Annotated in this window: 58 protein-coding genes, 1 tRNA gene and 6 pseudogenes (2 of these 65 only partly in view); 27 read left to right on the plus strand and 38 right to left on the minus strand. The window is 63.1% G+C overall.

The features are described 5' to 3' along the window. A protein-coding gene (gene rnd / locus EEB11_RS14110; protein ID WP_135432341.1) for a ribonuclease D crosses the window boundary here: on the minus strand, positions 1-124 show its 5' end (the start). The gene continues 1,034 nt to the left of window position 1, outside the view; only the first 124 of its 1,158 coding nucleotides appear in the window; the start codon lies at positions 122-124; its stop codon lies off the left edge, out of view. 253 nt (positions 125-377) lie between these two features. On the opposite strand from rnd, the gene EEB11_RS14115 reads away from it, so the two are divergent. Beyond that, on the plus strand, positions 378-1,295 hold the full coding sequence (locus tag EEB11_RS14115; RefSeq protein ID WP_167852749.1) for a Hint domain-containing protein: 918 nt from the start codon (positions 378-380) through the stop codon (positions 1,293-1,295). A gap of 11 nt (positions 1,296-1,306) precedes the next feature. Here EEB11_RS14115 and EEB11_RS14120 read toward each other — a convergent pair. From EEB11_RS14120 to purM, 3 genes and pseudogenes are all read right to left on the minus strand, one after another. Then, a pseudogene (locus tag EEB11_RS14120) lies at positions 1,307-1,639 on the minus strand (glycerophosphodiester phosphodiesterase family protein); the annotation flags it as partial. A 99-nt stretch (positions 1,640-1,738) separates the two neighbouring features. Then, positions 1,739-2,338: a phosphoribosylglycinamide formyltransferase gene (gene purN / locus EEB11_RS14125; RefSeq protein WP_135432345.1), complete on the minus strand. Its 600-nt coding sequence runs from the start codon at positions 2,336-2,338 to the stop codon at positions 1,739-1,741. After that, entirely contained in the window at positions 2,335-3,381 is a 1,047-nt protein-coding gene (gene purM / locus EEB11_RS14130) for a phosphoribosylformylglycinamidine cyclo-ligase (RefSeq protein WP_135432347.1), read from the minus strand. The genes purN and purM overlap by 4 nt, the downstream gene beginning before the upstream one ends. Positions 3,382-3,534: 153 nt before the next feature. On the opposite strand from purM, the gene EEB11_RS14135 reads away from it, so the two are divergent. Next, positions 3,535-3,610 (plus strand) — tRNA-Ile (locus EEB11_RS14135). Positions 3,611-3,754: 144 nt separating this feature from the next. Here EEB11_RS14135 and EEB11_RS14140 read toward each other — a convergent pair. From EEB11_RS14140 to EEB11_RS14150, 3 genes are all read right to left on the minus strand, one after another. Continuing rightward, positions 3,755-4,369: a hypothetical protein gene (locus tag EEB11_RS14140; protein WP_135432349.1), complete on the minus strand. Its 615-nt coding sequence runs from the start codon at positions 4,367-4,369 to the stop codon at positions 3,755-3,757. Positions 4,370-4,498: 129 nt separating this feature from the next. Then, a complete protein-coding gene (locus EEB11_RS14145; RefSeq protein ID WP_135432351.1) occupies positions 4,499-4,837 on the minus strand; it encodes a hypothetical protein in 339 nt (112 codons plus the stop codon). Positions 4,838-5,069: 232 nt separating this feature from the next. After that, on the minus strand, positions 5,070-5,813 hold the full coding sequence (locus EEB11_RS14150; protein ID WP_135432353.1) for a 2-keto-4-pentenoate hydratase: 744 nt from the start codon (positions 5,811-5,813) through the stop codon (positions 5,070-5,072). Between the two features lie 374 nt (positions 5,814-6,187). Between EEB11_RS14150 and EEB11_RS14155 the strand changes: the two genes are divergently transcribed. Further along, positions 6,188-7,564 (plus strand): hemolysin family protein, encoded by a 1,377-nt coding sequence (locus tag EEB11_RS14155; protein WP_135432355.1) that lies wholly within the window; start codon positions 6,188-6,190, stop codon positions 7,562-7,564. Further along, a complete protein-coding gene (locus EEB11_RS14160) occupies positions 7,561-8,607 on the plus strand; it encodes a CNNM domain-containing protein (protein ID WP_135432357.1) in 1,047 nt (348 codons plus the stop codon). The genes EEB11_RS14155 and EEB11_RS14160 overlap by 4 nt, the downstream gene beginning before the upstream one ends. Before the next feature lie 47 nt (positions 8,608-8,654). Here EEB11_RS14160 and EEB11_RS20460 read toward each other — a convergent pair. From EEB11_RS20460 to EEB11_RS14190, 8 genes and pseudogenes are all read right to left on the minus strand, one after another. Beyond that, positions 8,655-9,065 (minus strand): annotated as a pseudogene (locus tag EEB11_RS20460) (HAD-IC family P-type ATPase); the annotation flags it as partial. 88 nt (positions 9,066-9,153) lie between these two features. Next, positions 9,154-9,375, minus strand: a pseudogene (locus EEB11_RS20465) (P-type ATPase actuator domain-containing protein); the annotation flags it as partial. 309 nt (positions 9,376-9,684) lie between these two features. Next, positions 9,685-10,605: a DUF6635 family protein gene (locus tag EEB11_RS14170; protein ID WP_135432359.1), complete on the minus strand. Its 921-nt coding sequence runs from the start codon at positions 10,603-10,605 to the stop codon at positions 9,685-9,687. Between the two features lie 46 nt (positions 10,606-10,651). After that, positions 10,652-10,951 carry a hypothetical protein gene (locus EEB11_RS14175; protein WP_135432361.1) on the minus strand — a complete coding sequence of 100 codons (300 nt, stop codon included), beginning with the start codon at positions 10,949-10,951 and terminating at the stop codon, positions 10,652-10,654. Between the two features lie 80 nt (positions 10,952-11,031). Then, complete coding sequence (locus EEB11_RS19585; RefSeq protein WP_167852750.1) at positions 11,032-11,205, minus strand: hypothetical protein; 174 nt, start codon at positions 11,203-11,205, stop codon at positions 11,032-11,034. Positions 11,206-11,281: 76 nt separating this feature from the next. Next, entirely contained in the window at positions 11,282-12,955 is a 1,674-nt protein-coding gene (locus tag EEB11_RS14180; protein WP_135432363.1) for an ABC transporter permease, read from the minus strand. An 11-nt stretch (positions 12,956-12,966) separates the two neighbouring features. Then, entirely contained in the window at positions 12,967-13,920 is a 954-nt protein-coding gene (locus EEB11_RS14185; RefSeq protein WP_135432365.1) for an ABC transporter substrate-binding protein, read from the minus strand. A 24-nt stretch (positions 13,921-13,944) separates the two neighbouring features. Beyond that, positions 13,945-15,039: an ABC transporter ATP-binding protein gene (locus tag EEB11_RS14190; protein WP_135432367.1), complete on the minus strand. Its 1,095-nt coding sequence runs from the start codon at positions 15,037-15,039 to the stop codon at positions 13,945-13,947. Positions 15,040-15,199: 160 nt separating this feature from the next. Here EEB11_RS14190 and EEB11_RS14195 point away from each other — a divergent pair, with 160 nt between their 5' ends. Further along, positions 15,200-15,907, plus strand: a complete 708-nt coding sequence (locus tag EEB11_RS14195; RefSeq protein ID WP_135432369.1) for an inorganic diphosphatase — start codon at positions 15,200-15,202, stop codon at positions 15,905-15,907. 219 nt (positions 15,908-16,126) lie between these two features. Here EEB11_RS14195 and EEB11_RS20005 read toward each other — a convergent pair. Further along, positions 16,127-16,392, minus strand: a pseudogene (locus EEB11_RS20005) (ATP-binding cassette domain-containing protein); the annotation flags it as partial. Between the two features lie 47 nt (positions 16,393-16,439). Here EEB11_RS20005 and EEB11_RS14205 point away from each other — a divergent pair. Further along, positions 16,440-16,970 carry a GntR family transcriptional regulator gene (locus tag EEB11_RS14205; RefSeq protein ID WP_167852751.1) on the plus strand — a complete coding sequence of 177 codons (531 nt, stop codon included), beginning with the start codon at positions 16,440-16,442 and terminating at the stop codon, positions 16,968-16,970. A 286-nt stretch (positions 16,971-17,256) separates the two neighbouring features. Then, positions 17,257-18,237 (plus strand): annotated as a pseudogene (locus EEB11_RS14210) (alpha/beta hydrolase fold domain-containing protein); the annotation flags it as partial. 183 nt (positions 18,238-18,420) lie between these two features. Here the strand turns inward: EEB11_RS14210 and EEB11_RS14215 are convergent. The 3 genes from EEB11_RS14215 to EEB11_RS14225 form a co-directional block, all read right to left on the minus strand. Continuing rightward, positions 18,421-19,809 (minus strand): NAD(P)/FAD-dependent oxidoreductase, encoded by a 1,389-nt coding sequence (locus EEB11_RS14215; protein WP_135432375.1) that lies wholly within the window; start codon positions 19,807-19,809, stop codon positions 18,421-18,423. A gap of 32 nt (positions 19,810-19,841) precedes the next feature. Continuing rightward, the gene (locus EEB11_RS14220; protein WP_135432377.1) at positions 19,842-20,078 is read right to left on the minus strand and encodes a hypothetical protein; all 237 of its coding nucleotides are present in this window, start codon (positions 20,076-20,078) and stop codon (positions 19,842-19,844) included. Between the two features lie 136 nt (positions 20,079-20,214). Then, positions 20,215-20,970 (minus strand): SDR family oxidoreductase, encoded by a 756-nt coding sequence (locus tag EEB11_RS14225; RefSeq protein ID WP_135432525.1) that lies wholly within the window; start codon positions 20,968-20,970, stop codon positions 20,215-20,217. 343 nt (positions 20,971-21,313) lie between these two features. Between EEB11_RS14225 and EEB11_RS14230 the strand changes: the two genes are divergently transcribed. Next, positions 21,314-22,348, plus strand: a complete 1,035-nt coding sequence (locus EEB11_RS14230) for a YeeE/YedE family protein (protein ID WP_135432527.1) — start codon at positions 21,314-21,316, stop codon at positions 22,346-22,348. Positions 22,349-22,426: 78 nt separating this feature from the next. Here the strand turns inward: EEB11_RS14230 and EEB11_RS14235 are convergent, their stop codons facing one another. The 13 genes from EEB11_RS14235 to EEB11_RS14295 form a co-directional block, all read right to left on the minus strand. After that, positions 22,427-23,371, minus strand: a complete 945-nt coding sequence (locus EEB11_RS14235) for an MBL fold metallo-hydrolase (protein WP_135432379.1) — start codon at positions 23,369-23,371, stop codon at positions 22,427-22,429. Beyond that, on the minus strand, positions 23,368-24,279 hold the full coding sequence (locus tag EEB11_RS14240; RefSeq protein WP_135432381.1) for an MBL fold metallo-hydrolase: 912 nt from the start codon (positions 24,277-24,279) through the stop codon (positions 23,368-23,370). Before EEB11_RS14240 ends, EEB11_RS14235 begins: the two co-directional genes overlap by 4 nt. Before the next feature lie 64 nt (positions 24,280-24,343). Further along, positions 24,344-25,609 (minus strand): NAD(P)/FAD-dependent oxidoreductase, encoded by a 1,266-nt coding sequence (locus EEB11_RS14245; RefSeq protein WP_135432383.1) that lies wholly within the window; start codon positions 25,607-25,609, stop codon positions 24,344-24,346. 50 nt (positions 25,610-25,659) lie between these two features. Next, positions 25,660-26,364 (minus strand): c-type cytochrome, encoded by a 705-nt coding sequence (locus EEB11_RS14250; RefSeq protein ID WP_135432385.1) that lies wholly within the window; start codon positions 26,362-26,364, stop codon positions 25,660-25,662. A 6-nt stretch (positions 26,365-26,370) separates the two neighbouring features. Next, positions 26,371-27,732 carry a c-type cytochrome gene (locus EEB11_RS14255; RefSeq protein ID WP_135432387.1) on the minus strand — a complete coding sequence of 454 codons (1,362 nt, stop codon included), beginning with the start codon at positions 27,730-27,732 and terminating at the stop codon, positions 26,371-26,373. Continuing rightward, positions 27,716-28,978: a sulfite dehydrogenase gene (gene soxC, locus EEB11_RS14260; RefSeq protein ID WP_135432389.1), complete on the minus strand. Its 1,263-nt coding sequence runs from the start codon at positions 28,976-28,978 to the stop codon at positions 27,716-27,718. The genes EEB11_RS14255 and soxC overlap by 17 nt, the downstream gene beginning before the upstream one ends. 21 nt (positions 28,979-28,999) lie before the next feature. Then, complete coding sequence (gene soxB, locus EEB11_RS14265) at positions 29,000-30,691, minus strand: thiosulfohydrolase SoxB (RefSeq protein WP_135432391.1); 1,692 nt, start codon at positions 30,689-30,691, stop codon at positions 29,000-29,002. Positions 30,692-30,800: 109 nt separating this feature from the next. Then, positions 30,801-31,667 carry a sulfur oxidation c-type cytochrome SoxA gene (gene soxA / locus EEB11_RS14270; RefSeq protein WP_135432393.1) on the minus strand — a complete coding sequence of 289 codons (867 nt, stop codon included), beginning with the start codon at positions 31,665-31,667 and terminating at the stop codon, positions 30,801-30,803. 30 nt (positions 31,668-31,697) lie between these two features. Beyond that, positions 31,698-32,027, minus strand: coding sequence for a thiosulfate oxidation carrier complex protein SoxZ (gene soxZ, locus EEB11_RS14275; RefSeq protein WP_135432395.1), 330 nt, complete (start codon positions 32,025-32,027; stop codon positions 31,698-31,700). A 21-nt stretch (positions 32,028-32,048) separates the two neighbouring features. After that, a complete protein-coding gene (gene soxY / locus EEB11_RS14280; RefSeq protein ID WP_135432397.1) occupies positions 32,049-32,468 on the minus strand; it encodes a thiosulfate oxidation carrier protein SoxY in 420 nt (139 codons plus the stop codon). 31 nt (positions 32,469-32,499) lie between these two features. After that, the gene (gene soxX, locus EEB11_RS14285; RefSeq protein WP_135432399.1) at positions 32,500-32,973 is read right to left on the minus strand and encodes a sulfur oxidation c-type cytochrome SoxX; all 474 of its coding nucleotides are present in this window, start codon (positions 32,971-32,973) and stop codon (positions 32,500-32,502) included. 110 nt (positions 32,974-33,083) lie between these two features. Next, positions 33,084-33,647, minus strand: coding sequence for a thioredoxin family protein (locus EEB11_RS14290; protein WP_135432401.1), 564 nt, complete (start codon positions 33,645-33,647; stop codon positions 33,084-33,086). An 11-nt stretch (positions 33,648-33,658) separates the two neighbouring features. Then, entirely contained in the window at positions 33,659-34,396 is a 738-nt protein-coding gene (locus tag EEB11_RS14295) for a cytochrome c biogenesis CcdA family protein (RefSeq protein ID WP_135432403.1), read from the minus strand. A gap of 78 nt (positions 34,397-34,474) precedes the next feature. On the opposite strand from EEB11_RS14295, the gene EEB11_RS14300 reads away from it, so the two are divergent. The 3 genes from EEB11_RS14300 (at position 34,475) to EEB11_RS14310 (ending at position 36,409) form a co-directional block, all read left to right on the plus strand. Continuing rightward, positions 34,475-34,846, plus strand: coding sequence for a thioredoxin domain-containing protein (locus tag EEB11_RS14300; protein WP_135432405.1), 372 nt, complete (start codon positions 34,475-34,477; stop codon positions 34,844-34,846). Between the two features lie 108 nt (positions 34,847-34,954). Next, on the plus strand, positions 34,955-35,302 hold the full coding sequence (locus tag EEB11_RS14305; RefSeq protein WP_135432407.1) for an ArsR/SmtB family transcription factor: 348 nt from the start codon (positions 34,955-34,957) through the stop codon (positions 35,300-35,302). A 60-nt stretch (positions 35,303-35,362) separates the two neighbouring features. Then, entirely contained in the window at positions 35,363-36,409 is a 1,047-nt protein-coding gene (locus EEB11_RS14310) for a YeeE/YedE family protein (protein WP_135432409.1), read from the plus strand. A 64-nt stretch (positions 36,410-36,473) separates the two neighbouring features. On the opposite strand, the gene EEB11_RS19790 is transcribed toward EEB11_RS14310, so the two are convergent. Beyond that, positions 36,474-36,695 (minus strand): hypothetical protein, encoded by a 222-nt coding sequence (locus EEB11_RS19790; protein ID WP_210134425.1) that lies wholly within the window; start codon positions 36,693-36,695, stop codon positions 36,474-36,476. 27 nt (positions 36,696-36,722) lie between these two features. Further along, a complete protein-coding gene (locus EEB11_RS14315; protein WP_135432411.1) occupies positions 36,723-37,535 on the minus strand; it encodes a helix-turn-helix transcriptional regulator in 813 nt (270 codons plus the stop codon). 103 nt (positions 37,536-37,638) lie between these two features. On the opposite strand from EEB11_RS14315, the gene EEB11_RS14320 reads away from it, so the two are divergent. From EEB11_RS14320 to EEB11_RS20010, 7 genes are all read left to right on the plus strand, one after another. Continuing rightward, positions 37,639-38,697 (plus strand): ABC transporter ATP-binding protein, encoded by a 1,059-nt coding sequence (locus EEB11_RS14320; RefSeq protein ID WP_135432413.1) that lies wholly within the window; start codon positions 37,639-37,641, stop codon positions 38,695-38,697. Further along, positions 38,697-39,620: an ABC transporter permease gene (locus EEB11_RS14325; RefSeq protein ID WP_135432415.1), complete on the plus strand. Its 924-nt coding sequence runs from the start codon at positions 38,697-38,699 to the stop codon at positions 39,618-39,620. The genes EEB11_RS14320 and EEB11_RS14325 overlap by 1 nt, the downstream gene beginning before the upstream one ends. Continuing rightward, on the plus strand, positions 39,620-40,426 hold the full coding sequence (locus tag EEB11_RS14330) for an ABC transporter permease (protein ID WP_135432417.1): 807 nt from the start codon (positions 39,620-39,622) through the stop codon (positions 40,424-40,426). The genes EEB11_RS14325 and EEB11_RS14330 overlap by 1 nt, the downstream gene beginning before the upstream one ends. A 28-nt stretch (positions 40,427-40,454) precedes the next feature. Then, a complete protein-coding gene (locus EEB11_RS14335) occupies positions 40,455-41,483 on the plus strand; it encodes an extracellular solute-binding protein (RefSeq protein WP_135432419.1) in 1,029 nt (342 codons plus the stop codon). An 88-nt stretch (positions 41,484-41,571) separates the two neighbouring features. After that, on the plus strand, positions 41,572-42,327 hold the full coding sequence (locus tag EEB11_RS14340) for a nitrilase-related carbon-nitrogen hydrolase (protein WP_135432421.1): 756 nt from the start codon (positions 41,572-41,574) through the stop codon (positions 42,325-42,327). Between the two features lie 2 nt (positions 42,328-42,329). Then, positions 42,330-44,432: an oxidoreductase gene (locus tag EEB11_RS14345; RefSeq protein ID WP_135432423.1), complete on the plus strand. Its 2,103-nt coding sequence runs from the start codon at positions 42,330-42,332 to the stop codon at positions 44,430-44,432. 12 nt (positions 44,433-44,444) lie between these two features. Continuing rightward, positions 44,445-44,645 carry a hypothetical protein gene (locus EEB11_RS20010; protein WP_245298918.1) on the plus strand — a complete coding sequence of 67 codons (201 nt, stop codon included), beginning with the start codon at positions 44,445-44,447 and terminating at the stop codon, positions 44,643-44,645. A 60-nt stretch (positions 44,646-44,705) separates the two neighbouring features. On the opposite strand, the pseudogene EEB11_RS20015 reads toward EEB11_RS20010, so the two are convergent. Then, positions 44,706-45,590 (minus strand): annotated as a pseudogene (locus EEB11_RS20015) (ATP-binding cassette domain-containing protein); the annotation flags it as partial. A 425-nt stretch (positions 45,591-46,015) separates the two neighbouring features. Between EEB11_RS20015 and EEB11_RS14355 the strand changes: the two are divergent. The 8 genes from EEB11_RS14355 to EEB11_RS14385 all read left to right on the plus strand — a co-directional run bounded on the left by EEB11_RS14355 (position 46,016) and on the right by EEB11_RS14385 (position 53,171). Next, a complete protein-coding gene (locus EEB11_RS14355) occupies positions 46,016-46,681 on the plus strand; it encodes an SDR family oxidoreductase (protein ID WP_135432529.1) in 666 nt (221 codons plus the stop codon). 5 nt (positions 46,682-46,686) lie between these two features. Next, on the plus strand, positions 46,687-47,718 hold the full coding sequence (gene curA, locus EEB11_RS14360; RefSeq protein ID WP_135432425.1) for an NADPH-dependent curcumin/dihydrocurcumin reductase: 1,032 nt from the start codon (positions 46,687-46,689) through the stop codon (positions 47,716-47,718). Between the two features lie 30 nt (positions 47,719-47,748). Further along, entirely contained in the window at positions 47,749-48,423 is a 675-nt protein-coding gene (locus EEB11_RS14365) for a type 1 glutamine amidotransferase domain-containing protein (protein WP_135432427.1), read from the plus strand. A 230-nt stretch (positions 48,424-48,653) separates the two neighbouring features. After that, complete coding sequence (locus tag EEB11_RS14370) at positions 48,654-49,205, plus strand: Lrp/AsnC family transcriptional regulator (RefSeq protein WP_245298919.1); 552 nt, start codon at positions 48,654-48,656, stop codon at positions 49,203-49,205. 147 nt (positions 49,206-49,352) lie between these two features. Beyond that, complete coding sequence (locus tag EEB11_RS14375; RefSeq protein WP_135432429.1) at positions 49,353-50,495, plus strand: glycine cleavage T C-terminal barrel domain-containing protein; 1,143 nt, start codon at positions 49,353-49,355, stop codon at positions 50,493-50,495. A 28-nt stretch (positions 50,496-50,523) separates the two neighbouring features. Next, positions 50,524-50,697 carry a hypothetical protein gene (locus EEB11_RS19590; protein ID WP_167852752.1) on the plus strand — a complete coding sequence of 58 codons (174 nt, stop codon included), beginning with the start codon at positions 50,524-50,526 and terminating at the stop codon, positions 50,695-50,697. Positions 50,698-50,719: 22 nt separating this feature from the next. Further along, positions 50,720-51,532, plus strand: a complete 813-nt coding sequence (locus EEB11_RS14380; RefSeq protein ID WP_135432431.1) for an enoyl-CoA hydratase — start codon at positions 50,720-50,722, stop codon at positions 51,530-51,532. 4 nt (positions 51,533-51,536) lie between these two features. Further along, entirely contained in the window at positions 51,537-53,171 is a 1,635-nt protein-coding gene (locus EEB11_RS14385; RefSeq protein WP_135432433.1) for an acyl-CoA synthetase, read from the plus strand. Here EEB11_RS14385 and EEB11_RS14390 read toward each other — a convergent pair. Together EEB11_RS14390 and EEB11_RS14395 are read right to left on the minus strand one after the other, a co-directional pair. Then, positions 53,126-53,410, minus strand: coding sequence for a hypothetical protein (locus EEB11_RS14390; RefSeq protein ID WP_135432435.1), 285 nt, complete (start codon positions 53,408-53,410; stop codon positions 53,126-53,128). The two genes, EEB11_RS14385 and EEB11_RS14390, sit on opposite strands and share 46 nt — an antisense overlap. Positions 53,411-53,417: 7 nt before the next feature. Continuing rightward, on the minus strand, positions 53,418-53,666 hold the full coding sequence (locus tag EEB11_RS14395) for a hypothetical protein (protein WP_135432437.1): 249 nt from the start codon (positions 53,664-53,666) through the stop codon (positions 53,418-53,420). Here EEB11_RS14395 and EEB11_RS14400 point away from each other — a divergent pair. Next, complete coding sequence (locus tag EEB11_RS14400) at positions 53,652-53,888, plus strand: FtsX-like permease family protein (RefSeq protein WP_245298920.1); 237 nt, start codon at positions 53,652-53,654, stop codon at positions 53,886-53,888. The two genes, EEB11_RS14395 and EEB11_RS14400, sit on opposite strands and share 15 nt — an antisense overlap. On the opposite strand, the gene EEB11_RS14405 is transcribed toward EEB11_RS14400, so the two are convergent. After that, positions 53,858-54,074: the 3' portion of a DUF6522 family protein gene (locus tag EEB11_RS14405; protein ID WP_135432439.1), read on the minus strand. 77 nt of this gene lie beyond the right edge of the window; 217 of the gene's 294 nt are visible here — the last part of the coding sequence; its start codon lies off the right edge, out of view; it ends in the stop codon at positions 53,858-53,860. The two genes, EEB11_RS14400 and EEB11_RS14405, sit on opposite strands and share 31 nt — an antisense overlap.

Raw genomic sequence — 54,074 nt, forward strand, 5'->3', positions numbered from 1 at the left:
TCAGGCAGAGTTTTGACCAATAGGTCCGCTCGCGCAGGAATTCGGTGTCGATGGTGACATAGGGTTGGGATTTTGCCGCCTCGCAAAATGCGGCGAGGTCTTCGGTCGTGGTGATGGTGCGCATGGGTCGCGTCTTTCAAGGGGCCGCGGGGGCATCCCGCAACAGGTGTCCTTCCGCTATAGGCGGCGGCTTTCACCTTGAAAAGCCCCGGATATCCAATTTTACGGGTTTTCGCTGCGACAGCTGGGGGCAAGGCTGTTAGACTTTCCTCTGGGCAGAGCGGAAATCAGACCAGATGGCACAGGTAGTCCTTTTCCTGCGTGGCGATCAGATCGCCACGTATCGATCGCTTGCGTCATCCGGCAACGGGGATCGCATGACGGTGACCCTGACCGGGGTTGAACCGCTTGGCGCGGCCAGCACTTACTTCCGGGTGGTGGTGCGTCAGGTCAATGATGGCGAGGGCAACTTCAGCAACGGTCAGTTTGTCGAAATCTATGTCTGGCCGGAAGATGACCCGCCGGAACGGCCGCTGTACAGAAGCCTGAACCCGCAGCACGATCAGTATCAGGGGCGGGCATCCTCTGCCGGGCATCAGATTTTCACCAACCCTTCCAAAATCTTGTTCCAGACCGAGGGGATCTCTTCGGGCAAGATACAGTACGGGCCGGGTGCCTGTCCGCCCCGGGCAGAGAAGCTGCCCTTCAATGGTTTTGCAGGCAGCCCGCCCGCCATTCCCTGCTTTGTTGCGGGCACCCGGATTCTGACGCATCGCGGCATGCTTGGGGTTGAAGGTCTGCGCCCCGGTGATCTGGTGCAGACCATGGACAACGGCTATTCCCCCGTGGTCTGGGCCGGGCGACGCACGGTTTGTGGGCTGGGCAGCATGGCACCGGTGCGATTTGCTGCCGGTGCGGTGGGCAACCAGCGTGATCTGCTGGTGTCGCCCCAGCACCGGATGCTGGTCACCGGCTGGCCATCCGAGTTGACGATGGGCGAACGCGAAACCCTTGCCGCAGCACGACATCTGATCAACAACCGCACGATCCGGCGTCTGCGCCGACCGACTGTCACCTATGTACATATCTTGTGCGAAGATCATCAGGTGATCTTTGCCGAAGGTGCGCCGACCGAAAGCCTGTTCGCAGGGGGCGCGGCGCTTTCAGCCTTTGACCAGCGGGCGAGCGATGAGATCCGCCGCCTGTTCCCGTCGCTTTGCCCGGTCAGCGGCACCGGGACCGGGCTTGCCCGCCCGGTATTGCCCCCTGTCGCGGCGCGACTGGCGGGGCTTTAGCGCCTGCCGCGTCAGAAATGGCGTCGCAAGCTGGAATCCGGTTTGTCCATATTCGGGCCAACCAGAGATTTCATGTGGCGGCAGCTCCCGACTGGACGCGGTGCGCGCAGGTTTGCCGCCGCGGGCGTGCCGCTGCAAGCCGAGAGGCGTCCCACTTTTGTCCCTGCCTGCGGGCCGCGCGGCGTGACCGTCAGCAGCTGGATCTCGGCATAGGTAAAGTTGCGAACCGGTTCATTCTCACGTCCCGGAAATACGGAGGCAACGTTCGTGATGTTGCGCAGCGTTGCATCGCCCATGGCAACAAGGACACCATCCTTGGTCAGCGCCAGGCCGGGCTCGATAAGTCTGCACCCATCTTGATCGCGAGTTCATAGCCGCCAAGCGTGTTCTCTGGCAGATATCCTGCTGTCCCGCGATGGGCGATGACAATGGCTGTTGGTCGGTTATTGGTTGCAGTCCAGAAACACTGGCTCCCGCTGCCCTGCCACAAAGCGGCGCAGCACCAGCGGATACAACCGGTGTTCCTGCACCAGCACCCGGGCGGACAATGTGTCCGCCGTATCGTCCGGCAAAACCGGCACCACCGCCTGCCCCAGCACCGGTCCGGCGTCGAGTTCCGCCGTCACCTGATGCACCGTGCACCCTGCTGCCGTATCGCCCGCGTCGAGCGCGCGCTGATGGGTGTGCAGCCCGGGGTATTTTGGCAGCAGGGACGGGTGGATGTTCAGCATCCGCCCCGCAAAACGACGGACGGAATCCGGGGTCAGCACCCGCATGAACCCGGCAAGGCACAGCACATCGGGGTTTGCCGCAAGAAGGGGCCGCAACAGCTCTGCCTCAAACGCGGCCCGATCGCGGCCAAAGCCCCGGTGATCCACCGCCGCCACAGCCACCCCCAACGCCGCCGCCCGGGCCAGACCCGCCGCCTGTGGGTCATTTGACGCCACAAGCACCGGCTTTGCATAGCCGCCCGCCTGCATATCCTGCACCAGCCGCAGCATGTTGGAGCCACCCCCCGAAATCAGGATGGCAACCCGTGTCACAGCAGGCGGCCCGTGTAGATCACGCCCTCGCCTTCCACGACCTGCCCCATGCGGATCACGGTTTCGCCTTCGGCGCGCAACAGATCGGTCAGCGCATCCGCGCGGTCTTGCGCCACCACCAGCATCATGCCGACGCCACAGTTGAAGGTCTTCAGCAGTTCGGGTTCCGACATATTGGCCGTCCGCGCCAGCCAGTCAAACACCGGCGGCAGATCCCAGGCATCCAGATCGATCTGACAGGCCAGCCCTTCGGGAATCACGCGCGGCGGATTTTCCGTCAGCCCGCCGCCGGTGATATGGGCCAGCGCATTCACGCCCCCGGCCCGCACCGCCGCAAGCGCTTGCTTGACATACAGCCGTGTGGGGGCCAGCAAAGCCGCACCCAGCGTCGCGTCGCTGAACGGCGACGGCGCATCCCACGCAAGCCCCGACAGCTCTACCACCTTGCGCACAAAGCTGTAGCCGTTGGAATGCACGCCGTTCGACGCCAGCCCCAGCAGCACATCGCCCTGCCCCACGCCCGACGGCAGATCGGTGCCGCGTTCCATCGCGCCGACGGCAAAGCCCGCAAGGTCGAAATCGCCGCCATGATACATGCCCGGCATTTCCGCTGTTTCCCCACCAATCAAGGCGCAGCCGGAGGCTTCACAGCCCGCCGCAATGCCGGTGATGATGCGGGTGGCCTGATCCAAATCGAGCTTGCCGGTTGCGAAATAATCAAGGAAGAACAACGGCTCTGCCCCTTGGCACACCAGATCGTTGACGCACATCGCCACCAGATCGACGCCGATGGTATCAACATTGCCGGTGTCTATCGCGATCCGCAACTTGGTGCCCACCCCATCGGTCGCCGCCACAAGGATCGGATCGGTATAGCCCGCGCCCTTCAGGTCAAACAGTGCGCCAAAGCCGCCCAGCCCCCCCATGGTGCCCGACCGCATCGTGCGTTTGGCGGCAGGCTTGATCCGCTCGATCAGCGCATTGCCCGCGTCAATATCCACGCCCGCATCGGCATAGGTCAACCCGTTGTGGCCTTTGGTCATTGCCCGTCTCCGTTCAGGGAATCCGCTGTTGGCGTCCTTTACGCGTTTCACACTGCACGCGCAACAAAGAGGCCGATGCCCAGCCCGCCCAGCCTTGACCCGCCCACCCGTTCTTGACCTGCCCGTCTGATCTGCTAGGCAAGGCAGCGGTACGGGGCTGTAGCTCAATGGTTAGAGCCGGGCGCTCATAACGCCTTGGTTGGGGGTTCGAGTCCCTCCGGCCCTACCAACGCTCGCTTTTTTGCGGATAAATTCGTGCATCGCCGACATGAAACAGCGGTGCAGGTGCGGGGGGTGCTCGCTTCCCCGTCTTGCGACAGGCCCGAGGTCTTTCCCGCTTCGGCACCGCCAAAAACGCTTGGAACGTGATGTATCAGCTTGCCGGGGCCGTTATCCTGCGGCGGCGCAAGGCCAGTGCGCCCAGCCCGCCGAGCGCGGTCAGCATCATAACCAGGCCGGCAGGCACCGGCACGACGGCGGGGGCCATATCCGCCGCAGCCGGAAGGGCACTGGAGGAAATGTTATAGCGAAGCGGTTTGGAATGGGTGCCGTAAAGCCCAAGCCAAAGCTGGCCGGCAAAGTCATCCCCAAGCTCTATGGTCCGCAAGATCGGCGTTCCAGCATTGTAATGGCCAAAGTTCACGCCGCCACCTGCTGCAGAGGTGCCATCCCAGTTCCACCGAAAAGCCGACGTGCTGAACAGCACAGTCCCACCGGCAGAATAGCTGTAACCAAAGCCGGGAATGGCTTCGAACATCACGGTGAGGGTCTGCTTTCCGGCAGGCAGAAAGCCGAAGCTGAGAATGTCACGATCGTTTGAACCGGACCATGTTCCAGACACTGCGGTGACGCCGGCATCGATGACCGTCGGTTTTTTCCAGTTTTTGGAAAACTCACCCAAGTCACTTTCAAGCATGGTTGTCGCCTGCGCAGCGCCTGCTGTCAGGGACAGGACCACGGCAAACGAGGCTGAAAGGGTCTTCAACATGATCATCTCCAGAATGGGTCAACAGGATAACTGCAGCTCTGTTAACCACCGTACTGGGAAGAAATAAGGCAGAATGGCGGCCTTTGATGTACACGAAACCCGTCTGATGCAGCGTCAGACAGTGCCACATCATGCAGTCAGGCCCTGCACGGACCAACAGACCTGCACGGCGTGCCTGCGGCCTGACAGGCCGCAGAGTGCCAGCACATCGCCACGCGGCGCCGTCACGTCACAGGATGAGCGGGGCACGCACAGGCGCTGCGCGGGGCCGATGTCGTGGATATCATGCCCGATCAGCCGTCCGGCCATGCGTGCCACATCCGCCGCGCGGTCGCCATCTGCACATGCGCCAAGCCCGGTCACCCCGTCTTCGGCCAGCAGTTCGATCACCGTCTTGGTCAGCGACGCGGTCGCGCCATAGCTGAACCGATACGGGGCCCTAAAGGGGATGTTGTCCGGGGGTGGCATGGATGCTGCGGATTTTCATGGCTTGGCACCGGATCTATATGGTCAGAGCATAGCCAGACCTGGGGCAAAGGACATTGATAAACATCGGTCGGTTTCCCCCAGAGGACCCGGAAAGGCCCGATTCGCCGCTCCGCCGCGATGACCGCAGTGTGATGCTTGCTGCTGTGGCTTCAAGGGGAACAGGCGCGCACATCCGGTACACACGCCTGATCCCCCGGACGGGCCCTGACCTCTACCGCCGGGTGGGCGTGACCACATGCACCTCGCCAATGCCGCCACCGGTGGCACGGATCTGACGTCCAGGCGGGATCGGCATCGGGCCAAGCCGCGCCCCGGTGATGATAATCTGCCCCCGGCGCAGCGGCACCCCGCGCTGCGCGGCGTGGTCTGCCAGCCAGATCACCGCCTCCACCACCTGCGCGCTGCTGGGGCCAGCTTTGGCTTGCTGCAACAGTTGGTCATCACCAAAGATCGACAGGGGCACCGTGGCCATCTCTACCGTGTTCCAAGGCACCCCGACAGAGCCTGCAACAAAGGCACGGTTGCTTTGCGCATCGGCCAGGCCGGTCAGGGCGGGCACAGCCGAAATGCTTGCAAAACGCGAGTCGAGGATTTCAAACGCCACACAAAGATCGCCCAGGGCAGCCAGCACCTGGTCCGGGGTGGCGCGGTCCGGCACATCCTGCGCAAGACGAAGCGCAAGCTCGACCTCCAGCAACGGGTCAACCAGACCGGCGGGCAGCGCGCCACCATCGGGCAGCAGCCGCGACGCCGCTAGCGGGGCGGTGCGGATAACGCCATTGCGGATCGGGGCGACTTTCCAGCCCGCCACCGCTTCACCCCCCAGCACAGCTGTCTGCACGGCATAGGCCTCCGCCTCGTCACGCGGTGCACTTTCAGGCGGAAGTGCAGACAGGCGCGGGCCGGAAAAGGCCCCGCTCAGGGCGGCGGCGAGCTGTCTGATATGGTCCGGCATAGAGGCACTCCCGCACGGGTGTGGAAGGCAGGCGTGCTTGCCCCCAACCACAAGACAAAGGGCAGTCCGGCTGCACCCCGTGGCGCTGACCAGGCCGCGTCGTGCAAGCTTTGTCAAGACTTCGCCAAGGAATGACCCCGCACCCTTTGCCGATGCGACCCCGTCATTGGAAGACTGTTCCAGCGGATCTTACCGCCGCAAGCGCCCGCTGGCCTGAAACCGCACGTCAGAAAAGATTGTCTGGCGAGGGATTGAAGGGACAGGTTGGACACCACATCTGAGAAGCATTCGCAACAAAACAGGCGCCCCTCCTCCGTGGACAACCATACCAGAGTCGTTTTCCGAGAAACTCACTCCGTCTCATTGGTGCTGCGATGATGGAAGCCATCCTGTTCCTGTTGATCGGGATCCTTGTCATTCTCGCAATCATTGCGGCGAATGGCTATTTCGTCGCGCAAGAATTTGCCTATATGTCGGTCGACCGCACGCGGCTTGCGGCGCGGGCTGCCGAGGGCGATGTGGCGGCCAAGCGCGCGCTTGCGGTCACCCGGCGCACCAGCTTCATGCTGTCGGGCGCGCAGCTTGGCATCACCGTCACCGGCCTGCTGGTCGGCTTTGTCGCCCAGCCGATGGTCGGCAATTCCCTGGGAACGCTGCTCGGCGTTGCAGGTGTGCCCACTGCGGTGGGTGTTGGCGTCGGGACCACGCTGGCGCTGGTCGCCGCCACGATCATCCAGATGATCTTTGGCGAGCTTTACCCCAAGAACCTTGCCATCGCGAACCCCGAACCGCTGGCGCGCGGCCTTGCGCGGTCAACGCTGATCTACCTGACTGTCTTCGGTTGGCTGATCGGGTTTTTCGACAAATCCGCGAACCTGCTGCTGCGGGCGCTGCGGATCGAGCCGGTGCATGATCTTGATGTCAGCGCCTCGGCGGACGACCTGCCGCGCATCATCGCCGACAGCCGCGACAGTGGTGACCTGCCGGTGGAACTGTCGCTGATGATGGACCGCATCCTCGATTTTCCGAAGCAGGATGTCGAGCATGCCATGGTGCCGCGATCGCAGGTCGACTGGGTCAGCCCCGACACGACGCTGGACGAGCTGCGCGGCCTGATGGCGCGCGCCCACACCCGCTATCCGGTGATCGACGACGACGACACCCCCGTGGGTGTGGTGCATCTGGCGGATGTGCTGGAACGTCTGGTGTCCGGGCGCGCCGATGAGCCGGTGTCTGCTGTGATGCGACCGGCAACCGTGATGCCCACCCTGATGCTGCTGCCCGATGCCCTTGCCCAGCTGACCAAGTCTGACAACCAGCTTGCCTGTGTGATCGACGAATACGGCGGCTTTGCCGGGGTTCTGACGATCGAAGATCTGGCGATGGAAATCGTCGGCGAGATCACCGACGAACATGACGCGGATACCGGCTTTTCGCTTGTCCCCGACGGCGACAACATCTGGATCATGGACGGCGACGTGCACCTTGACGAGGTGCAGCGCGCCATTGGCTATGACCTGCCACGCGGCGATGTCGAGACTGTGGCGGGCCTGCTGATTGCCGAACTCGGTGCCCTGCCGTCCGAAGGCGATACGGTGACCGTCGACCTGCCGATTGACCCGGCAGAGCTGGTGTCTGATCAACCGATGCGCCGCAGGCTGGAGGTGGATGTGTTGCGTGTCGAGCGCCACATTCCGACCGAGCTGCGCGTGCGGCTGGTCGAAATTGCAATGACAGAGGATGACCGATGAGCGGCGCGTTGACTTTAATCCTGATCACCGCCCTCCTGATTGCCCTTAGCGCGTTTTTCGTGATCATCGAATTTGCCTTGCTTGGCGCACGGCGGCACCGGCTCGAAGAGCTTGCGCCGCGCAGCGTCTCGGCCCGCGCGGCGTTGCGCGGGATGAACGACCTGACATTGATGCTGGCAGGCGCACAATTGGGCATCACGGTCTGCACCTTTGCGTTGGGGGCGGTTACCAAACCTGCCGTTGATGCCTGGCTTGGCCCGGTGCTTTTGACCTGGGGTCTGCCGTTCTGGGTGGCGGGTGCCACCGCGTTCGGTCTGTCGCTGTTCGTGGTCACCTTCCTGCATCTGGTCGTGGGGGAAATGGCCCCGAAGTCCTGGGCCATTGCGCACCCTGAAACGTCCGCGCTCGCCATCGGGGTGATTTCGCGCGCCTATATCTGGCCGCTCAGGCCGCTTTTGGGGTGGGTGAACGGGCTTGCGAACCGTCTTGTGCGTGCATCGGGCGTGGAGCCTGTCGAAAGTGCGGCTGTCGGCGGACGCGATATCGCGACCATCCGCCAGCTTGTGGAACATTCGGCCAAGGTTGGCACGCTGGAGCCGGAAATGCAGCAACAGCTGTCTGGCTTCATCGACCTTGGCACCATGCCGGTCATCGCACTGGTCGTGACCGACGTGGCACCGACACAGGTCTTGCCGCAGGCAACGGCTGCTGATGTGCGCGCGGCGGGCTTGCAGTCCGGGCACATGCGTATTCTGATGTCGGCCGAGGGCGATGGACCACCGTCGGTCGTGCATGTGCGCGATACGCTGCTGTTGCCTGACACCCAGCCCGCAGCCGATATCGCCCGGCGCGCCTTTGTGCTTGATGCCCAGACCCCGGTCTATGAGGCCCTTGCGCGCATGCGCGGATCTAGCGTGCAGATTGCCATCGTTATGCACAATGATGCGGTATGCGGCATCATCACGCTTGCCGACATCCTCAAGCGGGTGCTGCCCGCCGGGATTGCTGCGCAAAAGGCGGTGGCGGCAACTCAGGCGGCATGAGGCAGCGCGGGAATGGCGGGTCAACGTGCCTTCGATGCAGAGATCTTCCACAAAGGCCGCCGCAGATGTGCGGTGCAGGCGACAGAGGCGAAATTGTCATCGGCCAGCACCAGATCAGCGGCCTCTTTCGCCGCCTCGGACCCTTTCAGCCCCATCGCGATGCCGGCATCGGCGCGTTTCAGCGCCGGGGCGTCGTTGACCTCGTCGCCCGTCATGGCCACCGACAGGCCATTGGCCTGCAATGCAGTCACCAGGCGCAGCTAGTGTTCCGGGCTGGTGCGGGCGAAGACGTCGACGGTGGTGACTTCCGTCGCAAGCTGTGCATCGTCCAGTTTATCCAGATCTGACCCGGTCAGCGCGCGGTGCGGGTTCTGCAACCCGATCTGCGCGGCGATGGCGGTGGCCGTACCGGCATGATCGCCAGTGATCATCTTCACCCAGATGCCCGCCGCCCGACAGTAGCGCCGCCTCGGCCGGAACAGCATCCGCCATCTTGTCGACCAGAACGGATTCGCCGGTCAGCATCGCCTCTTGGGCGGCGAGACCATGCGATTGCAGGATGCGCAGGTCTGCCGGAACCTTGTCGCCGACCTCCGGCAGCACAACGTCCCCCACAACAAGGGCCGCCCCGTCAACCGATATGCGCTGACCACCGCGCAGAACCGCCGCCCGTGGGGCCAGCATCCCGCGGATCGCCGCCATCGCGGCTTCGGCCATGCCTTCCTGCACAAAGCCGATGACGGCATTGGCAAGCACCACCGCAAGCATCACGCCGATATCGATCCAGTGTTGCAACGCCCCGGTGATGACAGCGGCACCGATCAGCACAAAGATCAGGACATTGTGAAAACGCAGAAATGGTGGAAAACCTCATCAAGAACTGCCGACGACTGGGCGGTACAGGCGCAATCGCATATTCGACGCGGCAGGGCATTGACCTTGCACAAACCGGCGTCGGGTTCACCCCTCGCGGTCGGCTGCAAAACCTGCAACGCCAAGGTCCGGGTCTGCCCCGGGGTGCGGGTCACCGACATAAGGGCGGGCCGTTGCTACCGGAAAACAGCGGCCACATCCATTTTAGCCGCGAAAGACCCGCAGCACCGACAAGGCCGCATCCCACAGATCGAAGGTCCGGGGCAGCAGATGCTCTTGCGCGGCAAAGGGCATGTCTCGGGTGCCGTCCATTTCGGCATCCAGCGTCCGGAACAGGCGCATCAATCTGCGGCGATGGATGCCCAGCCGCGCCTGCAGCGGATCGGCAAAAATGCCTGCAAAGGCAGCAATCACCGACCCCAGCAGCATCAGTGCCAGCACCGTCACAGCGATCAGCCCGGGCGACGGCCCGACCGGAAAGACGCCGTACCAGACGCCACCCAAGGGTGCACCCAGCGGAAAATCTGCAACGGCGGTGCCGTGTGACACCGCTTGCGCGACACCGGGGGCCATCGATATCATGCCCGGGGTCAGCGCCTGAAACACGATGGCACCGATGGCAAGGGTCACAAGGCCGGTGGTGAACTCGGCAATCGACGACCGCGTGGCGGTGTAGTCACCCACCGCACCAACGATCCGGTCAGCCGCGGCCTGCGCCTCGGCTACGGTGCCACGGCTGCGGATCACTTCCCGAAACCGGGGTGCGGCAAGGATGGCGCGCGACAAGGCGGCGCGGTCGGGGATGGCGGTGCCCGAAGAAAGCGGCGCATCCAGAAGTTCGGTCAGGATCGCGGCCTCGACCCGCGCCGACACCGCCGTGCGCAGCAGCAGCCGTCGTGCCAGCAGCCAGCCCGCCATGCGCGCCATGCCCAGCTTGCGACAGATCCAGGCTCCGAGCCTGACCAGAACAAGGATCGGCGACAGCACGACGTTGACCGGTGCCCGCAGAATGTCTAACCCGGCTGCGGCGCGGTGCAGATGCAAAGTGCCGGGCCATGTGAAATGGCGATGGACGAACGCCTCCACCCGGTCCTGGAGGCCATGCGTATCGGTGCGCCGCGTCATCTGCCCTCTCCCGATCCGCTTGCCATCCTGCCCCAGCAGACTGTTTTCATGTCAGACTCAGCACGGTCATCAAAATCAGCGTCGCAACCCGCGCCGCATCAGCCTGCGTCTGTGATCCATCATGGCGGTTGGCGGATCGCCAGACGCCAACCGTCACCACAACGTTGTAGGGCACAGACAGCCCATAGCCGACACTCAGCGCAAGCCACGGGTGGTCGTCGGCCAGCAAAGCCAAGAAAAGCAGGCTGGTGGTGACATTGACCAGCAGGCCGCCGAACAGCGCCCAATTCCAAAAGGCCTGCCGAAGGGTCAGGTCGCCGTGCCAAAGTGCCAAAAGCCGTGTCATCTGCCATATATGGCAGTGCACAGAAGACTTCGCCAGCCAGCTTGCCGCGTTCTCTGGCAAGCGTGCGGATGGCGGGGCGGTCAGGTCAGCGTGATCTGATGACTGATGACCGAGCCTTGCGTCACAAGATGCAGCTCGAATCCGGGGAGCAGAGCCTTGGGTTTGTGCGGCTGAGTTCCCGCAAGCGCCAGGCTCAGCCCGTGGCCGCTGGCCGCGCAGGTGCTGGCGACCACCCCGGCCCAAAGGCTTTGCATGCCGCGGTGGCTGTGGCCCGAGATGGGTCCGCGCCATCATCACGCAGATGCGGGTCGGTGATCTGGGCGAACAGGGTCACAACAGGTTGCCCCGCCGCCCCATCAGGCTGAGTACGATCAACGGCAGGGCTGTGGTGATCAGAATCGTCACGAAAGCCATCGCCATGCCAAGGCCGACCGATCCCTGTTCGAATTGCCGCCAGATATAGGTGGAAATGGTGGACACACCCACCGGGGCCACGACCACCGACGCCACCAGCTCACGCGAGGCAACCGCAAAGACCAGCAGCATGGCGGCCAGCAGGCTGGGCGCGATCAGCGGCAGCAGGATGCGCCGGAACGCGGTCAGCGACGAGGCGCCAGAAACCCGCGCCGCAGCCTCCAGATTGTCGCCGATCTGGTGAAAGGCCGCCGTTGCATAGCGCACCGGCTGTGGCAGCAAGATGCAGCAATAGGCCAGAAGCAGGATCAGCGCTGTGTTGTAGGGCGTTACAGGCAGCCACGGCTGGTTCCACGCCAAAATCAGCCCGACTGCCACCACGATACCGGGCAAGGCATTGGGCAGGATGGTCAAAACATCGATCACCCCCCGTCCCCGCACTTTTGACTTCACCACCGCATAGGCTGACAGCGCGCCCAGCAGTCCGGTAACAAGGGCGGTGGCCACACCCAGCGACAGGCTTGTGCCCAGCGCCTTGAGGGCACCGGTCGTATCGCCCAGAATGGCCGCAAAATTGCTGAATCCAAGGTTCGACCAGACCAGCCCGCCGGAAATGGTTTTCGACAGCGCGCCCGCCAGTATCGCCAGCAGCGGCAGGCCCGTCGCCACAAAGGCCACCAGCCCGAACGCCAGCAGCACGGGCCATTTCCAAAGCCCAAGGTCGCGTTTGGGGCTGCCCTGCGGCTTGCCTGTCGTCGCCTCATAAGACCGGCGGCTCAGGATCCAGCGTTGCATCAGGAAGGCGCCAAAGGACAGTGCCACCAGCACCAGCGACAGGATTGCCGCACCCGGCAGATCAATCGGCCAGTCCGAGACCCGCAGGTCGATAGCGGTGACCAGCACGTCGAACCCGGCGCGCGCGCCAAGGGCGGCAGGCGTGCCGTATTCCTCGATCGCCATGGCAAAGACCAGCAGCAGGCTCGCGGCAAGGCCCGGCGTCGACAGCGGCAGCGTCACCCGCCAGAACGCCCGCGCCGGACTGGCCCCGAACACCCGCGCCACATCGGCATAGCGTGACCCGACCGTTTCCAACGTGCGCGACACCGCAAAATAGACCACCGGAAAGCTGTTCAGCGTCATGATGACGACAATGCCGGGCACCGAAAACAGAAAAGACGCAAGGTTGACGCCCACCAACTGCTCCAGATAGCCGCGCGGTTGCAGCGCCATGATCCAGCCCAACACGGCAATATAGGGCGGGATCATGAAGGGGATCAGGAACATGAGATCCCAGACCACCGCGCCCGGCACCTTGAACAAGGCCCGCGCCACTGCCAGCGGCACCCCAATCAGCGCCGACAGCCCGACCACCAGCACCCCCAGCAACAAGGTGTTGCCGGTCATGCCGATCAGAGCCGGATCGCCAAGCGCGCCCGCCAGTGCAGAAAAGGGCGCGGCCAGCGAGCCGCGCCCAAGTTCAGGAAAAATCGCCTGAAGGATGATGAAGACAAACGGCACGGCCACGACCAGTGCCAACCCTGCCGCCGCGATGATGACGGAGGGGCTGACCCTTTCGACCGTGCGCGCCATGTGTCGGTCCCTTACTGCGCGAAGGCTTTGGAAAACGCCTCCAGCGTCTCGGCGCGTTTGCCATAGACGCCGGCGGCGTCGATCGGCAGGATCTTGAGGTCGGCGATCAGCGCACGGTCGGCGGCCACGTCGGTACGCGCAGGCATCAGGTTCTGTGCGGCAACGATGGCCTGTCCTGCATCCGACAGCATGTAGTCGACGAAGGCCTTGGCCTCATCCTGGTTTTGCGACCATTCCATGATCATCACCGGGCGCGGCGCGATGACGGTGCCGCTTTCCGGGAAGATCACCTCGATCGACTCGCCCTTGGCCTGACCGTTCAGCGCAATGTAGTCCACCGCGCCGAAGACGGCGGCCTTGGCACCTTGCAGCACCGGGTTCAGCGCATCGGCATTGGCACCGGCAACAATCGCGCCGTTGGCGGAAAGGCTGTCGAACATTGCCATGTCACCCCCCGCAGACAGCGCCGCAACCAGTTCAAACGCCGAGCCCGATTTTGCCGGGTCCGGCAGGTTCACCAGATCCTTGAACTCCGGCTTGGCCAGATCGGCCCATTCGGTCGGGCGCGGCGTGCCGGAATTCGGGTTCCATGCAATGGCCAGCGCAGCCACACCCTGTGCAACGGCGGTATCGGTCTTCAAGAAATCCGGCACCATTTCTGCATTCGGGCTGGTGTAGGGCTCCAGCCAGCCGCGCGCGGCGAAATCGGTCGCGGTATCCCATGAGGCCGAGATCAGCACATCGACAACCGGGTTGGCGGCTTCGGCTTCGATCCGGGCCATGACATTGCCGGTGGTGGCCTGAAAGAACTCGACCTTGGTTCCGGTTTCGGCGGTGAAACCGGCGGCCAGATCGGCAATCAGCTTTTCCGGGCCAGCGGTATAGACGGTGACATCGGCCAAAGCGCTGCCGGCCACAAACAATGCGGTTGCGGCAACCGAGGCATGAAAGGCGGTTTTCAACATGGGACTATCCTTGTGCATGAAGGGTCAGGGCGCCGGAAACCAGCGCAGACGGTCAGGGAGAATTTGCAGCCCGACACGCTCCCCGATGCGGAGCCGGGTATCACTTGAAATCTGGACCGTCTGGCCGGTGCCTGCTGTGCCCGCGCGGGCGTCTGCGGCAGCCCCATCAAGCCGCACGGTCACCGCATAGCCGGTGTCGCGGAACTGTGCGGCCAGCACCTCACCCGTCAGCGCGGCCGCATCGACATCGATCCTCCGCAGGGCGCGTGGTGTGATCAGGACATCGGCGGCGGCGCTTTGTGGCCCCCCCAGCGGCCCAAGGTCATGCCCGGCACAGGCCCACCCCTTCGCATCCCGCGACAGGCGCAACACCGCGCCCAGCCGCAGGAATTCGGCGACCTTGGCGCTGGCAGGCTGCTCGACCAGATGCTCGGGCGAGGCCAGTTGCGCAATCTGCCCGGAGTCCATCACCGCGACCTGATCGGCCAGCGTCAGCGCCTCGGACTGGTCATGTGTGACATAGATCGCCGTCAGCCCAAGCCCGCGGATAAGCGCGCCAAGTTCTGCCACCATGGTTTCGCGCAATTCGCGGTCAAGGTTCGACAAGGGTTCGTCGAACAGCACGATGCGCGGCTCGGCCACGATGGCGCGCGCGATGGCGACGCGCTGCTGCTGGCCGCCTGACAATGCCGACGGGCTGCGCGCGGCCATGGCCGCCAACCCGACCCGGTCCAGCGCCGCCGTGACCCGTGCCTCACGCTCGGCCCGGCCAACCCCCGCCATTTCCAGCGGAAAGGCCACATTCCCCGCCACCGTCAGATGCGGCCACAGGGCATAATCCTGAAACACCATGCCAAGCTGTCGCTTTTCAGGCGGCACAAAGACCGAAGGGCCGGCAACCAGCTGGCCATGAATCGCAATCTCGCCCGTGGTCGGAGCCAAAAGGCCCGCAACCAGCCGCAACAACGTGGTTTTGCCGCAGCCGGATGGCCCGAGCAGGGCCAGCGTCTGCCCGGATGGCAGTGCCACATCAATGCCCCGCAAGATCTGAGTGGTGCCATAGTTCAGCGTCAGATCCTTCGCGCAGATGGCTTTGTCTGATTTTGTCCGAGCGCTCAACGGGTCACCCCTTGTTCCGATGCCACCCCCGTAGGCGCTCAGTGTGACACGCAGATGAAGGTTTTCTGCGCCGCCCGGGCAGGGCTTCAAGCAACTCTGTGATCGAACCGTCACATCTGCCTGCTATGCGCCGCTCTGAACCGCACAAGGAGACGACCCAATGACCAAGACCCTGATGTTGACGACCGCTGCCTGTGTTGCCCTGTTTGCCCCGATGGCACAGGCCCAAAGCCTTGGTGATCTGGCATGGTCAGACACCACGCCGTTTGATGCCGCGATGACCAAGCAGGACGATTTTACCATCGTCGGTACCGAAGAGCTGATGGGTCTGAAGGCCATGAACGACGATGGCACCATCAAGGCCATCATCGAAATTCCGTCCGGCACCTCGGCCAAATGGGAAGTCAGCAAGGAGGATCCAAAGGCCGTTTACTGGGAGCTGAAAAACGACAAGCCCCGCGTCATCAACTACCTTGGCTATCCCGCAAATTACGGCTCGATCCCCGGAACCGCCCTGCCCAAGGAACTGGGCGGCGATGGCGACCCGCTGGATGTGATCGTGCTGGGTCAGGCTGTGCCGCGCGGGACCGTCGCCGATGTGCGGGTGATCGGTGTGCTCAAGATGCTGGATGGCGGCGAACAGGACGACAAGCTGATCGCCGTTCTGGCCAAGGACTCGCCCTTTGCCCATATCGAGTCGATGGCGCAGCTGGATGCCGAATTCGCCGGTGTCAGCCAGATCATCGACCTGTGGTTTGCAAGCTACAAGGGGCCGGATGGTGGCATGGCGGGCAAGGGATTCGAGGATGCCGACACCGCCCTTGCCGTACTTGAGGCTGCCGCCGCGAACTTTGACGCCGCGCGCTGATCTGCAGGACCTGCAGTTTTCGTGACATGAAATGAGGTCTTGCAGCCGTCTGGGCTGCAAGACCTTTTCTATTGGCGGTGAAGGCGAACCACATCGGCGCGACCAAGCGCAAACCGCAGTGCGGGGTTAGGGGCAGCGCAGCCATTGGCAGGGGTACCCCCACAAAGCGTGGTCCTTCGCTGCAGGATCGCCTCGGGTCGCGCGCCGAGTTTGACGTTCGTCGAGGTTGGACAGCGGCTCGTCGAACAGGAACGCTGACGGGCGGCGCACGATGGCGCGACCCATGGCAACCCGCTGGCGCTGGCCACCGGACAGTTCCGCCGGACGGCTTGCAGCAAGGGTTCGATCTGCAGGATCTGTGCCGCCTCGGCCACGCGGGCGGCGATGTCGGCGGCATCGGTCTTGCGCATCTTCAGCCCGAAGCCGCTGTTCTGTTCCGCCGTCATATGCGGGTAAAGCGCGTAATCCTGAAACACCCTCGCCACACCCGCGCTCGGCCCTGCTGGAGCTGGAGCTGGCGAACCGGTTCGAAGTGAGCCGGGGCACGGTGCGCGAGGCGTTGCTGCTGTTGCAGGAAGAGGGGCTGGTGCACCGGATGGCGCATCGCGGCACGGTGATCGCCGATTGCCGAGCCGAGGATGCCAAGGAACTGATCCGCCTGCGCCATGGCATCGAATGCCGAGGCGTGCGCCGGGCGATGGCGCGGCAGGGCAAGGGGCTGGCCGATGTGCTGCGGCACCATCTTGGGGCGATGCAGGACGCGGCGGCGGCGGGGGATGAATACCTTTTGTCGGTGCATGACCGCGCGTTTCATGCCGGGCTGTTTGAACAGGCCGACTTGCCCCCGGTGCAACCGGTGCTGGCGCGATGCCTGATCCATGCGCATCGGTTCAAGATCCTGCATCCCGAACAGCAACGCGATCTGTTGGAAACCGCGAACCGGCATCAGGTGATCATCGAGGCAGTGGCGGCGGGCGACGCGTATGCGGCGGTGGATGCACTGTCGCATCACATCACCACCATCATGGACTGCGGGCCCTCTGTGCTGGGATCGGGGGCATGAGCCGGGGCCAGCCATCCCCGCAAATGGCCGCGATTCTGGCGCGACTGGCGCCAGAGGATACCGACCTGCCGGACCCGACCTTGCTGTCCGCGGCAGAGGGGCGGGCGCAGGCAGCGCAGGCGAATGCGCACTGGAACCGGGATTTTCCGCAGATGGCGCGGGTGACGGAAGGTGTTGTCGATGGCCCCGCTGGCCCCTGCCCTGCCGCATTCTGGTGCCGCTGGGGAACGTGCGCGGCACGATCCTGTATCTGCATGGCGGCGGCTGAGCGTTTTGTGACCGCGACACGCATGAGCGCGCCGTGCGGGTTCTGGCGCAGGAGGCAGGCGCTGTGGTGGTCAGCGCCGACTACCGGCTGGCACCGGAACATCCGTTTCCCGCCGGGCTTCAGGATTGCGCTGCGATCTGGGCGGCATTGCGCGGGGTTCAGGGCCCGTTTGACGGGCTGACAGGGCCGTGGGCGATTTCTGGCGACAGTGCCGGTGCAAATATAGCGCGGGCGGTGCTGCTGGATGAAAACGCCCCGCCCGCCGATGGCGCGCAGTTGTTCTACGGCGTCTATGGTGCGGATTTCTCTACGGCCTCCTACACCGAATTTGCCGAAGTCCCGGGGCTGACGCGGTCCAAGATGCAGCGCTATTTCGACTGGTATGCAGCGGAAAACCAGCGCCATGACCCGCGCGTGGCACCGCTGCGCGCCAGCGATGCGGCGCTGCAGGCCATGCCGCCCACCTATTTCGCGTGCGAGGAGGATTACACCGGGTTCTACCTGCACCACTGCGTGCATTACATGGATCTGATGCCGTGGCTGGTGGGCAGCCCACTACAGGACATGACCGTGCGCCGCATCAGCCCGGCCAAGGGGCAGGTGTTGTTCCACGTGGGGTTTGCCTGCGAAAACGGCGCTATCGGCAATGTGGTGATGGGCACGCTGCAATCGCGCGGGACGCCGATGGAGCAGATCACGGTGATGGGCGATCACAACCGGGTGGAGGTGTCGAATGTGATCAACGTGGCCTGGCAGCGCGACCCGCCGTTCAAGGCCGATGTTAAGGCGGCAACACTGGACCCGGCCAGCGATACGCTGTGCTGGACGCCAAATTTCACCGCCGCCGCGAATGAGGATCACAAGGGCTGTGCCGCCTTGTTGGCCGATGTGGCGGCAGGGCTGTCGGGGGCACCGTCCGCCGCGCCGATGATTGCCGATGGGGTGACCGCGATGGCCACGCTGGACCGGATGATCGCGCTGCTGGAGGGCCAGAGGTGAAATACGGCCCCTTTGGCCATGTGTGCCGGGGAGATGAGCTTGTGCAGTGGTGGTGATCTGACGTTCTGGCTGCAAGATGTCTTCACGCTTTGCCCCGGCTACACGCAGCCAAGCACGGCTCTTGGGAAGCAAGGGCCTTGGGTTGCGTCGACGTCGCCTGCGGCCCCCTTCCGCAGGGGCAGCTCAGCGCCCGACGATGCGGTTGGCCAAGGTGGCCAGCCGCGAGGTGCGCATGCCGCCACGCGCAGCCTCGCGCCGGTCGGCCAGAGTGTACAGCCAGTACATGCCATGGACGCCAAGCCAGCGGAACGGCTCGACCTCCCATTTGCGCGGCTTGCGATTGACCCAAGGCAGGGTCGTGCGCTCGGTTTGCTTGTCCAGCACCAGATCGGCCAAAGTCTGCCCCGACAGGTTGGACGTGGACACCCCAAGCCCGACATAGCCCCCCGCCCAACCGATGCCCGTTTGCCGATCAAGCCCCGCCGTGGCGCACCAGTCGCGCGGCACCCCCAGAACGCCACACCACGCATGATCCAGCGCCAGCGCGCGGGTCTGGGGCAGCATCCGGTACAGAATCTCTTTCAGCTTTTCGACGGTTTCTCTTTGCGTTTCGCCATTCACATCGGTTTTTGACCCGAACCGATACGGCACGCCACGCCCGCCCATGGCGATGCGGTTATCCTGCGTGCGCTGCGCGTAGCAATAGGCATGCGACGCATCGCCGAATACTTCATGGCCGGTCCAGCCCAGGTCTTCCCACATCGCCTCGGGCACGGGTTCGGTCACCACAATGGCGCTGTTCAGCGGGATCCACTCCCGCGCATTGCCCGGAATGCCATGGGTAAAGCCTTCGGTCGCCCGCACGATCCGGTGCGCCGTCACCGTGCCGCGGTTGGTGGTGACGCGGCCCTTGCTGATGCCGGTCACGGTGATCTGTTCATAGATCGCAACGCCCTTGCGCTCCACCGCTTCGGCCAGCCCACGCACCAGCTTGGCCGGCTGCACCCTTGCCACGCCCCCCGTCACCAGCGCGCCCTGCACATCCTTGATACGGATACGGGCGGCGGCTTCGGCAGCGCCGATCAGATGGCTGCGCGCCTGAGGCACCTCCCACGCCATGTCATCGGCCTGCTCTGCGCGCAGCCGCTGCATCTGGGCGGGGGTGCAGGCGAAGGTCAGGCAGTCGGTACGCCGGATGTTCGCGTCAATGCCTTCTGCCTCGCACACGCGGATCACCTCATCGACTGTGCCGCGCAATTGCCGTTCAAAGTCGATCACGCCTTCGCGGGTGCCGGATGACAGATATTTCGAGCGGTTCCACGAAAATCCGCCGGAACACCAGCCGCCATTGCGCCCCGAGGCCCCAAATCCTGCAAACTCTTTCTCGACGATGGCAATCGACAGATCGGGATTGGCCGCTTTCAGGTAATAGGCCGTCCACAGCCCGGTATACCCCGCCCCCACGATGCAGACATCCACATCGACATCGCCGGGCAGCGCCGGCCTGTAGCCGGGCAACCCGCCCATATCGGCATACCAGAAAGACACATCGCCGTTTTTCATTGCATCCATCCTCTTGTCCTTCCTACCCCGCTGTCGCGCCGTCATCGGCCAGAAGCGGGCCGTCTTTTGGGTTTCATCCAAGCTCGATGGCCCGACGAAGTGACGCCGTGATTTGACCGCCGGATCATGAGCATTGGTGAAGTGTCGATCTTCACATCTGCGTCGTGCTTTCCCTCCAGCACGTCAAGGATCATGATGGCAGCATGGGAACTGTCGGCCTTGAAGGCGCGGCAGACGGTCATTGGCGAGACGGCCGCGAGACGGGCGACGCCGGCCATTGTCAACGCTTTGCGCGACGTGTTCATAGCACATTGATATCATTATCAAAGCCGGGAACCCAGCCTGCCAGCTTATGGTCCACGGCCAATCCGGTGCACAACCAACTGGCCTCCCCCACGATCACGACAGGCAGGCTCAGAGCGAGGCCGTGATGCCGCCATCCACATAGAGGATATGGCCGTTCACAAAACTTGCCGCATCCGAGGCAAGAAAGACGCAGGCCCCCTGCAATTCCTCAACCCGGCCCCAGCGCCCTGCGGGGGTGCGCTTTTCAAGCCAGGCGGTAAAGTCCGGGTCGGCCACCAGCGCGGCGTTTAGCGGTGTGTCGAAATAACCCGGCGCAATTGCATTGCAGTTCAGCCCGTACCTCGCCCAGTCGGTCGCCATGCCCTTGGTCAGGTTGCCGACCGCCCCCTTGGTTGCGGTGTAAGGAGCGATGCCGGGCCGCGCCAGCGCGGTCTGCACCGAGGCGATGTTGATGATCCGGCCTGCGCCACGCGCGATCATGTGCCGCGCGACAGCTTGGCCAACATGGAACACCGATGCGATATTGGTCTGCAAAAGCCGCTCGAATGCGTCGGCGAGGAACTCCTCCAACGGGGCGCGGTGCTGCATCCCGGCATTGTTCACCAGAATGTCGATGGGTTTGCCATCCGCCTCGAACCCATCGACGGCGGTGCGGACAGCGGCATGGTCGGTCGCCTCAAAAGCCAGCGTTTCGGTGCCCGCTATGCGCGCGGCGGCGGCGGCAAGTTTGGCACTGTCGCGCCCGTTCAGCACCACCTGCGCGCCCGCTGCCGCCAGTCCTTGGGCCAGTGCAAAGCCAATACTTTGCGAAGACCCGGTTATCAGCGCCCGCCGCCCCTTCAGATCAAAAAGCCGGTGTCCCAGGTTCTGCTTCCTTTCAACGCGCTTTCGACAAGCGTGCCGATGCCACGTAAGTTCTTGTTTACCTTCAGTGTGGACCGATGATCGGCAAGACCGCGCCCATTGCAGCGAGGGAACTGGACCTGCGCGGATCATTCCGTTTTCCTTCTGAATTTGAAGGCCGGGCTTTGGGGTCCCACTGGCGTCCGGGCGGACTGCGTCGATGAAGGCGCAGACAGTGTTGCGGACGGATTGGCCACGCAATCTTGGCGTACACCGTGATCTGGATCATTGCGCGCGCCGTCAGCGTCGGCAAAATGGGGCAAAACGAGGCTTCACCGTGACCATCAGCCTTCTTCTGGACCATATGGACGAGCCGACGCTGGCTGCCGCCTTCGGGCTGCTGGTCGGATCGATTTTCGGCATCGCGGCGCAGCGATCCGCCTTTTGCTTGCGGGCCGCCACGGTAGAGTTTGCGCGCGGGCACCTGGGGCCAAGGGTGGCAGTCTGGTTGCTGGCATTTTCGACCGCTCTGATCTGGGTGCAGGCCGCGCAGATGCTTGGGCTGTTCCGGGCCAGTGATGCGCGGATGATGGCAGTGGCGGGGTCCTGGTCGGGTGCTGCAATCGGCGGGCTGATGTTCGGCGCGGGCATGGTTCTGGCCCGCGGCTGTTCGGGGCGCCTTCTGGTGCTGGCGGCATCTGGCAACCTGCGGTCGGTCGTGTCGGGGCTGATCTTTGCCGTGGTGGCGCAGATGGCGCTGCATGGCTGGCTGGCCCCGCTGCGCCAGTCGCTGGCGGCGCTGTGGGTCACACCGGGGGGTCGCAATGTCGATCTGTTGGCCGGGCTGTCGCTGCCGCCCTGGGCCGGTCTTGCAACAGGGGTTGTGGCGGCGGGCGTGGCGCTGGGGATTGCCTGGCGCAACCGGATCGGGGCGCGGGTGCTTGTCTTTGCCTCGGGCGTGGGGTTTGCGGTCGCCTTGGGGTGGGGGCTGACCTTTGCCCTGTCGCAGGTGGCGTTCGAGCCGGTGGCGGTTACCTCAGCCACGTTCTCGGGGCCGTCTGCAGCGACGCTGATGTTTTTCCTGACCCCTGACCCGGAGCTGAGCTTTGATATCGGGCTGGTGCCGGGGGTGTTTCTGGGAGCCTTGCTTGCCGCCGCCTGGGCGGGCGAGCTGAAGCTGCAGGGCTTTGAAGGAGAGGGCCAGATGCGGCGGTCGATGGCGGGGGCGGCGCTGATGGGGTTCGGGGCGATGCTGGCCGGGGGCTGTGCGATCGGGGCCGGGGTTACTGGCGGGTCGATCTTTGTGGCGACGGCCTGGCTTGCGTTAGGGTCAATGTGGGTGGGCGCTGTCCTGACCGACTTTCTGGTCGATCAGGGTGGGGCAAGGGTACGGCAATAGGACTGCCCCCTGCGTTACAAAAGCACTGTCATTCGCCATCAATAGAGGGATTTTTGACCTCCCCCCTCCCCTTTGCGCCTATTCGAACTCCATCTCGGCAAAGACCACGCCTGCGTTTTTGGTGGCGAGTTCCTCGAACGTGTCGAGGTGTTGCCATTTCGACTGATCGACGTAATAGGCCCCGGCCAGATCGCCGCCCTCTTCCAGATGGGTGCCGATCTTGCTGCGCAGGTCCAGCAGATAGTCACGGGTATAGCGGGTGACCTGCGCCAGATTGGTCGGGTGGCCATGGCCGGGAATCACATAGGTAGGGTTCAGCGGCATCAGCGCCGTATCCCATGTTTCGATCCAGCAGGCGGTGCAGGTGCCCTCAAAAATCGGCGGCATGCGTTCGTGGAACGCGATGTCGCCCGCGATCATGATGCCCCATTGCGCAATCCACACCTGGGTATCGCCCGGGGAATGGGCGGGGCCGAGGTGCAGCACCTCCAGCGTGATGTCCCCCATGGTGATGGTCTTTGCATCCGTAAAGGTTTCGGTCGGCAGGGCGATCACCGTGCCTTCGGCGTTTTCACGGGCGTAGCGTTGCAGGCTGGCCAGATCCTGCGCGCTGCCATCTTCGAACTCGGCCGCCGCATCGGCATGGGCAAGGATCGGCACCCCCTGCCCTGCCCAATAGCCATTGCCCAGCATGGCATGGCCCTGCCCGTTTTCCACAATCACCAGTTTCACCGGCTGATCGGTCACCGCCCTGATTTCATCATGCAAGGCCTGCGCCAGTTTGGAACTGGCCCCGGAATTGACCACGACCACCCCGTCGCCCGTCACAATGAAGGACAGGTTGTTGTTATGGCCCGCGTTTTCATATGTCGGCGGGGCGGTGGCCCCGATGGCCGAAAACACATGCGGGATCACCTCGACCGGTTTGGAATAGAGCACCGATTGCGGGTATTGATCGGGAATATCCTCGGACGCGATGGCCGGAGAGGCGAGCAGCAGGGCGATGAAAAGGGTGTGTTTCATTCTGCAATGAACCTGTAGCCGTCGCCCGATTTCTGGGCATAGCCGATGCCGCCACCGGGCAGGTGAAAGCCGATCAGCCGCATCTGCGCCGTGCTGATCTGATCGAGCAAAGCAACACGGGTTGTCGCGGCCAGATCCTTGTCCTGATCCGAGCCCGACGCCCAGCCGGGCCGCTCAAACGCCACATGGTGATTTCCAAGCGCATCGCCCACCACCATCGCCGACTCTGACCCTGCGCGAAGTTCAAAGGCCATATGGCCCGGCGTGTGGCCGGGGGTGGCGCGCGCGGCGATGCCGGGCAGGATTTCTTCGCCATCCGACACAAAGCGCACAGCGTCGGCAATGGCCGACAGGCGACGCTCGGCACCGATGGCAAATGTGGTGCGCGCCTCGCCGATGGTCGAGACGGTGTTCGGGTCGGTCCAATAATTGAATTCCGCCTGTCCGATCAGGTATTCTGCATTGGGGAAGACCAAATCGTCAAAGTCATCTAGCAGCCCCCAAAGGTGATCGGGGTGGCCGTGGGTAAAGACGACATGGGTAATGTCATCGGTGGTCAGACCTGCGGCATCCAGCGCCTCGGCCAGTTTGCCCGCCGATGGCTGGAAGTCGGGGCCAGCGCCTACGTCGAACAGCACGGTGTTGGTCCCGTCGCGCATCAGGGTGACATTGCAGGGCGGCGTCAGCTGATCGGTCGGCAGGCCATGGGCAGCGACGATCTGCGCCATTTCCTCTTGCGGCATGCCGCCAAGGATGAAGTCGCCCGGCAGGACCAGATTGCCGTCAGACAGGGTGTCGATCTGGATCGCCCCCAGCGTGAGGCTGGACGCAGCCCAGAGGCGGCGCGGCGCGAAGGGAAGCGCCAGAGCGGCGGCGGCAGAGGTGAGGATATGGCGACGGGTCAGCATGGTGGGCCTTTCAAGCGAGAGCAGGCGGGCACCACAAGCGCCCGCCCGTTGGGAAGGAACGTTGTTAGCCGAACATGTCGGCGGTGATGCCCGAGTACCAGCCGAGGCTTTCCTCATAGGTTCCCTTGCGCAGGGCGGCGTCTTCGCCGGTGGCACTGATGAAGCTTTCGACCGAGGCGATCTTTTCCGGGGTGGGTTCATAAGAAGCCCCGACCTTCACCCCGTCGTCGGGCGCGATCAGGGACCAGCAGGTGTTGGAGTATTTCGCCGGAAACACCTTGGACCCAAGCAGCTCGCCCCGGATCGACATGGCAGCGACCTTGGCCTGCGAATTGGCAGAATAGCCAGATTTCGGCATATCGCCCTGCGCACTGGAATCGCCCAGCACATAGACGTTTTCATCGGCCTTGGTTTTCATGCTGTCGGGGTGTACCGGGGCCCAGCCAGACTCGTCCGTGACCCCGGCGATGGCGGCAATCTTGCCTGCGATCTGCGCCGGAATGACGTTGCAGACATCGACCTTTTGCACCTCGCCCTCAACCACGATTTCCATGGTGTCGGGGCGCACCTCGACCGCGCCGCCGCCAAATTCGGGGCCAACCCAGCTGATCATACCGTCATAATGCTTGCCCCAGCCTTCCTCGAACAGCGCCTTCTTCGAGAAATTCTCTTTCGGATCAAGAACAAGGATCTTGGCGGTGGGGTTGGTCTGTTTCAGCAGATGCGCGACCATGCTGACCCTTTCATAGGGGCCGGGCGGGCAGCGGTAGGGGTTTGGCGGCGCGATCATGGCGAATGTGCCGCCCTGCGGCATCGACTCGACCATGGATTTCAGAAGCTGGGTCTGCGGCCCCGCCTTGTAGGCGTGCGGCATGATCTCGGCATGGTCTTCTGCGGTCCAGCCGGGGACGGCCCCATCACGGAAGTCGATGCCGGGCGACAGGATCAGCCGGTCATAGGGCACGGTCTGCCCGCCCGCCAGCGTGACGGTCTTGGCGGTGCGGTCAACGCCGGTGGCCATGTCGGTGATGACGGTGACGCCGCCTGCGGCGATGGTGTCATAGCCGTGCTGGAGACTTTCAAAATCACGGAAGCCGCCGAGGTAGAGGTTCGAGAAAAAGCAGGTGGTGTAGACCGGATTGGCCTCGATCAGGGTAACGTCAAGTGCGCCCGCGCTGTCCTTGGCCAGATAGCGCGCGGCGGTGGCCCCACCTGCCCCGCCGCCGATGACGACAACGCGCGGTTTGGCCTGCCCCCAGACCATGGGGGCCGACAGGAACGCGGCGGTGGAGAGACCAGTGCCGATGAAGTGGCGTCTGTTCAGGGTCATGTGAAATCCTCCCATGTGATGTGAAGGGGGCGGTTCGGCCGCTCCTCTGGTCATTCAAGTGTCGCGAAATAGGCGGCGAGAGCGGCGATTTCGTCGTTGGACAGGCGGCTGGCCATCATTTGCATAACGGGGTGCGGGCGCAGTTTTGATTTGTAGGCGTGCATGGCGACGACGAAATCTTCGGCGGGCCACTGGGTGATCGATGGGATGCCCGCATCGGTGCCGTCTGTGCGGTGACAGGTTGCGCATTCGGACGAAAGGTAAGCACCGTAGTCCGGGTCGCCCTGAATGGCGAGGATGGCAGGGTCGAGGCCGGGTTCGGTCTTGCGCGCCGTTGGTTCGGATTCGGGGATATTGGCCGGTTGGTCGGAATAGTTGCGCAAGAACGCCATCAGGTCGGCGCGGGCAGTGGCATCGGCCAGGCCGCGATAGTTCATCCGGGTGCCGGAAACGAGGGCATTTGGGTTTTCGACATAGGCATCAAGCGTTTGCAGCGTCCACGTCAGGCCGTCATTGCCCATGCGGATGATGGATTTCGAATATTTGAAACCGGGGACGGTCCCTGCCCTGCGGCCAAAGATATTGCTCAGGGTGGGGCCGACGCGGTTTGTCGCCCCCGCGCCGATCTGGTGGCAGGCCTTGCACTGGTGGTCAAACAGCGTGGCACCGCGGGCGGGGTCGCCGATGCTGTCGGCGGCAAGGGGGGCGGCGGGGGCCGCAAGGAGCGTCAGGGCGAGGAACCAGTGCCGCGCCATGCCAACTCAGCCCCCGAGGCTTGCCAGATAGGCGATGACCGCCGCGCGCTCCTCGGCGGATTTCAGACCGGCGAAGGCCATTCGGGTGCCTTTCATGAAGCTGCGTGGGTTTTCGAGGAAGGCGTCGAGGTTTGCCTCGTCCCAGACCAAACCGGCTTCGGCCATTGTCAGCAGGGGTTTGGAGTATTTGAAGCCATCCACCACCCCAGCCTTGTCGCCGACGATGCCGTTGAGCGTGGGGCCAACGGCGTTCTTGGCGTCTTCGCCGACCTTGTGGCAGGAAGAGCATTTTTTGAACACCGTCTCGCCTGCGGCGATCAGGGCCGGGTCTGCTGCGGCAGAGATGATCGCCTCTGGCACGGCGGCGGGTTCTGCGGCAGGTTCTGCGGCCTGTGCCGGTGCCTCGGCAACCGCCTCGGCGGTGGGTTCGGCAGCGGCAGGTGCCTCGGCAACAACGGCCTCGGCGGGCACTGCCGCTGTCTGGGTCATCGGCGGTGCGGCTGCGCCAGCTGTGCTGGCCGCCAGAGCTGGCAGAGTTCCGGCGGGTTTACCGGTTTCATCCATTGGCGTCACCTTCAGGTCGATGGCGCGTTTGGTCACCTGCGGCGTGGCAGGCAGGCAGTTTTCCATGCAGGGCTCATCGGTGAAGAGCGGATACTCTGCCTGCGCCCGGTCGTCTTCGTAAAAGCCATCGGCGTTCGGCATCACGATCGACGTGAAATTCTCGTTCGTCAGAACGAAGTCGTCTTCGACGATACCGTTCGAATAAAGCAGGAACGCCGTGATCGCGTAGGTGTCGTCCGGTGTCAGGGTCTGTGCCCCGCCAAAGGGCATAGAGCGGTGAACATAGTCGAACACGGTCGAGAGGTAGGGCCAGTAGCTGCCCACGGTCTTGACCGGGCGGGGATCGGTCAGGGAGTTGTTGCCCCCTGCCAGCACGGGCCAACTGTCGAGCCCTTCGGCAAAGTCACCGTGGCACGAAGCGCAGGCGGTGCTGAACACCTCATCCCCGGTTTCGACATCGCCCGAGCCGACAGGCAGGCCGGTGCCATCGGGCAGCACGGCGACATCCCAGGCGTCGATCTCTTCGGTCAGGGCGGCGCGGCCAAGACCAAGGGGGGTGCCGGTCATGGCGGCAGGAACCACCTGTGCCGGCGCTGGGGCCGGTTCAACCGGCGCGGCTTGGGCGACTTGGGGGGCCGCTGTTTCAGCCTGGGCCGGGGTTTCGGCACTGGCGGCACCCATCGGCTGGCCGACGGCTTCGCCGGGGGCGTGGCCGGTGGTGGCCATCAGAACGGCGGCGACTGTGGCGACCGAGGCCCAGCTTGTCACCAGAAGGATGGTCGGGAACTCAAGCGATTTCGACATTCTCGACCTCTCCGTCAGCGCGCACCCACCAGACCTGGATGGCGTTGTTGTGGTAAACGTTGTTGGTGCCGCGAATATCGCGCAGCGCCTGCTTGGTGGGCTGGACATAGCCGGTTTCATCCACCGCGCGGGACAGGATGAACATCTCGGACCCGTCCCAGTTCATGTCGTAGTGGAACCGGGTCAGCGCCTTGGTTTTCGCATCGCCGGAAATACGGGCGGGGGCCCAGCTGTTGCCACCATCGGTTGACACGTCGACGCGGGTGACGCGGCCATTGCCGCTCCACGCCAGCCCGGTGATGACCAGCGGGCCAGCGCCATGGCGGATCGGGGCCTGCGGGCTGGGCGAGGTGATGACGGATTTGGCATCCATCACCCATGTCCATTTGCGGGCGCGCCCGTCTGGCATCAGATCAGTGTATTTCGAGGTTTCCTCGCGGCTTTGCACGGCCTGATCGTAAACGGCAATGCGGCGGATCCATTTGACCCACATGTTGCCTTCCCAACCCGGCACGACCAGCCGGACCGGATAGCCGTGCTCCTTGCGCAGCGCCTCGCCGTTGGCAAAAAAGGCGACCATCACATCATCAAGCGCCTTTTCCAGCGGGATCGAGCGCCCGTTGGACGATGCGTCATGGCCTTCGACATAGACCCATTTTCCCGCCGTCTGCACACCCGCCTCGGCCAACAGGTCACGCAGCATGACGCCGGTGTATTCCATGTTGTGGATCATGCCTTGGGTGAACTGGACACCTTCAAGCTGTGCGCCGCCCCATTCCATGCCGCCGTTGGCCGCGCATTCGCAAAACGCGGTGGTGATATGGCGGGGAAAGCGCATCAGGTCTTCAAAAGTGAAGACCAGCGGGCGGTCGACCAGCCCGTTGATCATCAGGCGGTAGTCTTGTTTGGTCATGTCGATTGCGCCCGAATGGTGGCGCTCAAACGCACAGCCCTGCGGGGTGATCGTGCCTTCCAGCGCGTGGATCGGGGTGAAGTTGATGGAACTGACCGGGCTTTCGGTCAGCCATTCGACATTGCGGCGCACGACATGCGCCTCATGGCTGATCGGAGTGCCGTAGGGCGCGGCATCGACCGGATCGCCAAAGCCTGAGGCGTAATCCTGCACTTGGGTGATCAGCGGATCGGCGGTTTGGGCATGGGCGGCAGTGGCCATCAGCCCGGCCCCCGCGGCGGCGGTGCCGCGCAGGAATGTGCGGCGCGATTGGGTAATGGGTTCGTCGGTCATGTGGCGAACGCTCCTGTTGTTCTATAGACCGGTCACAGAGACCGAGGTGTTGGGGTCCAGCCGGACGGTGCCCAGCTTGCGGATATGGGCTTCGACCACTTCCCAGATTTGCGGGCCTTGGGTGCCTTCGTTCACCGAAGCCCAGCCGGCGACGGTGTAGGATCTGGCGGCGTCGATCGCCTCGCCCGTGTCGGTTAGGGCAAGGTTCGAGATGCGGCTGCCGATGGGTTTTGAGACATCAATGGCAAAGCCCATGCCGCCGATGCGGACCATGTCGCCGCCCTGCTGGTAATAAGGGTCGGTGTTGAACAGGTTGTCGGCGACGTCTTCAAGCACGGTATGCAGCATCTCGCCGGTCATTTCGGTGCGGTAGACTTGGCCATAGGTCATCGAGGTGACGTTGTGGATATCTTCGCGGGTGATGTCGTCGCCGGGCAGCAGCGACGGCCCCCAGCGCACGCCGGGCGACAGCGCGATCTGGGCGTCCCGTTCAGAGCGCACCGCGTCGCAGATCAGGTCATCCCAGGTGCCCTGAAAATTGCCGCGCCGGTAGAGGAGCGACTCGGTGGTGCCGATCTTTTCCTCAAGCTGATCCTTGAACGGCGCGCGTTCGGCGTCGATCAGCGCGGCCATGTCGGCATCGGGGGTGATCACGTCAGAGAAAATCGGGATCAGCTTGTGGCGGAATCCCAGCATCTTGCCATCCCGCACATCCAGATCGACGCGAGACACGAATTTGCCGTTGGAGCCGGAGGCGATCAGGATGGTCTGACCCACAATCACCGGTTCAGGAATGGCGTCATGGGTGTGGCCGGTCAGGATCACGTCGATGCCCTGCACGCGAGCGGCCATTTTCTGATCGACGTCAAAGCCGTTGTGCGACAGCACCACCACCAGATCGACGCCCGCTTCGCGGACCTCGTTCACCACCGCTTGCATCCGCTCTTCGCGGATGCCGAACGAATATTCAGGGAACATCCAGCGCGGATTGGCGATGGGCATGTAGGGGAAGGCCTGACCGATCACCGCGATGCGGGTGCCTGCGCGTTCAAAGATCTTGTAGGGCTCGAACGCGGGTTCATCCCATTCGGCATCGAAAATATTGGCACCAAGGAAGGCGAAGGGCAGGTTTTCGACAATTTCCTGCACGCGCGCGGTGCCGAAGGTCCATTCCCAATGGCTGGTCATGGCGTCCGGGGTCAGCGCATTCATCACGTTGACCATGTCCTGACCCTTGGTCGCAAGACTGGTCATCGAGCCGTGCCAGGTGTCGCCGCCGTCGAGCAGCAGGGCATCGGGGCGGGCGGCGCGGATGGATTTGATGACCGTGGCCACGCGGTCCATGCCGCCCATCCTGCCATAGGTCTTGCCCAGCGCCACGAAATCCTCATGCGTCAGCGCATAGGCCTCGGGGGTGCCGGGGGCGATGTTGAACATTTCCAGAAACGCGCGGCCCACCACATGCGGCGGCTTGCCGGTGGCCTCGCCCACACCGATGTTCCATTCCGGTTCGCGGAACCAGATCGGTTTGAGCTGGGCGTGGATGTCGGTGATGTGGATCAGCGTCACATTGCCGAAATCGTCGAACTGCAACAGCTGATCCTGCGTCAGCGCCTGTTGTGCGGCAAGCCGCGACCAGTTGCCAAAGCCTGACACCCCAACGATGGCCGTGGCGGCGAGACTGGCTTGCAAAAATTCGCGGCGGCTGATCATCGGTTAATCCTTGTCTTTTGGCATGGCGGGGGTGGTCGCGCAGGCGCGATCAGCTATGCCGGTCTTTTCGGGTTGGGTGATAGCCCCCGCCATAGGCGGGGGCTGGTGTTCAGTGGCGGACCGAGACGCCTTCGACTGCGAGACCATTGCCGCGCGAGGCGACATAAAGTTCCAGCGCCTTGAACTCTGCCGAGTCCGGCTTGAAGGTTTCTGCCCGCGTGTCACGGACGCAGCCGACAAAGCGCTGCTGCGCCGACAGGATGCCCGCATCCTTGAGCCGGTAGACCGGGAAGCCGTTGATCTGGCCCTGGCTGAGGTGGTCGGCGCGGATGAAGAGGCCCTGATTGTCCTCGTGGCAGTTGGCACAGGACATTTCGAGCTGACCAAAGCGGGTGTAGTAGATTTCCTTGCCCGCTTCCCAGAACGGCGCGGCCGGTCCGTCGATGGCGACATTCACCAATTCGCCGCGCGACTGCATCGAGATCAGCGCCATCATGTCCTTCATCTTGTCGCCGGTCATGCCCCATGGCTCCAGTCCCATGCGGTCGGTCACGCAGCCGTTGACGTAGTTTTCCACCGTCATCAGTTTGCCGGTTGTCGCATCGACACGCGGGGTAACCGCGCGCAGACCCTTCATGCTTTCGGGGCCCTCATGGCATCCGGCGCAGCTTTCGCCCTTTGCGCCCTGCGCCTTGTTCCAGCTGTCCAGCGCGCGGTCGACATAGACCATTCCCGGATTGTCGAAATCATCGCGTTGCAGATCACGGGTTTCGGTTTCGCGGAAGTGCCAGCCGGAATAGATCGTATCCATCACATCTGACAGATGCGGCGGTGCGGCGGTGGTGGTGACGATGTCGAGCGTGCCGTCATCGGTGTCGATGCTCAGGCTGTCTTCGACCGGGTCAGCAAAGGCCGCGCCCGACAGGGCAAGGCCGAGGGCCAGGGTCGTGGCCAGTCGCCAGGTTCCGCGGTGCATGATGTCTCCTCCCTTGAACATCTGCGGCGATCAGGCGAGTTCGATGGTTTTGACGTCTTCGTAGACAGAGCCGTCGTCGTCATACCAGGTGAACTTGATCTCGCCCGAGTCGGCCATCAGGGCATCGAACTCGAAATAGGGGTTGGTGGACACCGCCGGATCAATCGCCACATCGATCACGTTGACGCCGCCCAGATCGCAGGTGAAGCGGTTGATGATCGAGCGCGGGATCAGCTTGCCTTCGGCATCCTTGCGCTGACCGGATTCCATCTTGTGGCTGATCAGGGCCTTGATGTTCACGACCTCGCCGGGCTTGGCCGACTTGGGGACTTTGACACGGGGTTTTGCGTCTTCTGCCATGATATTCTCCTGTTCCTGAACTCAGCCGCCGCAGCCGCCGATGGTGACTTTGACCGTTGTGGCCGCCTGAACGATGCTGCCATCCGCCATTTTGGCGAGCGCGATCACGTCTTGCGTGGCGGCAAGCCGGATGCGGGTGGCGGCTGTCTGGCTGCCGGCGCCGGGGCCAAAGGTAAAGGTGGCGACGGCTGGCGTCGGGTTTCCTGCTGCCAGCAGCATGATCGCGACGGCACCGGGCGCACTGACCGAGACCGGAACAGTGTTGCCGTTTTCGGCGATTTCCGGGGCGGTGATGGTGATGCCCCCTGCCCCCACTGCGGTACCGCCGGTGAAGGTGGAGGTCAGTTCTTCCACCGTGGCGGCGAACACGGGGTTCGCAAGCGTCGCGGCGGCGATGCCGCCAAGGCCAGCCCACAGGGCGTCTCTTCTGGAAAGGTTCATTTTTGTCATCTCCTCTGGTCGCGTGGCGTGATCACTCTGTCATCGTCATCAGGTAGGCCACGACATCTTCGACTTGCTGGGCGGTCAGGATCGGTGGCAAAGCCTCGGTCGGGGCCTTGCCGCTGTAGGCCGCACCCGGACGGATGAAGCCTTCGGTCTTGTAGAAGGCGGGCATGAAGCTGCCTTCGAACGTCATCTTTGCATTGGCCACGAGGCCGCGAAGCTGCGCTTCGGAATAGCGGTCGGCCACGCCGTCCAGCGGCGGTGCGATGTCGCCCTGAAAATCCGCTTCGGGGATGGTGCCGATCTGGTGGCAGGCCACGCAGTTGCCCAGCGATGCGGTGGTCATCACCTTCTTGCCAGCTGCCACATCACCGGGACCACCGGTCAGTGACGCTTCGATGGCACCATCCACATAGGCAACGGCTGTCGGTGCCGTTTCACCAAGAACGGGTGTTGTCAGGCACAGTGCTGCCACTGCGGCCATCCAGAATTGGCGTGTCATACGATCCTCCCAGATCTCTCTCCATTTGATGATAGCCCCGGCATACCATGGTGCGCAATATAAATATATGCATCTATGAATATAGATATATTTAAAGGCCCATCAACGGCTTAGCCGCCGTTCTGCGCGTTGATCCGGTTGGCGAGGTACTTTTGAAAGTGGTCGCCCGAGTCGTATCCGTGATCGCGGACCCAGGTCAGAAGCGCTTCGGTGGTGCCGATGTCAAAGGCCCCGGGCATCATGGCCACGGCCGATTCTGCTGCAGTTGCGCCCGCCGGACCCTCTTCGGGCAGAAAGATCATTGTGGGGGTGAACATGACACCCCAACGCACCGCCATTTCCTTTTCAGACAGGGTAGTGCCGTCAAGATCGGTAACATTGATGTCGCCGAACAGGTTGATCTGGACGACGAAGAAATGGTCGCGGATCAGGGTGTCGATGGCTGGGGCGGGATAAACCTCGGCGTGCATCTGGGTGCAGTAAATGCAGCCACGCTGTTCGACCATCAGGAGCAGGCGTTTGCCTGAAGCATTCGCCTCGGCCAGATCGTCACGCAGATCCTTGAAGGTTTCGCGCATCCAACCGGGTTTGTGCAGCCCGTCGTCGCCCAATTCGGCGGCAGGCGCGAGGATGGGCCAGAGGGCCAGCGTGGCAAACAGCAGAAAGCGGCGCATGGGGCGTGTCCTTATCTGAGGGTGGCGGTCCAGTCGAAATTGCGGATCATCCAGTCGGCGATCAGATTGACGGAATTGGTGGCGATCAGGATGCCAAAGACGATCAGCATCACCCCCATGGCCTTTTCCACATGCCCCATCATCGCGCGGTGGCGGGCGATGAAGCCAAGGAAGGGGCCGGCGAACAAGGCCGCAAGGACAAAGGGCAGCGTCATGGCAAGGCCGTAGACCAGCAGCAAAAGGCCACCGCGCCACAGATCGCCCATGCCGCTGGCGACCATCAGGATGGCGGCAAGTACGGGGCCGACGCAAGGAGTCCAGCCAAAGCCGAAGGCAAGGCCCATGACATAGGCACCGATCAGGGTCGTGGGCGTGGCATCGGTCTGCACGCGGGCCTCTCGGTAGAACAGGCCGATTTTCAGAATGCCCAGAAAGTGCAGCCCGAACAGGATCAGCACGCCCCCGGCGACCCAGGACAGCGTCTCGCGCCACTGCAGAAACACCCGGCCAAGGGCGGTGGCCCCCAGCCCCAGCATCACGAACACGGACGTGACACCAAAGGCAAAGGCCAGCGCCTGCCCCACCAGCCGCCGCTGCGCGCCAGGTGCGATGGTGCCACCGTCGCGCAACTCCCTGACCGATTGCCCGGCCATGTAAGACAGGTAGAACGGCACCATCGGCAGGATGCAGGGCGACAAAAAGGACAAGAGCCCGGCAATCGCCGCGCCGGTATAGCTTATGTCGAGCATTGCCCCTCCCGAAGCGCCGCCTTGCCTTGCAGGGCAATACATATTAACATATTCGTATGTGAAAATAGGACTGTCAATATGTTGCGAACGCTCTTTGCGCTGACGATTGCGACGGGGCTTTGGGGCCCTTTCCCTGCGGTGGCGTCAGAGCTTGAATTGCTGATGATCGAGCAACCCGGCTGCATCTATTGTGCGGCATGGGACGCCGAGATCGCGCCGCAATATCCGCTGACCGATGAGGGCAAGGCCGCGCCGCTGGCCCGGCAGCAGTTGCGCGCAGCACTGCCCGATGGGGTGGTGCTGCACAGACCACCGGTGTTCACGCCGACGTTTATCCTGCTGCACAATGGGGTGGAGACCGGGCGCATCGAAGGCTATCCGGGAGAGGATTTCTTTTGGCCGCTGCTGGCAGGGCTGCTGGAACAGGCGGGCAACACGACAGAGCAGTGACGCAACGCCACATCAGGTTGCCTTTGCCTGCGCCGCAACTGCGGGTTTTGGTTGCCCCCGCCGACAGTCTCTTCCATGAAGGCGGGGGGCAAAAGGGTCAGCAGAAAGATGCCACTGGGCGACACGGAAGAGATGGATCAGAACCCGCACCCGCCATTGGATATGGACGGGCTGGTCGCAAGCGCCAATGACGCAGCGACTTTTCTGAAGGCGTTGGGTCACGATGGCCGGTTGCTGATCCTGTGTCATCTGGAAACCGGGCCCAAAAGTGTGACCGAACTTGAAAACCTGTTGTCGGCCCGACAGGCTGTGGTCAGCCAGCAGCTGGCGCGGCTTCGGCTGGAGGGTCTGGTCAGCGCCCGCCGGGAGGGGCAGGCGATTTTCTATTCCATCCTTGATCCCAAGGTGTCCGAGATGATCGGGCTTCTGGCAAGGCTGTTCTGCAAGCGGGACTGAAACCCGCAGACATCATGACCCGCTGCTGGTGCTGCGGGAGACGGCAAAGGGAGGATGGCTATGGAAACGATTCCATACGGTCTGTTGGCAGCCCTCGTCGGGCTGGCTGGCGGGATGGTGCTGGGGCTGGCCGCGCGGCTGGGGGATTTCTGCACCCTGGGTGCCCTGGAATCGGCCGTTTACGGCAAAGACCAAAAGCGGCTGCGGCTGTGGGGGATCGTCCTGGGAGTGGCAATTCTTGGGACGCAGTTTGGCGCGCTGGCAGGCTGGGTCGATCTGGGCAGCACCTTTTATCACTCGATTGCATGGAATCCGCTTGGTTCGATCCTTGGCGGGCTGGTGTTTGGCTATGGTATGGCGATGGCCGGCAACTGCGGCTTTGGGGCGCTGGTGCGGTTCGGCGGCGGCGATTTGCGGTCGCTTGTGGTGGTCGTGGTGATGGGGATTTTTGGATTTGTTGCCCTGTCGGGGCCCTTGGCCCCGTTGCGACTCTTGCTGTTTCCGCAGCCAGATGCAACGCAGCCACAGGGCATTGTGTACGATGTGGGAACATTGACGGGCCTTCCCGCCAGTCTGATCATCGTCGCTATCGGCTTTGGCTGCCTGATCTGGGCATTGTCCCATGCGCCCTTGCGCCACGCGCCGCGGACGCTGTTCTGGGGGGTGGCGGCAGGGTTGGCAGTGGTGTGGTGTTTTGCCGGAACGACATGGGTCAGCGAAAGCAGCCTGGGTGCAATTGCGGTCGAAGGCCCATCGTTCACCGCCCCTGTCGGTCGCACGCTGATCTTCCTGATGACCTCGACTGCCGGTGGCATCACCTTTTCCGTCGGTGCGGTCGTCGGCGTGATGGTGGGGGCATTGATCGGGTCAATGACCCGCGGCCTGTTCCGCTGGGAAGCCTGCGAAGATCCGCGCGAGCTGGGGCGCCAGGTCGGCGGCGCGGTGCTGATGGGCATTGGCGGCGTTGTGGCCATGGGCTGTTCAATAGGGCAAGGCGTGACTGCCTTTGCCGCGTTGGCCTGGTCCGGCCCGGTGACGCTGATGGCGATCATTGCTGGCGCGCTGTTCGGGCTGCATCAGTTGATCAGCGGGTATCAACCGGATTGAGGGCGGCCGCTGACAGACGGTCGCGCCGGGCAGTGGCGGCGATGGTCGGGGTTCAGTGCAGGGTTCAGGCCAGCGGCTGGTGACGCCGCAGCAAAAAGACTTTGATGGCCAATATCGCCCGGCCGTTCGTCAAAGGCGCAGACGCGACCGAGGGCTGAGGCTTCGGGGTATGGGCTGCAACGGATATGCATGCACAACGAAGGGGGAGCAGCGATTTTCGACTGGAACATGACTGCGCCACGAACGGCTGGAAGGCGGTCATGCGTTTGGCCACGATCAGGGCCATGACCATCTGCGGCGGGCGCATCAGCCATCAGGTGCCTTGACCCGGCTCTGCCCGGTCTTTCAGTAGCGGAAGCATCAGCGCGAACAGCTCTGCCTGTGACGAGATCCTGCAGCGGGCATAAAGCTGCTTGCGGAACACCTTGACCGTCTGCGCCGACAGGCCCAGCCGCAAGCCGATCGACACCGTGGAATGCCCGCGCAAAATCAGCAGCGCCACCTCGGCCTGTCTTGGCGACAGGTGAATGCCATGCCCGGTCCGCGCGGCATCGGCCAGCAGCGCGGGGGTATCCTCCACCGGCCCTGTCGCCCGCGCGATATTGGCCCAATGCGCCTCGACCAGCGCCAGCACAACCGGAGCGATCCGGCTGCAGGTTTCAACCTCGCGCATCGCAAACACCCGGCCAGAAGAGGCATCGCGCCCGATACAGATGTTCAGCGTGACCCAGGGCGAGGGGTAGGCAACAAAGGCGATCTCGTCGATCAGCGTGGTCTGCTCGTAATATTCGATGAAGTACCGGCTGCGCTGAAAGGCATCGGGCGCAATATCGGCGATGCGGTAGGCCCCGGCGGACGCACGGCGCAGATGAAGGTCATAGAACGGGTCCAGCCGGTAGGCCCCGGCCAGATAGGTGCGGTCAAGCTCGGCAAACACCTGCGGATGATCGGTTTGCTGGTACAGCACCAGCGGCGGCCCCGCGCTGCGATAAGCCAGAATAATCAGGTTATCGGGCGCACAGATCGCGCGGAAGAAAGACGCCAGTGTCTGTTCAAACCCCGGCTGCCCGCGCAGGCGGATGGTCTCGGCCAGTTGCGCCTCGGCCAGATTGGGCAGCGGCTGCATCGCGGTGTCATACCTCGTTGGGGGTATATACCCCGAAAAATCCTGTGATTAGCCTTCGATCGCATATTCCGGGGGTATGGACCAGCCAGATGAGCCTGCTCGAATGAACAATGCCATCGACATCCGCATGGTGACAAAGACCTATGGCACCGTCACCGCGCTGAAGGCTGTATCGCTGTCGATCATGGACAACGAGTTCTTTACGCTGCTCGGGCCCTCGGGCTGTGGCAAGACCACGCTGCTGCGGATGATCGCCGGGTTCGAGGATGTGACACAAGGCGACATCTTGCTGTTTGGTCAGAACATCGCGACGCTCGACCCCAATCTGCGCCCGGTCAACACGGTGTTTCAGCAATACGCACTGTTCCCGCATATGTCGGTGATCGACAATGTGGCTTTCGGGTTGAAGATGAAGGGTCTCGACCTGCCCACACGCACCGCACGCGCGGGCGAGATGCTGGAAATGGTGCATCTGTCCAGCTTTGCCGACCGCCTGCCCGCGCAGCTTTCCGGTGGCCAGCAACAGCGCGTGGCACTGGCGCGGGCGCTTGCCCCGCAGCCCAAGGTGCTGCTGCTGGACGAACCTTTGTCGGCGCTCGACCTCAAGCTGCGTCAGGCCATGCGGATGGAGCTGAAACAGCTGCAACAGGATACCGGCATCACCTTCATTTTCGTGACCCATGATCAGGAAGAAGCCCTGACCATGTCGAACCGCATCGCGGTGATGAGCGCGGGGCATGTGCAGCAGATCGGCACTCCGCGAGACATTTACGAAACCCCGGTCAACCGCTTCGTCGCCGATTTCATCGGCGAGACCAACCTGCTTGAGGTGGACGTTGCCAGCATCGCGGGCGACCGGGCGCAGGTGATCCTGCCCGGCGGCCATGCCATCACCTGCTCCACCGCCACCCACGACGCCGGTCGCCACCACCTGTCGATCCGGCCGGAGCGGCTGACGCTTGTGCCATTGGGCGCGGGAATGGAGGCTGTGGTGGATCAGGTGATCTACCTTGGCACCGATCTGCAGGTTCTGGTCCGGCTGGATGGCGGCACGCCGCTGCAGGTCCGCATCCAGAACGCGGCGCGGACCCAAGTACCCGCCCCCGGCAGCCGCATCGGCCTGCATCTGGAGGAAGGTGCCGCGCGCCTTCTGGCCGACTGATGGCCGGAGCAGCCCCCGACAGCGGCACCAGCGCCGAGACGACCTATCGCAGCGCCCGCGTGCCCTTGCTGTTGCCGACATGGCTGGTGATCGGGATTTTCCTGATCCTTCCCGTCGCGCTGATGGCGGTCTATTCTTTCCTGACCAAGGAAATGCGTGGCGGGGTGATCTGGGAATTCTCGCTGGCCGCCTATGACCAGTTCTTCATCAACCGCGGCCTGTTCGGCGACGAGCCGCCCAGCCTTGAATGGACCTACATCAGCGTCTTTGGCCGCTCGATCGCACAGGCCGCCACCGCCACCACCCTGTGCCTGCTGATCGGCTTTCCCACCGCATGGTTCATCGCCACCCGCCCCCCCGCTACCCGCGGCGTCTGGCTGTTCCTGATCACGGTGCCCTATTGGGTGAACCTGTTGATCCGCACTGTCAGCCTGCGCTTTCTGATCCGTGAAAACGGCCCGCTGAATGACGCGCTGCTGGGCACCGGCCTGATCTCGGAACCCCTCGCCATGATCAACACCAATTTCGCCGTACAGCTGGGCCTGTTCTACAGCTATCTGCCCTTCATGGTGCTGCCGATCTATGCGGCGGTGGAACGCTATAACTTCACCCTCTCTGAAGCCGCCGCCGACCTGTACGCCAGCCGCTGGGTCATCTTGCGGGAAATCGTGCTGCCCATCGTCAAACCGGGCATCATCGCCGGCTGCCTGCTGGTCTTCATCCCGTCGATGGGTGCCTTTCTGGCCCCCAACCTGCTGGGAGGGGCCAAGAACTTCATGATCGGCTCGCTGATCGAAGAACAGTTCAAACGCTCGCTCGGCAACTGGCCCTTTGGCGCGGCGGTGTCGATGATTTTGATGAGCCTCGTGCTGATCCTGCTCATGCTCTACGCCCGCAGCATGGCAAAGACGGAGGCACGCTGATGGCCCTGCGCTCTGTCCGGCATTACCCCAGCTTTTTCAGCATCGCCATGCTGTGCCTGATCATCCTTTATGCGCCGCTGATCGTGGTCATGGTCTATTCGTTCAACGACTCGCCTTCGATCACCAACTGGGGCGGGCTGTCGCTGCGCTGGTACTTTGATGTGTTCACCGGGCCAGAGGCCCCGCGCTTCCGCGCCGCCGCGTGGAACTCGCTGACCATCGCCGTTTTGGCCGCAACCATCGCCACCGCCATTGCCACCGCCGCCGCGCTGGCCATGCTGCGGGCGGGCAAGTTCAAGGGCCGGTCGCTGACCTTCGCCCTGATCAACCTGCCGCTGATGGTGCCCGAAATCGTGATCGCTGTGGCCACGCTGATCTTTTTCACCATGATCGGCTTTACCACCGGTTATCTGACCATCCTGATCGCGCATATCACCTTCTGCATCCCCTTTGCCTACCTGCCCATCGCCGCCCGGCTGCAGGGCATCGACGGCAGCTATGAGGCTGCCGCCCGCGACCTCTACGCCACCCGCGCGCAGTCGTTCTGGCTGGTGCTGCTGCCGCTGATGGCCCCCGGCGTGATCTCGGGCTACCTCTTGGCCTTCATCATCAGCCTTGATGATTTCATCATCACCAATTTCGTCAAGGGCGCCGGCATGGAAACCCTGCCAACCGCCATCTTCGGTTCGGTCAAACAGGGGATCAAACCCAATATCATGGCGATTTCCACCCTGATGCTGGGCGTCTCGATCCTCTTCGTCACGCTGTCCTACCTGATCAACCGCAAGGGCCGCCAGAGCCCGTGAAACCATACCACCCAACAAGGAGCCCGCCATGACACGCCTGATAACCACCACCTCCGCCCTGTGCCTGCTCGCAGGGGCCGCCCAAGCCGAGGGCACGCTGTCGGTCTATCACTGGTTTGAATACATCCCGCAGGAACTGGTCGACAAATTCACCGCCGAGACCGGCATCGCCGTGACCATCGACACCTATGACAGCAACGAAGCCATGCTTGCCAGCCTCAAGGCAGGACGGCTGGGCCAGTACGATGTGGCGGTGCCCGCCGATTTCATGGTGGAAATCATGGCCGAGACCGGCATGCTCGACACTTTCACGGCGGAAGAGATGCCAAATCTGCCCAATATCGCGCCGCAATGGCTCGACGTGCCGTTCGACCCGGGCCGCACCTCGTCGATCCCCTATCAATGGGGCTCCACCTCCTTTGCGGTGAACCGCGATGTCTATGCCGGCGACATCTCCAGCCTCGGTGTGATCTTCGACCCGCCAGAGGAGTTGCGGGGCAAGATCAACGTGCTCGACAGCCAGAACGAGGTGCTGATCCTGGGCTCCCTCTACCTCGGCATTCCGCAATGCTCGACCGACCGCGACCAGTTGCGCGCGCTGTCCGATATGCTGGTGGCGGCAAAGCAGCACTGGGCCAGCTTCGGCTCGGACACCGCCAAGGATGTCATGGTGTCCGGTGATGCGGCAGCAGGCATGATCTACAACGGCTTTTCCGCCAAAGCCCGTGCCGAAGGCGCCAATGTCGAATACAGCTACCCAACCGAGGGGCATGTGCTGTGGATGGACAATGTGGTGCTCCTGAAAGATGCGCCGAACCGCGCCAATGCCATCGCCTTCATGAACTTCCTGCTGGAACCGGAAAACGCCGCCGCCGTGACGAATTACGCGGCCTATACCTCGGGCGTGTCAGGGGTGGAATCGTTCCTTGATGAGGCGATCCGCACCAGCCCGGAAAACAACCCGCCCGCAGGCGCGGCACCCGGCGCCTTTGCCCAAGTCTGCGATGAAGAAACCCAGAAACTGTACGACGCGATCTGGATCAACCTGAAAAAATGAACCCGCCGGGGGCCGGGCATTCCGGCCCCCTTTCATCTGTTTCCAAATATCCCGGGGGTCCGGGGGCAGCGCCCCCGGTGTTTGCACCATGCGCATCGCTGTCTGGCAGGGCCCGTCCCCCGCCGCCGATCTGGAAGCCGGCCTTTCACAGGCCAAAGCGGCCCTTGCCGCCGCAGGCCTGATGAATGCCTCTGTTCTTGTCCTCCCCGAGGTCTGGCTGCCGGGCTACAATCAACCCGATATCCCGGAACGAGGCCTTGCAACCGATGGGCCAGAACTGGCGCAGCTCGCCGCCGCCGCACGTGACGCAGGCTGTGCGCTTGCGATCGGCTATGCGGAACGCTCCGGCGAGGCTCTCTACAATGCTGCGCTGTGCATCGGCCCCGATGGCACCATCCTTGCCAACTACCGCAAGATCCAACTCTATGGCCCGCGCGAACAGGCGCTCTACACCCCCGGCACGGACTATGTCACCTTTGACCTGGCCGGGCACACACTCGCCCTGCTGATCTGCTATGACATCGAATTCGCGCCGCATATCAAGGCACTGGCCGCTCGGGGCGTCAGTCTGATCCTGTGTCCCACCGCCAATATGCACCCCTTCACCCATGTGCCGCGCGTCACCGTGCCCGCCATGGCCGCCAATCACGGCATCGCCATCGCCTATGCCAATTACTGCGGCTCCGAGGGCGATCTGACCTATACCGGCGGCAGCCAGATCACCGGCCCACATGGCGAAATCCTCGCGCTGGCGGGTGAACATCCCGCTCTGCTGATCGCCGATCTGCCTGCCCGCGATCCGGCCCGGCTGTCCACCCAATCCGCCGATTTCAGGGTCATCTGACCATGCCAAAAGACGCCCGCGACAACCGCTATGATATCCTGTTCGAGCCGCTGCGGATCGGCCCGAAAACCGCCAAAAACCGCTTTTATCAGGTGCCCCACTGCAATGGTGGCGGCTATCGCGACCCGTCCGCCGTGGCCGAGATGCGCCGCACCAAGGCCGAAGGCGGCTGGGGCGTCATCTTCACCGAACAGACCGAGATCCACCCGACATCCGAGATCACCCCTTTCATCGAACAGCATCTGTGGGAGGATAAGGATATTCCCGCGCTTGCCGCGATGGCCGATGCAATGAAGTCGCACGGCGCGCTGGCAGGCATCCAGCTGGCTTACTCCGGCATCAATGGTCCCAATCTCTACAGCCGCGAGGTGCCGCTGGCGGTTTCCGGCGGCCCGATCCTCACCTTCACCTCCGACCCGGTGCAGGCCCGCACCATGGACCGGACCGATATCCGCGACCTGCGCCGCTGGTTTCGCAATGCCTTCCGCCGCAGCCAGACGGCGGGCTTTGACCTGATCTGCCTTTATGGCGCGCATGGCTTTGGCATCTTGCAACATTTCCTGTCCCGCGCCACCAACCACCGCACCGATGAATACGGCGGTTCTTTGGAAAACCGCGCCCGCTTTCTGCGCGAGATCGTGGACGAGGCGCGTGAGGAAACCAAAGGCGAGCTGGCCATCTCGCTGCGCCTGTCGCTGCACGAAGCAGGTGCTTTCGGTTTTTCCAACGCCGAGTTGCGCGATTTCATCGAAATGCACGGCGATCTGCCCGACATCTGGGATCTGGCGCATGGCACATGGGAGGCGTGTTCGGGCACCTCGCGCTTCAAACCCGAAGCGGCACAGGAAGAGTTGGTGCGCGGCATCAAGGCGCTGACCAGCAAACCCGTCGTCGGCGTTGGCCGCTTCACCTCTGCCGATGCCATGGTCCGGCAGATCCGCTCCGGTATCCTCGATTTCATCGGCGCGGCGCGGCCCTCCATTGCCGATCCGTTCCTGCCGAAAAAGATCGAAGAGGGCCGGTTCGACGACATCCGCGAATGCATCGGCTGCAACATCTGCGTTTCGGGCGACATGACCGGTGGTATCAGCCGCTGCACCCAGAACACCGCGTTCATGGAAGAATGGCGCAAAGGCTGGCACCCCGAACGCGCCCGGCCAAAGGGCCGCTCCGACACGGTGCTGATCGTCGGGGCCGGCCCGACCGGGCTGGAGGCGGCGATGCAGGCCGCCAAACGCGGCTATCACGTCACACTGGCCGAGGCGACAACCACGCTTGGCGGCCGGGTCGCCCGCGAACGCACCTTGCCCGGCCTGTCCGCCTGGGGCCGGGTCGCCGATTTCCGCACCGGGCAGCTTGCCCCCCTGACCAATGCCGAAATTTACCGCGACAGCCGATTGACGGCAGATGACGTGCTGGCCATGGGCGCGCAGCATGTGGCCATCGCCACCGGCGCGCACTGGCGACGCGACGCGGTGGCCCGTCTGCACCTGCACCCCATCCCCACCGATCCCGTAATGCCGGTGTTTTCCCCTGATGACATCATGGAGGGTAACGGTCCGACGGGTGGGCGCGTCACGCTTTATGATGACGACCATTTCTACATGGGCTCGGTCATCGCCGAGGTGCTTGTGGCGCGCGGCTGTGCGGTGGATTTCATCACTCCCGCGACGAAAGTCGCCGAATGGGCCGAAAACACGCTGGAACAGGCCATCATCATGCGCCGCCTGCTGGCGTTGGGCGTCACAATCCACACCAGCAAAGCGCCCGAGGTCATCACCGCAACCGACGTCATGCTGGGCTGCACCTGGACCAGAGCGCAAAGCGCACTTAAAGCCGATGCCGTGGTCATGGTCACCTCGCGCATCCCGCACGATCAGCTCTATCACGACCTGCGCGCCCGCCATCAGGAATGGGCCGGCGCTGGCATCCTTTCGGTCAAGCTGGTTGGCGATGCTGCTGCCCCCGGTCCGGTTGCCTGGGCCACCTATGCCGGTCGCCGCTTTGCCGAAGAGCTGGACCAGCCCGATGACCGCGGCGACACCCCCGCCTTTCGCCGCGAAGTGGCGCGGCTGGAGCCATTGCCCACGCGCCTGCCCTCGTAAAGCTGGCATCACATGGTTGCGCCCGAACACCGGCTCAGCCGGTCGGACGCCAGAGAAACCCCAAAGCACCTCGGCAACGCGCAGTTTCTGCGCCGCGATACGGTCGACCACCGCCATGTCGTGCGAGATGAAGAGAAGGCCCGTGCCCTCCTCTCGGGTCAAACGCTCCAGCACGGTCAGCACCTGCTCCTGCACCGCTACATCAAGCGCTGAGACGGGTTCCTCAGCGATCAGCACCCTGAGGCGCAAGATGAGGGCGCGCGCAATGCCGATCCGCTGGCACCGGCCGCCAGAAAACTGATGCGAGAAACGGTCGAAACCGTCTTCGGGCAGACCCTCCCGTGCAATCAGCGAGACAAGGCTTGCGTTACTTGCCTTTTCTGTGCGGTGCTGGCCCCGGATGCGCAGGGGCTCTGTGAGACGCTGGCGCACTGACATGCGCGGGTCCAGCGCGGCATAGGGGTCTTGAAACACCGTCCGGATGTCATTGCGGGCAAGCCGCAGATCAGGGCCGATCAGCGACAGGAAGTCTTTTCCCGCCAGCAGCGCGCGACCGGTCTGGGCGGTCACCAGACGCAGCAGGCACTTGGCCAGCGAGGATTTGCCGCAGCCGCTTTCTCCGATCAGGGCGACGGTTTGGCCGGGGTGCAGATCAAAGCTGACATCTTCGACGGCATGCAGGTTGGCGGTGTGCCGCCGCAACAGACCCGTGCGCACGGAAAAGGGGGCGCCGAGATGGCTGACCGAGAGCACTGGCGCAGCCTGTGGCGGCGCAGACGGGTGTCTGGCCTGCGCCTCGTGGAATTTCGGTGCGGCAGCCAAAAGCCGCCGGGTGTAGTCATGCAATGGCTGGTCGAAGATGCGCCCCGCTCTGCCTTCATCAACACTGCGTCCCTGCAACATCACCGCCACCCGGCCGTCGAGTTCGGCCACAACGCCCGTGTCATGCTTGATGAACAGCACTGCCACGAGCGAGTTTGCCACTATGTATCGGCTGCAACAGCGAACGAGTTGCACCGCTGCAGAAAGCAGGAAAGGAACGCATGCACACTCCACGCGTTGGTAAAGGGAATTCAAGAGGGGCGCATGTCGGCGGTCACCACGATCAGTCCTGCGACCAAGGAAGAGATCCTGACTTACACCCGCATAACAAAACATGAGGCAACAAACCGGTTCGAGGCCTCCAATGACGCTTACCACCTGCTGGAAGGTGCCAATATCGAGACGGCGGCCACATGTCGGTCAGGGGGCGGCTCTGCAACAACGGCGAAACCCGCATTTCGGCTATCAGGGCAAAGGACGACAAGGGCACCAAGCGTCTGGCAGATGAAAGCCGCTATGGCTTGGGCAGCGGGGTGTTTTCCAAGGACGAAAAGCGCGCCCCCAATCTGGCCCGAAATCGTTTCGACACCGGCAGAATCGCATCACTTCGCTCGGCGGGGCCAAGGATTTTCCCCACGGGCGCGAACATGGCGGCTTTGGGGTGAATGACTTCCGCAAAGTGAAGGCGATCTTCCTGCCGTGACCGGCCCGATTCAAGGCTTTCACTTAACTCGGCAACCACGAAGGAGCACTTAATGAGCATGAATATCCTTGTCGCCGGGGCAACCGGCAAAACCGGCCTGCATCTGGTCCGGGAACTGATCGATCTTGGTCAAAACCCGACAGCGCTTGTCCGCGAAAGCTCTGATACCAGCGCGCTACCCGAGGGGGTTGACCTGCGCCACGGCGATCTGACCAACTTGCAGGACGGCGTGTGCAACGGGATGGATGCGGTCATTTTCGCGGCAGGCTCGGGCGGGTCCACCGGCCCGGAGATGACCGATAAGGTCGATCGAGACGGCGCCAAGCGCCTGATCGATCTGGCGCACGCCGCAGGTGTAAAGCGGTTCGTGATGCTCAGCTCTGTCGGGGCAGATCAGGCTGCCCCGAGGGGCGCGCTGGCCCATTACCTGAAGGCCAAGCACGAGGCGGATGAACACCTCAAGACGTCGGGGATGACCTTCTCGATCCTGCGCCCGGTGGCCCTGACCAACGACGGCCGCAGCGCTGCCGTGATCTTGGGCGACAAGGTCGACCCATCTGCGACCGCCTCGCGCGCGGATGTGGCCCATGTTCTGGCCGATGCCGCTGTTTCCGGCCGCTTCGACGGAATTGTACAGCTCTTGCAGTCTGCGCAGGACATGTCAGACGTGCAGGGTGGCAAACATCCGAACCTTTCCGGCACCCATGATTTGCTAAAGGAATAGCGTCCATGACACAATCCGACACCAGGAACCGCAAGTTTGTCCTGGCCCAGCGTCCAACGGGCGAGCCTGACGCCAGTACCCTTCGGCTGGAAACCGAAGATGTACCGGTCCCCGGCAAGGGTCAGATGCTCTTGCGCAACGCATATCTCTCGCTGGACCCCTACATGCGCGGCCGGATGAGCGATGCGCCGTCCTATGCCGCCCCGGTCGCGATCGGTGCCGTCATGATCGGTGGCACCGTCGCGCAGGTTTTGTCATCAGACGTGGCAGGCTTCGCGGTAGGCGACTGGGTGCAGGCCTTCGGCGGCTGGCAAGATTACGCCCTGTCCGACGGCACCGGTGTGATCAACATGGGCAAATCGCCCGAAAACCCGTCCTGGGCGTTGGGTGTGCTGGGGATGCCGGGCTTGACGGCGTGGGCGGGTCTGACCCAGATCGGCCAGCCGAAAGCGGGAGAGACGCTGGTCGTTGCCGGGGCCAGTGGCCCGGTGGGGGCCACTGTCGGGCAGATCGGCAAGATCCTCGGCCTGCATGTTGTCGGTATCGCAGGCGGGGCTGCGAAATGTGCCCATGTGGTCGACACTCTCGGCTTTGATGCCTGCATTGATTACAAGGCTGGCGGGTTCCCCGGTGCCCTTAAAGCGGCAGTGCCGGACGGCATCGACATCTACTTCGAAAATGTCGGCGGCGCCGTTTTCGACGCGGTTCTGCCGCTGCTGAACCCCAAGGCGCGCATCCCTGTGTGCGGCCTGATCTCGCAATACAACGCAACCGCACTGCCGGACGGCCCCGACCGGTTGAACCTGTTGCTGGGCACGATCCTGCGCAAGCGGATGACCCTGCGCGGCTTCATCGTCTTTGATGACTTTGGTCACCTTTACCCTGAGTTTGCGAAGCAGATGGGCGAGTGGGTCAAGGCAGGAAAAGTCCAGTACCGCGAGGAAATGATCGACGGTCTGGAACTTGCCCCGGCGGCGTTCGTTGGCTTGCTGCGCGGCGAGGCATTCGGCAAACGTGTCGTAAAGCTGGCTGTCTGAAACACTCATACTTTGAAAGGTCCCTTCCCGATGAAAATCCTCATGGTTCTGACATCGCACGACAAACTCGGTGACACCGGCAAGAAAACCGGATTCTGGCTCGAGGAATTCGCCGCACCCTACTACGTATTCAAGGACGCGGGGTGCGACGTCACCCTGGCCTCGCCCAAGGGCGGCCAGCCGCCGCTTGACCCCACCAGCGACGCGGACGACGCACAAACGGAGGCAACCAAGCGCTTCAAGGGCGACAAGGCGGCCCAAACCGATCTGGCAAACACGGTCGTTCTTGCGACGGTATCGCCGGATGGCTTCGACGCGGTTTTCTATCCTGGCGGTCACGGCCCGCTGTGGGATCTTGCCGAGGACGCCGACAGCATCAAACTGATCGAGACCTTTGCCCGCACCGACCGCCCGATTGCCGCCGTCTGCCATGCCCCCGCAGTGTTCAAGCACCCCAAAGGCGCAGATGGCAAACCGCTGGTATCAGGCAAGACGGTGACCGGTTTCACCAATACCGAAGAAGAGGGTGCCGGCCTGACTGATGTGGTGCCGTTTCTGGTCGAGGACATGCTGAAAGCCAACGGCGGCAATTACGAAAAGGGTGCCGACTGGGCGTCGTTCGTGGTGACTGACGGCAAGCTGGTCACCGGTCAGAACCCGGCGTCGTCGGAAGAGACCGCGCGGAAACTAATAGACTTGGTTTGATCGGGCCTATCGCGCGGCGCTGCCGCCCTGACGGGCAGCCATCTGCTGGCCGTCACCGGGCGGCGGCCAAATCCGGATGATCCGGGGCTTTGGTATCGCCCACAGTCATTGTGGGCGACCAAGGTGGCCAGACCGACAGCCGCAAAAGGTGCCGACCTTCACGCGCTGGCATTTGAACGCGGCGCGGGGTAAAAGCACGCAAGCGCATAGACGGCGGCGCTCACAGACTTATGAAATCCCTCAACCATGCGGCATTTCCCCGAATGAAACCAATCGAGCTGGACGCCGCAGATATCCGGATTCTCAGCGCGCTGCAGGGCCATGGGCAACTGAGCAAATCGAAGCTGGCCGAAATAGCAGGTCTGTCGGCGACGCCGTGCTGGGCACGGGTGACACGGTTGAAGAAGGCCGGGCTGATCCGGGGCTATCACGCTGACATTGCGCTTTCTCAAATCATCACAAACCTGGCCAAGGTGGTGGTGACAGTATCCCTCAAAAGACATCGGAAATCTGACTTCGAACGGTTCGAGACCCACATTCTCAACACCCCCGAGGTGACGGACTGCATCTCGACGGGTGGCGGGATGGATTATGTGATGACGGTGGTCACTACCAGCTTACCGGACTTCCAGACCTTGATGGAGGCGATGCTGGATGCCGACTTGGGGATTGAGCGATACATGACCTATATTGTCACGCGCCAGATCAAATCGGCCCGCCCCGACCTTGCCCGCCTGGTCGCCGCGCAGTCGCCAAAGGCTGAGCCGGAAACGAAAGTCTGAACGGACTGACCTTTTGAAATCTTTGGTCTGATCGGTCCGGCCTGGCACCGTCTTTGGCCCGATCATCCAGCCAGCCTTGCCTAACGTCTTGCCATCGACAAACCGTCGCGCGGTCTCAGGACAGACCCGCCAGCAAGGGCAAGCAGGATGACAACGGCGCAAAACTTTGGCTTCGGCACGCAAATACGCAAATCTCCCTATTTCGATGCCACGGTGCGCTGGGGGGCGACCGGGTTTTCGGTCTACAATCACATGTATATTCCGCGCGACTTCGGGAACCCGGAACAGAATTTCTGGAACCTGATCAACGATGCGATCCTGTGCGATGTAGCGGTTGAACGTCAGGTCGAGATTACTGGCCCGGATGCTGCGCGCTTTGTGCAGATGCTGACCCCGCGCGATCTGTCCAAGCTGGCGGTCGGGCAGTGCAAATATGTGCTGATCACCAATGCGCAAGGGTGCATTCTGAACGACCCCATCCTGCTGCGGCTGGAGGAGAACCATTTCTGGCTGTCGTTGGCCGACAGCGACATTCTGCTGTGGGCGCAGGGTGTTGCCGTGCACTCCGGCCTTGATGTCACCATCCGGGAACCCGATGTGTCGCCGTTGCAGCTGCAAGGGCCCAAATCAGGCGAGGTGATGCGGGCTCTGTTTGGCGACAGCATCATGGATCTGAAATACTACTGGCTGCGCCGGGTCGAACTGGACGGCATCCCGCTGATCGTGTCACGCACCGGCTGGTCCAGCGAGCTGGGTTATGAGCTTTATCTGCAGGATTCGGTCCATGGCGATGCGCTGTGGGAAAGGATCATGGCCGTGGGCCAGCCATTGGGGCTGAAGCCGGGCCACACCTCGTCGATCCGGCGGATCGAAGGGGGGATGCTGTCGTATCATGCTGATGCCGATATCAACACCAACCCCTATGAACTTGGGCTGGACCGGCTGGTGAACCTGGACAGCGGGGCCGATTTCATCGGCAAGGCGGCCTTGCAGCAGATCAAGGACACCGGCGTCAGCCGCAAGCAGGTGGGTCTGGTGATCGAGGGCGCGCCGCTGGTGGGGCCGAACACCACCTTCTGGGCGATCACCAGGGATGGAGCGGCTATTGGCAAGGTAACCTCGGCTATCCACTCGCCCCGTCTGAAGCAAAACATTGCGTTGGCGATGCTTGCCACCGATCATGCAGTGATTGGTACTGTGGTTGAAGTGACGACGGCACAGGGCCCGATGCGCGCCACAGTCGTGGACCGCCCGTTTTACGACCCAAAGAAAACGCTTGCCGCTGCCTGAACAACTTGGCCAGGATGGACATCAAGACATGACTGAACTTTCGATCAATCTTCACTGGCAACGCGCGGAGGCTGAGGTGAAGACCCGCGCGCATTTGAACACTCAGCCCGAGTTTAACGACCGTTACGATTTGCCAGTCGCGCACCGCTCCTGCTTCGTCGCGAACGCGCTGTCTGACAGCGTGCAAGTCAACATCCTTTGACCACGGCAGGAGGCCCACCCCCATGCAAGACACCCCGGAACACGACGACATCCTTCTGTCTGATCTGGATGCAAGCGGCATCCTGCGTCTGACCCTGAATGACACGCGTCGGCGCAATGCCCTGTCCGAGGCGATGTTGGCCCGGCTGGATGCTGCCTTTGCCAAAGCGGGCGCGGATGCAGGCGTGCGGGTGGTGGTTCTGGCCGGCCATGGTCCGGCTTTTTGTGCGGGCCACGATCTGAAGGAACTGACCGCAGGCCGGGCCGCCCCGGATGGCGGCCGCGCCTATTTCGCCCGGATCATGGCGCAGTGTTCAGGTGTGATGCAGGGAATAGTGAATTGCCCCAAGCCGGTGATTGCCGAAGTCACCGGCATCGCCACTGCCGCAGGCTGCCAACTGGTTGCCAGCTGTGATCTGGCAATTGCGGCCACCACCGCGCAATTCAGCACGCCCGGCGTCCATATCGGGCTGTTTTGTTCCACCCCAATGGTCGCCCTGTCGCGCAATGTGTCCAGCAAACACGCGATGGAAATGCTGCTGACCGGCGACATGACTTCGGCCGCGCGGGCCGCAGAGATCGGGCTGGTCAACCGGGTCGTGGCGCCCGAGGCGCTGCACGCCGCCACGCTGGATATGGCGCGCAAGATCGCCTCGAAATCCAGCATGACGCTGGCGACCGGCAAGCGCGCCTTTTACGAACAGCGCGAGATGGCTTTGGCGGCCGCCTATGACCATGCCTCGGCGGTGATGGTGGACAACATGCTTGCGCACGACGCAGAAGAAGGTATTGGCGCCTTCATCGCCAAGCGCGCGCCCCAGTGGCACGACCGCTAAGACCATGGCGCAAAACCCCTACAACACCGACCTTGATCGCAATGCGGCCAATTTTCAGCCGCTCACGCCGCTGACCTTTCTGGAACGCGCGGCCAGCGTATTCCCCGATCACACGGCGATCGTGCACGGTGACCTGAGGCGCAACTACGCCAGCTTTTACACCCGCGCACGCCAGCTTGGCTCGGCCCTTCAACGGGTGGGGGTGGGACGGGGAGATACCGTCTCGGTGGTGCTGGCAAATACGCCCGCCATGCTGGAATGCCATTACGGCGTGCCAATGTGCGGAGCCGTGCTTCATTCGGTCAACATCCGGCTGGATGCGGCGATCATCGCATTTCAGCTGGATCACGCCATGGCAGCTGTGGTCATCGTGGACCGCGAATTTCTGCCGCTGATGGAGGGCGCTTTGGCCTTGTGCAAGGTGACGCCGCGCGTGATCCAGTATGACGACCCGGAATATGACGGCACGCTGACGGCAACCGATGCGCAGGATTACGAGACGTTTTTGGCAAGCGGCGATCCCGAATTCGACTGGCTGATGCCCGAGGATGAATGGGACGCGATTTCCATCAACTACACCTCCGGCACCACAGGAGACCCGAAAGGCGTGGTGTCGCATCATCGCGGCGCCTATCTGCTGGCGCAAGGCAATGCGCTGACCACATCCATGCGCAAGCACGCGGTCTATCTGTGGACGCTGCCGATGTTTCACTGCAACGGCTGGTGTTTTCCGTGGACGATGTCGGCCATCGTCGGCACCCATGTCTGCCTGCGTCAGGTCCGGGCCGAACCGATCTGGAAGGCGCTGGCGACGGCTGGGGTGACCCATCTGTGCGGCGCACCCATCGTGATGTCTTTGATGCTGTCGGCGCCGGCGGCGGAAAAAAAGGATCTGGACCGGACTGTGCAGTTCTTCACTGCCGCGGCCCCGCCGCCCGAAAAACTGCTGGCAGAGATGCGCGAGGCGGGGTTCGAGGTGACGCATCTATATGGGCTCACCGAAACCTACGGCCCGGCCATTGTGAATGACTGGCACGACAGCTGGTCGCTTTTGCCCGCAGCCCGACAAGCCGCGCTGAAGGCCCGCCAAGGCGTGCGCTATCTGCCCTTGGAGCGCGTGGATGTGCTCGACCCCGAAACCATGCAGCCTGTGCCCCGCGACGGCCAAACCATGGGCGAGGTGATGTTTCGCGGCAATGTCGTGATGAAAGGCTATTTCCGCAACCCCAAAGCCACCGCCGAGGCGTTTGCCGGCGGCTGGTTCCATTCCGGCGATCTGGCCGTGATGTACCCGGATGGCTATCTGCAGCTGAAGGACCGATCGAAAGACATCATCATTTCGGGCGGCGAGAACATTTCGTCGATCGAGGTGGAAGAGGTGCTTTACCGCCACCCCGCCGTCGCGGTCGTCGCCGTGGTCGCGATGCCCGACGAAAAATGGGGGGAAACACCGTGCGCATTTGTCGAACTTGCTGACGGCTGGCTACCAGATCCCGATGAGTTGCGGGCCTGGTGTCGAAGCCATCTGGCAGCCTACAAGGTGCCCCGCAGGTTTGTGATGACGCAAATCCCTCGAACATCGACGGGAAAGATTCAGAAGTTCACACTGCGCGAACAGGCGAGACAGTTCGTGGTTTGAAGTTTTTGAGCGGCCGTCCGCTGCAATGAAACACATGCGAGGGCCAGGATCTCGTCAGTGACGCAGGCCTGATGGCGCACCGAAAGACGCCGCCCGATCACGCCCAACGCATGGCCTGTGACGGTATCAAGGTTCATCGCGTTCATGCCAAGGCGGCGCATCTGCGACAGTTCGGTGCGCGCCATGAAGGCCGCGTCATGGGGCAAGAAAACATCGATCGGCGTCAGCGGATTGGCCATGGCAATACTACTTCAGAAAGGGTTGCACACCGCGCGCCAAACGCATCACGCGTTCGCTTCGCGCGCTGCGGACAAGGCTGGGCGTCTTGTTGGCATCCAGCAGGATCGCCTGACCATCGTGAACAACATAGTCGAACTTGCCAAAGTCAAAGCCCATCTCCTCGCGCAGGCGCAGGATCGGCTCTGGGGGCGGCCGGTCCAGATATTCGTGGCTTACGATAGACTTGACCCTGACCAGCGGGTGGGTCGCAAACATCCGGTAGCCCTTGGCATCCTGCTGACGGTGTCCGCCGTTGTGATCGCGTTGATCATCCACGTCATGACGCTGGAAAAACTGAAACAGATTGCCACGCTGAAACTGATTGGCGCACCGGACCGCGTGATCTTCGTGCAGCAATCGCTGGCTCTGGGGACGTTGGGGTTGGGGCTGATCCTGACGGTCAAGGACTATTTCCCGCGCCGCGTGCTGCTGGTGTGATTGGCCTTGGCCACACCTACGGGAAACATCGCCCGCGCCAGCACCTCGCCGTCTGCGTTTACGGTCAACCGAAGGGCCCGTCCTGCATGGCGGAAGGTCAACCGGAACCGGCCGAGGTCAGCGTCGACACCAGCCTCGCAAACACTGGTGACCTCGCCCGCGCGCATCCGCGCCTGAAGGGTGGCG

Source organism: Pseudotabrizicola sediminis (assembly GCF_004745575.1).
GTDB classification, from domain to species: domain Bacteria; phylum Pseudomonadota; class Alphaproteobacteria; order Rhodobacterales; family Rhodobacteraceae; genus Pseudotabrizicola; species Pseudotabrizicola sediminis.

Coding starts and splice junctions, on each gene's coding strand:
- EEB11_RS14160 (WP_135432357.1), top strand. CDS start 7,561: ATGAGCGGCGCGTTGACTTTAATCCTGATCACCGCCCTCCTGATTGCC.
- EEB11_RS14240 (WP_135432381.1), bottom strand. CDS start 24,279: ATGCTGACCCGTCGCCATATCCTCACCTCTGCCGCCGCCGCTCTGGCG.
- EEB11_RS14300 (WP_135432405.1), top strand. CDS start 34,475: ATGTTGCGAACGCTCTTTGCGCTGACGATTGCGACGGGGCTTTGGGGC.
- EEB11_RS14310 (WP_135432409.1), top strand. CDS start 35,363: ATGGAAACGATTCCATACGGTCTGTTGGCAGCCCTCGTCGGGCTGGCT.
- EEB11_RS14385 (WP_135432433.1), top strand. CDS start 51,537: ATGGCGCAAAACCCCTACAACACCGACCTTGATCGCAATGCGGCCAAT.
- EEB11_RS20010 (WP_245298918.1), top strand. CDS start 44,445: ATGGTTGCGCCCGAACACCGGCTCAGCCGGTCGGACGCCAGAGAAACC.
- EEB11_RS19590 (WP_167852752.1), top strand. CDS start 50,524: ATGACTGAACTTTCGATCAATCTTCACTGGCAACGCGCGGAGGCTGAG.
- EEB11_RS14355 (WP_135432529.1), top strand. CDS start 46,016: ATGAATATCCTTGTCGCCGGGGCAACCGGCAAAACCGGCCTGCATCTG.
- EEB11_RS19790 (WP_210134425.1), bottom strand. CDS start 36,695: ATGGCCCTGATCGTGGCCAAACGCATGACCGCCTTCCAGCCGTTCGTG.
- EEB11_RS14390 (WP_135432435.1), bottom strand. CDS start 53,410: ATGGCCAATCCGCTGACGCCGATCGATGTTTTCTTGCCCCATGACGCG.
- EEB11_RS14215 (WP_135432375.1), bottom strand. CDS start 19,809: ATGGATGCAATGAAAAACGGCGATGTGTCTTTCTGGTATGCCGATATG.
- EEB11_RS14150 (WP_135432353.1), bottom strand. CDS start 5,813: ATGCCGGACCATATCAGACAGCTCGCCGCCGCCCTGAGCGGGGCCTTT.
- EEB11_RS14365 (WP_135432427.1), top strand. CDS start 47,749: ATGAAAATCCTCATGGTTCTGACATCGCACGACAAACTCGGTGACACC.
- EEB11_RS14290 (WP_135432401.1), bottom strand. CDS start 33,647: ATGCGCCGCTTTCTGCTGTTTGCCACGCTGGCCCTCTGGCCCATCCTC.
- soxA (WP_135432393.1), bottom strand. CDS start 31,667: ATGCACCGCGGAACCTGGCGACTGGCCACGACCCTGGCCCTCGGCCTT.
- soxC (WP_135432389.1), bottom strand. CDS start 28,978: ATGACCGACGAACCCATTACCCAATCGCGCCGCACATTCCTGCGCGGC.
- EEB11_RS14375 (WP_135432429.1), top strand. CDS start 49,353: ATGACAACGGCGCAAAACTTTGGCTTCGGCACGCAAATACGCAAATCT.
- EEB11_RS14345 (WP_135432423.1), top strand. CDS start 42,330: ATGCCAAAAGACGCCCGCGACAACCGCTATGATATCCTGTTCGAGCCG.
- EEB11_RS14380 (WP_135432431.1), top strand. CDS start 50,720: ATGCAAGACACCCCGGAACACGACGACATCCTTCTGTCTGATCTGGAT.
- EEB11_RS14115 (WP_167852749.1), top strand. CDS start 378: ATGACGGTGACCCTGACCGGGGTTGAACCGCTTGGCGCGGCCAGCACT.
- EEB11_RS14140 (WP_135432349.1), bottom strand. CDS start 4,369: ATGTTGAAGACCCTTTCAGCCTCGTTTGCCGTGGTCCTGTCCCTGACA.
- EEB11_RS14330 (WP_135432417.1), top strand. CDS start 39,620: ATGGCCCTGCGCTCTGTCCGGCATTACCCCAGCTTTTTCAGCATCGCC.
- EEB11_RS14235 (WP_135432379.1), bottom strand. CDS start 23,371: ATGAAACACACCCTTTTCATCGCCCTGCTGCTCGCCTCTCCGGCCATC.
- EEB11_RS14370 (WP_245298919.1), top strand. CDS start 48,654: ATGAAATCCCTCAACCATGCGGCATTTCCCCGAATGAAACCAATCGAG.
- curA (WP_135432425.1), top strand. CDS start 46,687: ATGACACAATCCGACACCAGGAACCGCAAGTTTGTCCTGGCCCAGCGT.
- EEB11_RS14250 (WP_135432385.1), bottom strand. CDS start 26,364: ATGGCGCGGCACTGGTTCCTCGCCCTGACGCTCCTTGCGGCCCCCGCC.
- EEB11_RS14220 (WP_135432377.1), bottom strand. CDS start 20,078: ATGGCCGGCGTCGCCCGTCTCGCGGCCGTCTCGCCAATGACCGTCTGC.
- EEB11_RS14295 (WP_135432403.1), bottom strand. CDS start 34,396: ATGCTCGACATAAGCTATACCGGCGCGGCGATTGCCGGGCTCTTGTCC.
- purM (WP_135432347.1), bottom strand. CDS start 3,381: ATGACCAAAGGCCACAACGGGTTGACCTATGCCGATGCGGGCGTGGAT.
- EEB11_RS14315 (WP_135432411.1), bottom strand. CDS start 37,535: ATGCAGCCGCTGCCCAATCTGGCCGAGGCGCAACTGGCCGAGACCATC.
- EEB11_RS14335 (WP_135432419.1), top strand. CDS start 40,455: ATGACACGCCTGATAACCACCACCTCCGCCCTGTGCCTGCTCGCAGGG.
- EEB11_RS14185 (WP_135432365.1), bottom strand. CDS start 13,920: ATGTTGAAAACCGCCTTTCATGCCTCGGTTGCCGCAACCGCATTGTTT.
- soxZ (WP_135432395.1), bottom strand. CDS start 32,027: ATGGCAGAAGACGCAAAACCCCGTGTCAAAGTCCCCAAGTCGGCCAAG.
- EEB11_RS14320 (WP_135432413.1), top strand. CDS start 37,639: ATGAACAATGCCATCGACATCCGCATGGTGACAAAGACCTATGGCACC.
- EEB11_RS14195 (WP_135432369.1), top strand. CDS start 15,200: ATGACCAAGACCCTGATGTTGACGACCGCTGCCTGTGTTGCCCTGTTT.
- soxB (WP_135432391.1), bottom strand. CDS start 30,691: ATGATCAGCCGCCGCGAATTTTTGCAAGCCAGTCTCGCCGCCACGGCC.
- EEB11_RS14180 (WP_135432363.1), bottom strand. CDS start 12,955: ATGGCGCGCACGGTCGAAAGGGTCAGCCCCTCCGTCATCATCGCGGCG.
- EEB11_RS14175 (WP_135432361.1), bottom strand. CDS start 10,951: ATGACACGGCTTTTGGCACTTTGGCACGGCGACCTGACCCTTCGGCAG.
- EEB11_RS14155 (WP_135432355.1), top strand. CDS start 6,188: ATGATGGAAGCCATCCTGTTCCTGTTGATCGGGATCCTTGTCATTCTC.
- EEB11_RS14325 (WP_135432415.1), top strand. CDS start 38,697: ATGGCCGGAGCAGCCCCCGACAGCGGCACCAGCGCCGAGACGACCTAT.
- EEB11_RS14255 (WP_135432387.1), bottom strand. CDS start 27,732: ATGTCGAAATCGCTTGAGTTCCCGACCATCCTTCTGGTGACAAGCTGG.
- EEB11_RS14170 (WP_135432359.1), bottom strand. CDS start 10,605: ATGACGCGGCGCACCGATACGCATGGCCTCCAGGACCGGGTGGAGGCG.
- EEB11_RS14145 (WP_135432351.1), bottom strand. CDS start 4,837: ATGCCACCCCCGGACAACATCCCCTTTAGGGCCCCGTATCGGTTCAGC.
- EEB11_RS14340 (WP_135432421.1), top strand. CDS start 41,572: ATGCGCATCGCTGTCTGGCAGGGCCCGTCCCCCGCCGCCGATCTGGAA.
- soxY (WP_135432397.1), bottom strand. CDS start 32,468: ATGAACCTTTCCAGAAGAGACGCCCTGTGGGCTGGCCTTGGCGGCATC.
- soxX (WP_135432399.1), bottom strand. CDS start 32,973: ATGACACGCCAATTCTGGATGGCCGCAGTGGCAGCACTGTGCCTGACA.
- EEB11_RS14305 (WP_135432407.1), top strand. CDS start 34,955: ATGCCACTGGGCGACACGGAAGAGATGGATCAGAACCCGCACCCGCCA.
- EEB11_RS14245 (WP_135432383.1), bottom strand. CDS start 25,609: ATGACCCTGAACAGACGCCACTTCATCGGCACTGGTCTCTCCACCGCC.
- EEB11_RS19585 (WP_167852750.1), bottom strand. CDS start 11,205: ATGCAAAGCCTTTGGGCCGGGGTGGTCGCCAGCACCTGCGCGGCCAGC.
- EEB11_RS14395 (WP_135432437.1), bottom strand. CDS start 53,666: ATGTTTGCGACCCACCCGCTGGTCAGGGTCAAGTCTATCGTAAGCCAC.
- EEB11_RS14230 (WP_135432527.1), top strand. CDS start 21,314: ATGGACGAGCCGACGCTGGCTGCCGCCTTCGGGCTGCTGGTCGGATCG.